This is a genomic window from Ferrimonas balearica, from assembly GCF_019802055.1.
Classification (GTDB): Bacteria; Pseudomonadota; Gammaproteobacteria; order Enterobacterales; family Shewanellaceae; genus Ferrimonas; species Ferrimonas balearica_A.
The window spans coordinates 229,713-286,012 of sequence record NZ_JAHVHW010000012.1 but is presented as its reverse complement, the minus strand read 5'-3'; the positions used below and the strand labels follow the sequence as shown (position 1 = coordinate 286,012).

The 56,300-nt window shown below is 59.3% G+C and carries 55 protein-coding genes; 19 read left to right on the top strand and 36 right to left on the bottom strand.

Translation table 11 applies throughout. From position 1 onward, the window contains the following. Nucleotides 1-108: 108 nt before the first annotated feature. On the top strand, nucleotides 109-879 hold the full coding sequence (locus KUV52_RS18135; RefSeq protein WP_222527347.1) for an outer membrane protein assembly factor BamD: 771 nt from the start codon (nucleotides 109-111) through the stop codon (nucleotides 877-879). Between the two features lie 62 nt (nucleotides 880-941). On the opposite strand, the gene glnB is transcribed toward KUV52_RS18135, so the two are convergent. The 6 genes from glnB to KUV52_RS18105 form a co-directional block, all read right to left on the bottom strand. Continuing rightward, the gene (gene glnB / locus KUV52_RS18130) at nucleotides 942-1,280 is read right to left on the bottom strand and encodes a nitrogen regulatory protein P-II (protein WP_222527346.1); all 339 of its coding nucleotides are present in this window, start codon (nucleotides 1,278-1,280) and stop codon (nucleotides 942-944) included. A 5-nt stretch (nucleotides 1,281-1,285) separates the two neighbouring features. Next, nucleotides 1,286-2,905, bottom strand: a complete 1,620-nt coding sequence (locus KUV52_RS18125; protein ID WP_222527345.1) for an NAD+ synthase — start codon at nucleotides 2,903-2,905, stop codon at nucleotides 1,286-1,288. An 88-nt stretch (nucleotides 2,906-2,993) separates the two neighbouring features. Next, entirely contained in the window at nucleotides 2,994-5,177 is a 2,184-nt protein-coding gene (locus KUV52_RS18120; protein ID WP_222527344.1) for a hypothetical protein, read from the bottom strand. A 14-nt stretch (nucleotides 5,178-5,191) separates the two neighbouring features. Continuing rightward, nucleotides 5,192-6,337: a PilX N-terminal domain-containing pilus assembly protein gene (locus KUV52_RS18115; protein ID WP_222527343.1), complete on the bottom strand. Its 1,146-nt coding sequence runs from the start codon at nucleotides 6,335-6,337 to the stop codon at nucleotides 5,192-5,194. Nucleotides 6,338-6,346: 9 nt separating this feature from the next. Then, a complete protein-coding gene (locus tag KUV52_RS18110; protein ID WP_222527342.1) occupies nucleotides 6,347-7,024 on the bottom strand; it encodes a prepilin-type N-terminal cleavage/methylation domain-containing protein in 678 nt (225 codons plus the stop codon). Between the two features lie 2 nt (nucleotides 7,025-7,026). Further along, a complete protein-coding gene (locus tag KUV52_RS18105) occupies nucleotides 7,027-7,593 on the bottom strand; it encodes a GspH/FimT family pseudopilin (RefSeq protein ID WP_222527341.1) in 567 nt (188 codons plus the stop codon). A 105-nt stretch (nucleotides 7,594-7,698) separates the two neighbouring features. Here KUV52_RS18105 and KUV52_RS18100 point away from each other — a divergent pair, with 105 nt between their 5' ends. Then, a complete protein-coding gene (locus KUV52_RS18100) occupies nucleotides 7,699-8,121 on the top strand; it encodes a type IV pilin protein (protein ID WP_222527340.1) in 423 nt (140 codons plus the stop codon). Nucleotides 8,122-8,178: 57 nt separating this feature from the next. Here the strand turns inward: KUV52_RS18100 and ispH are convergent, their stop codons facing one another. The 6 genes from ispH to murJ form a co-directional block, all read right to left on the bottom strand. Further along, nucleotides 8,179-9,108 (bottom strand): 4-hydroxy-3-methylbut-2-enyl diphosphate reductase, encoded by a 930-nt coding sequence (ispH, locus tag KUV52_RS18095; RefSeq protein ID WP_222527339.1) that lies wholly within the window; start codon nucleotides 9,106-9,108, stop codon nucleotides 8,179-8,181. Further along, nucleotides 9,108-9,557, bottom strand: a complete 450-nt coding sequence (gene fkpB / locus KUV52_RS18090; RefSeq protein WP_222527338.1) for an FKBP-type peptidyl-prolyl cis-trans isomerase — start codon at nucleotides 9,555-9,557, stop codon at nucleotides 9,108-9,110. The genes ispH and fkpB overlap by 1 nt, the downstream gene beginning before the upstream one ends. Then, entirely contained in the window at nucleotides 9,554-10,078 is a 525-nt protein-coding gene (gene lspA / locus KUV52_RS18085; protein WP_222527337.1) for a signal peptidase II, read from the bottom strand. Before lspA ends, fkpB begins: the two co-directional genes overlap by 4 nt. After that, complete coding sequence (gene ileS, locus KUV52_RS18080) at nucleotides 10,071-12,893, bottom strand: isoleucine--tRNA ligase (protein ID WP_222527336.1); 2,823 nt, start codon at nucleotides 12,891-12,893, stop codon at nucleotides 10,071-10,073. Before ileS ends, lspA begins: the two co-directional genes overlap by 8 nt. 14 nt (nucleotides 12,894-12,907) lie before the next feature. Beyond that, the gene (ribF, locus tag KUV52_RS18075; RefSeq protein ID WP_222527335.1) at nucleotides 12,908-13,855 is read right to left on the bottom strand and encodes a bifunctional riboflavin kinase/FAD synthetase; all 948 of its coding nucleotides are present in this window, start codon (nucleotides 13,853-13,855) and stop codon (nucleotides 12,908-12,910) included. 61 nt (nucleotides 13,856-13,916) lie between these two features. Then, nucleotides 13,917-15,473 carry a murein biosynthesis integral membrane protein MurJ gene (gene murJ, locus KUV52_RS18070; RefSeq protein WP_222527334.1) on the bottom strand — a complete coding sequence of 519 codons (1,557 nt, stop codon included), beginning with the start codon at nucleotides 15,471-15,473 and terminating at the stop codon, nucleotides 13,917-13,919. A 266-nt stretch (nucleotides 15,474-15,739) separates the two neighbouring features. Between murJ and rpsT the strand changes: the two genes are divergently transcribed. Further along, nucleotides 15,740-16,000 carry a 30S ribosomal protein S20 gene (rpsT, locus tag KUV52_RS18065; protein WP_222527333.1) on the top strand — a complete coding sequence of 87 codons (261 nt, stop codon included), beginning with the start codon at nucleotides 15,740-15,742 and terminating at the stop codon, nucleotides 15,998-16,000. A 122-nt stretch (nucleotides 16,001-16,122) separates the two neighbouring features. Continuing rightward, complete coding sequence (locus KUV52_RS18060) at nucleotides 16,123-17,520, top strand: M20/M25/M40 family metallo-hydrolase (RefSeq protein WP_222527332.1); 1,398 nt, start codon at nucleotides 16,123-16,125, stop codon at nucleotides 17,518-17,520. Between the two features lie 48 nt (nucleotides 17,521-17,568). On the opposite strand, the gene yaaA is transcribed toward KUV52_RS18060, so the two are convergent. Continuing rightward, the gene (gene yaaA / locus KUV52_RS18055) at nucleotides 17,569-18,345 is read right to left on the bottom strand and encodes a peroxide stress protein YaaA (protein ID WP_222527331.1); all 777 of its coding nucleotides are present in this window, start codon (nucleotides 18,343-18,345) and stop codon (nucleotides 17,569-17,571) included. Between the two features lie 109 nt (nucleotides 18,346-18,454). Beyond that, nucleotides 18,455-19,912, bottom strand: coding sequence for an alanine/glycine:cation symporter family protein (locus KUV52_RS18050; RefSeq protein WP_222527330.1), 1,458 nt, complete (start codon nucleotides 19,910-19,912; stop codon nucleotides 18,455-18,457). 568 nt (nucleotides 19,913-20,480) lie between these two features. Between KUV52_RS18050 and tal the strand changes: the two genes are divergently transcribed. The 3 genes from tal (at nucleotide 20,481) to KUV52_RS18035 (ending at nucleotide 23,430) form a co-directional block, all read left to right on the top strand. Next, complete coding sequence (gene tal / locus KUV52_RS18045) at nucleotides 20,481-21,437, top strand: transaldolase (RefSeq protein WP_222527329.1); 957 nt, start codon at nucleotides 20,481-20,483, stop codon at nucleotides 21,435-21,437. A gap of 54 nt (nucleotides 21,438-21,491) precedes the next feature. Continuing rightward, nucleotides 21,492-23,141: a glucose-6-phosphate isomerase gene (gene pgi / locus KUV52_RS18040; protein WP_222527328.1), complete on the top strand. Its 1,650-nt coding sequence runs from the start codon at nucleotides 21,492-21,494 to the stop codon at nucleotides 23,139-23,141. Nucleotides 23,142-23,247: 106 nt separating this feature from the next. Then, a complete protein-coding gene (locus KUV52_RS18035; protein ID WP_222527327.1) occupies nucleotides 23,248-23,430 on the top strand; it encodes a DUF3545 family protein in 183 nt (60 codons plus the stop codon). A gap of 55 nt (nucleotides 23,431-23,485) precedes the next feature. On the opposite strand, the gene KUV52_RS18030 is transcribed toward KUV52_RS18035, so the two are convergent. Both KUV52_RS18030 and ung read right to left on the bottom strand, forming a co-directional pair. After that, nucleotides 23,486-24,040 carry a hemerythrin domain-containing protein gene (locus KUV52_RS18030; RefSeq protein ID WP_222527326.1) on the bottom strand — a complete coding sequence of 185 codons (555 nt, stop codon included), beginning with the start codon at nucleotides 24,038-24,040 and terminating at the stop codon, nucleotides 23,486-23,488. An 89-nt stretch (nucleotides 24,041-24,129) separates the two neighbouring features. Further along, the gene (ung, locus tag KUV52_RS18025) at nucleotides 24,130-24,816 is read right to left on the bottom strand and encodes a uracil-DNA glycosylase (RefSeq protein WP_315900193.1); all 687 of its coding nucleotides are present in this window, start codon (nucleotides 24,814-24,816) and stop codon (nucleotides 24,130-24,132) included. A gap of 106 nt (nucleotides 24,817-24,922) precedes the next feature. Here ung and nfo point away from each other — a divergent pair, with 106 nt between their 5' ends. Then, complete coding sequence (gene nfo, locus KUV52_RS18020) at nucleotides 24,923-25,768, top strand: deoxyribonuclease IV (protein WP_222527325.1); 846 nt, start codon at nucleotides 24,923-24,925, stop codon at nucleotides 25,766-25,768. 3 nt (nucleotides 25,769-25,771) lie between these two features. On the opposite strand, the gene thrC is transcribed toward nfo, so the two are convergent. From thrC to KUV52_RS18000, 4 genes are all read right to left on the bottom strand, one after another. Further along, entirely contained in the window at nucleotides 25,772-27,052 is a 1,281-nt protein-coding gene (thrC, locus tag KUV52_RS18015; RefSeq protein ID WP_222527324.1) for a threonine synthase, read from the bottom strand. After that, nucleotides 27,039-27,992 carry a homoserine kinase gene (gene thrB / locus KUV52_RS18010; protein ID WP_222527323.1) on the bottom strand — a complete coding sequence of 318 codons (954 nt, stop codon included), beginning with the start codon at nucleotides 27,990-27,992 and terminating at the stop codon, nucleotides 27,039-27,041. The genes thrC and thrB overlap by 14 nt, the downstream gene beginning before the upstream one ends. A 1-nt stretch (nucleotide 27,993) precedes the next feature. Next, a complete protein-coding gene (gene thrA, locus KUV52_RS18005) occupies nucleotides 27,994-30,450 on the bottom strand; it encodes a bifunctional aspartate kinase/homoserine dehydrogenase I (RefSeq protein WP_222527322.1) in 2,457 nt (818 codons plus the stop codon). Between the two features lie 254 nt (nucleotides 30,451-30,704). Next, nucleotides 30,705-31,385, bottom strand: a complete 681-nt coding sequence (locus tag KUV52_RS18000; protein ID WP_222527321.1) for a tRNA/rRNA methyltransferase — start codon at nucleotides 31,383-31,385, stop codon at nucleotides 30,705-30,707. A gap of 122 nt (nucleotides 31,386-31,507) precedes the next feature. On the opposite strand from KUV52_RS18000, the gene aceK reads away from it, so the two are divergent. Together aceK and slyD are read left to right on the top strand one after the other, a co-directional pair. Continuing rightward, nucleotides 31,508-33,211 (top strand): bifunctional isocitrate dehydrogenase kinase/phosphatase, encoded by a 1,704-nt coding sequence (gene aceK / locus KUV52_RS17995; protein WP_222527320.1) that lies wholly within the window; start codon nucleotides 31,508-31,510, stop codon nucleotides 33,209-33,211. Nucleotides 33,212-33,290: 79 nt separating this feature from the next. Further along, on the top strand, nucleotides 33,291-33,869 hold the full coding sequence (gene slyD, locus KUV52_RS17990) for a peptidylprolyl isomerase (protein ID WP_222527319.1): 579 nt from the start codon (nucleotides 33,291-33,293) through the stop codon (nucleotides 33,867-33,869). A gap of 25 nt (nucleotides 33,870-33,894) precedes the next feature. Here slyD and KUV52_RS17985 read toward each other — a convergent pair whose 3' ends face one another. Beyond that, a complete protein-coding gene (locus tag KUV52_RS17985) occupies nucleotides 33,895-34,908 on the bottom strand; it encodes an AraC family transcriptional regulator (RefSeq protein ID WP_222527318.1) in 1,014 nt (337 codons plus the stop codon). 133 nt (nucleotides 34,909-35,041) lie between these two features. Between KUV52_RS17985 and KUV52_RS17980 the strand changes: the two genes are divergently transcribed. From KUV52_RS17980 to yegS, 3 genes are all read left to right on the top strand, one after another. Next, nucleotides 35,042-35,380 carry an MFS transporter gene (locus KUV52_RS17980; protein ID WP_261390110.1) on the top strand — a complete coding sequence of 113 codons (339 nt, stop codon included), beginning with the start codon at nucleotides 35,042-35,044 and terminating at the stop codon, nucleotides 35,378-35,380. Then, nucleotides 35,373-36,596, top strand: a complete 1,224-nt coding sequence (locus KUV52_RS17975; protein WP_222527317.1) for an HlyD family secretion protein — start codon at nucleotides 35,373-35,375, stop codon at nucleotides 36,594-36,596. The genes KUV52_RS17980 and KUV52_RS17975 overlap by 8 nt, the downstream gene beginning before the upstream one ends. Before the next feature lie 80 nt (nucleotides 36,597-36,676). Further along, nucleotides 36,677-37,573, top strand: a complete 897-nt coding sequence (yegS, locus tag KUV52_RS17970) for a lipid kinase YegS (RefSeq protein ID WP_222527316.1) — start codon at nucleotides 36,677-36,679, stop codon at nucleotides 37,571-37,573. Nucleotides 37,574-37,623: 50 nt separating this feature from the next. On the opposite strand, the gene KUV52_RS17965 is transcribed toward yegS, so the two are convergent. Then, nucleotides 37,624-38,886 (bottom strand): amino acid permease, encoded by a 1,263-nt coding sequence (locus KUV52_RS17965; protein ID WP_222527315.1) that lies wholly within the window; start codon nucleotides 38,884-38,886, stop codon nucleotides 37,624-37,626. Between the two features lie 29 nt (nucleotides 38,887-38,915). Further along, entirely contained in the window at nucleotides 38,916-39,194 is a 279-nt protein-coding gene (gene trpR / locus KUV52_RS17960) for a trp operon repressor (RefSeq protein ID WP_222527314.1), read from the bottom strand. 188 nt (nucleotides 39,195-39,382) lie between these two features. Between trpR and KUV52_RS17955 the strand changes: the two genes are divergently transcribed. Then, a complete protein-coding gene (locus tag KUV52_RS17955; protein WP_222527313.1) occupies nucleotides 39,383-39,838 on the top strand; it encodes a c-type cytochrome in 456 nt (151 codons plus the stop codon). 58 nt (nucleotides 39,839-39,896) lie between these two features. On the opposite strand, the gene KUV52_RS17950 is transcribed toward KUV52_RS17955, so the two are convergent. Then, nucleotides 39,897-40,538 (bottom strand): cytochrome b/b6 domain-containing protein, encoded by a 642-nt coding sequence (locus KUV52_RS17950; RefSeq protein WP_222527312.1) that lies wholly within the window; start codon nucleotides 40,536-40,538, stop codon nucleotides 39,897-39,899. A gap of 220 nt (nucleotides 40,539-40,758) precedes the next feature. On the opposite strand from KUV52_RS17950, the gene hpf reads away from it, so the two are divergent. From hpf to KUV52_RS17925, 5 genes are all read left to right on the top strand, one after another. Continuing rightward, nucleotides 40,759-41,094 carry a ribosome hibernation-promoting factor, HPF/YfiA family gene (gene hpf, locus KUV52_RS17945; protein ID WP_222527311.1) on the top strand — a complete coding sequence of 112 codons (336 nt, stop codon included), beginning with the start codon at nucleotides 40,759-40,761 and terminating at the stop codon, nucleotides 41,092-41,094. 256 nt (nucleotides 41,095-41,350) lie between these two features. Continuing rightward, the gene (locus KUV52_RS17940) at nucleotides 41,351-43,375 is read left to right on the top strand and encodes a bifunctional 3-deoxy-7-phosphoheptulonate synthase/chorismate mutase (RefSeq protein WP_222527310.1); all 2,025 of its coding nucleotides are present in this window, start codon (nucleotides 41,351-41,353) and stop codon (nucleotides 43,373-43,375) included. A gap of 113 nt (nucleotides 43,376-43,488) precedes the next feature. After that, nucleotides 43,489-45,459, top strand: coding sequence for an SDR family oxidoreductase (locus KUV52_RS17935; RefSeq protein WP_222527309.1), 1,971 nt, complete (start codon nucleotides 43,489-43,491; stop codon nucleotides 45,457-45,459). Nucleotides 45,460-45,470: 11 nt separating this feature from the next. Continuing rightward, entirely contained in the window at nucleotides 45,471-45,962 is a 492-nt protein-coding gene (locus KUV52_RS17930) for a DUF2505 domain-containing protein (RefSeq protein ID WP_222527308.1), read from the top strand. Then, a complete protein-coding gene (locus KUV52_RS17925; protein ID WP_222527307.1) occupies nucleotides 45,962-46,576 on the top strand; it encodes a TetR/AcrR family transcriptional regulator in 615 nt (204 codons plus the stop codon). Before KUV52_RS17930 ends, KUV52_RS17925 begins: the two co-directional genes overlap by 1 nt. A 5-nt stretch (nucleotides 46,577-46,581) precedes the next feature. Here the strand turns inward: KUV52_RS17925 and KUV52_RS17920 are convergent, their stop codons facing one another. The 12 genes from KUV52_RS17920 to ffh form a co-directional block, all read right to left on the bottom strand. Then, a complete protein-coding gene (locus KUV52_RS17920; protein WP_222527306.1) occupies nucleotides 46,582-47,508 on the bottom strand; it encodes an alpha/beta hydrolase in 927 nt (308 codons plus the stop codon). A 9-nt stretch (nucleotides 47,509-47,517) separates the two neighbouring features. Continuing rightward, nucleotides 47,518-48,933, bottom strand: coding sequence for a wax ester/triacylglycerol synthase family O-acyltransferase (locus KUV52_RS17915; protein ID WP_222527305.1), 1,416 nt, complete (start codon nucleotides 48,931-48,933; stop codon nucleotides 47,518-47,520). Nucleotides 48,934-48,942: 9 nt separating this feature from the next. Continuing rightward, nucleotides 48,943-49,296: a phasin family protein gene (locus tag KUV52_RS17910; protein ID WP_222527304.1), complete on the bottom strand. Its 354-nt coding sequence runs from the start codon at nucleotides 49,294-49,296 to the stop codon at nucleotides 48,943-48,945. A 17-nt stretch (nucleotides 49,297-49,313) separates the two neighbouring features. Further along, complete coding sequence (locus KUV52_RS17905; protein WP_222527303.1) at nucleotides 49,314-49,757, bottom strand: phasin family protein; 444 nt, start codon at nucleotides 49,755-49,757, stop codon at nucleotides 49,314-49,316. A gap of 139 nt (nucleotides 49,758-49,896) precedes the next feature. After that, nucleotides 49,897-50,172, bottom strand: a complete 276-nt coding sequence (locus KUV52_RS17900; RefSeq protein ID WP_222527302.1) for a polyhydroxyalkanoic acid system family protein — start codon at nucleotides 50,170-50,172, stop codon at nucleotides 49,897-49,899. Nucleotides 50,173-50,216: 44 nt separating this feature from the next. Next, the gene (gene tyrA, locus KUV52_RS17895) at nucleotides 50,217-51,353 is read right to left on the bottom strand and encodes a bifunctional chorismate mutase/prephenate dehydrogenase (RefSeq protein ID WP_222527301.1); all 1,137 of its coding nucleotides are present in this window, start codon (nucleotides 51,351-51,353) and stop codon (nucleotides 50,217-50,219) included. Next, entirely contained in the window at nucleotides 51,353-52,429 is a 1,077-nt protein-coding gene (locus KUV52_RS17890) for a 3-deoxy-7-phosphoheptulonate synthase (RefSeq protein ID WP_222527300.1), read from the bottom strand. Before KUV52_RS17890 ends, tyrA begins: the two co-directional genes overlap by 1 nt. Nucleotides 52,430-52,631: 202 nt before the next feature. Continuing rightward, entirely contained in the window at nucleotides 52,632-52,979 is a 348-nt protein-coding gene (gene rplS / locus KUV52_RS17885) for a 50S ribosomal protein L19 (RefSeq protein ID WP_222209254.1), read from the bottom strand. Between the two features lie 33 nt (nucleotides 52,980-53,012). Beyond that, nucleotides 53,013-53,759, bottom strand: coding sequence for a tRNA (guanosine(37)-N1)-methyltransferase TrmD (trmD, locus tag KUV52_RS17880; protein ID WP_222527299.1), 747 nt, complete (start codon nucleotides 53,757-53,759; stop codon nucleotides 53,013-53,015). 17 nt (nucleotides 53,760-53,776) lie between these two features. Beyond that, nucleotides 53,777-54,307: a ribosome maturation factor RimM gene (rimM, locus tag KUV52_RS17875; RefSeq protein ID WP_222527298.1), complete on the bottom strand. Its 531-nt coding sequence runs from the start codon at nucleotides 54,305-54,307 to the stop codon at nucleotides 53,777-53,779. Nucleotides 54,308-54,328: 21 nt separating this feature from the next. Then, nucleotides 54,329-54,580, bottom strand: coding sequence for a 30S ribosomal protein S16 (rpsP, locus tag KUV52_RS17870; protein ID WP_013344256.1), 252 nt, complete (start codon nucleotides 54,578-54,580; stop codon nucleotides 54,329-54,331). 186 nt (nucleotides 54,581-54,766) lie between these two features. Beyond that, a complete protein-coding gene (gene ffh / locus KUV52_RS17865) occupies nucleotides 54,767-56,134 on the bottom strand; it encodes a signal recognition particle protein (protein ID WP_222527297.1) in 1,368 nt (455 codons plus the stop codon). Nucleotides 56,135-56,300: the final 166 nt, after the last annotated feature.

The following is a 56,300-nucleotide window of genomic DNA, read 5'->3' as shown; positions in this document are numbered from 1 at the left end:
GGCCACAAAGGCTCGAAATCAGTATCAGTTCTGTTAGAATCGCTCAAATTGCATTTTATCGTGTTTTGACCTCGTCACGCACGGCCAGATAAGGGATCTCTATACAGCATGCGTAAGATCACAGGTTCGCTGGTGCTCGCCCTGAGCAGCGTTTTTGCCCTGTCCGCCTGCTCCAGCTCCGGCGATCGCTCCGGGTATGTGGTGGAAGACCGCACTCCGGAAGCCCTCTACGCCGATGCGCGTCAAGCCATGGAACTGGGCAACTTCACTAAAGCCTCTCAGGTACTGGAAGCCCTGGACAGCCGCTACCCTTTCGGGCCGCATAAAACCCAGGTGCAGCTGGACCTGATCTTCGCTTACTACAAGCTGGAAGACAGTGCCAACGCTCTGGCCAACGTCGACCGCTTTATCCGCCTGAACCCCACCCACCCGGACATTGACTATGTCTATTACATGCGGGGTTTGATCAACATGCAGGCGGACAGCTACCTGTTTCACAACATGCTGGGTATCGATCGAAGCGATCGCGACCCCAGCAATGCCATCGCCGCATTCCGGGACTTCGAAACCCTGATCAAGAGCTATCCGGACAGCCGTTATGGGCCGGATGCCCAGCGCCGTATGATCATGCTGAAGAACCGTCTGGCCGAGTTCTCCCTGAGAGTGGCGGAGTACTACGTCACCATGGAAGCCTGGGTGGGTGCTGCCAACCGCGCTCAGCAGGTACTGGAAACCTATCCCGGTACGCCGGCAACGGAGCGGGCCCTGGAGATCATGATCACCAGCTACGATGAACTGGGCCAGGAAGCGATGCGGGACCACAGCGTCAGCGTGCTGAAAGCGACCTTCCCTGAGAACCGTTTGGCCCGCCGCTTCTGAGCTGATCCAAACCTGACTCAACAAAAAAGGCGCCCAGCGGCGCCTTTTTTCGTGGCTGACGCTCAGATGGCGTCTTCGTTCTCTTCACCGGTCCGGATCCGAATCACCCGTTCGATGTCGGTAACGAAGATCTTACCGTCACCGATTTTGCCGGTACGGGCAGTCTCAACGATCGCTTCGATGGCCTGATCCAGCAGTTCATCAGCGATCACCACTTCGATCTTCACCTTGGGCAGAAAGTCCACCATGTACTCTGCACCGCGATAGAGTTCGGTATGGCCCTTCTGGCGGCCAAAGCCTTTCACTTCCTGCACGGTCATGCCGGTGATTCCGATTTCACCCAGTGCTTCCCGCACGTCGTCCAGTTTGAACGGCTTGATCACCGCTTCCAGCTTTTTCATCTTCGTTACCAGTTCCGTTTGCCAAATCCAGAGGTGATGGGATAGCGCCGATCCTTACCAAAGGCACGCGGGGTAATGCGTGGCCCCACCGCCGCCTGGCGCCGCTTGTACTCGTTGATGTCGGTCAGACGGATCACGCGGCGCACGTCCGCTTCTTGATGCCCTGCGGCCACAATCTCTTCAAGGCTTTGATCGCGCTCGACATAACGCTCAAGGATGTCATCCAGTACATCATACGGAGGCAGGCTGTCCTGATCCACCTGGTCCGGAGCCAGTTCGGCAGAAGGCGGACGGGTGATCACTCGCTCCGGGATCACCGGGGAAATCGTGTTGCGATAGCGCGACAAACGATAAACCAGCATTTTGGGCAGATCCTTGATCACTGCAAAACCGCCGCACATATCGCCGTACAGCGTGCAGTAACCGACCGCCATCTCGCTCTTGTTACCGGTGGTCAGCAGGATTTTGCCGCTCTTATTGGAGAGCGCCATCAAGAGTACACCCCGGGCACGGGCCTGCAGATTCTCTTCGGTGGTGTCCTTTTGAGTCCCCTCGAACATCGGAGCCAGTTGACCCATAAAGGCATCAAACATCGGCTCAATGGAGACCACATCGTAGGCCACACCCAGCGCATCGGCCTGCGCCTTGGCGTCCTCAATGCTCATGGAGGAGGTGTACTTGAAGGGCATCATCACCGCCTGCACCTTATCCGCCCCCAGTGCATCCGCCGCGATCGCCAGCGTCAGGGCAGAATCGATGCCACCGGATAACCCCAGTACTGCGCCCTTAAATCCGTTCTTGGTGACATAGTCCCGAACCGCCAGTACCAGCGCGTTGTAGACCTGCGCTTCCTGGCTCGGCAGCGGATGACGCTCGCCTCTGTCCGGATGCCCGTCCACAAAGCGCACCAATTGCAGGGCCTCTTCGAACTGAGGCAGTTCGTGGCAGATATGGCCTTCCGCATCCATCACCAGTGAGTGGCCATCGAAGATCAACTCATCCTGACCACAAACCTGATTAAGATAGACCACCGCCAGCCCGGACTCTGCAGTACAGGCCTCCAGCACATCCAGACGCTCATCCAGTTTGGACATATCAAAGGGGGAAGCGTTGAGGGTCAGAAGCAGATCCGCGCCCTGCTCCGCCACCTGTTTGATCGGCTCAGGGAACCAGATGTCCTCGCAGATCAAGATGCCAAGCTGATGCCCCTTGAACGGCACCAGTGCGCTGTGATCGGCAGGCTCAAAGTAGCGCTCTTCATCAAATACGCGGTAGTTGGGCAGGCGTTGCTTATCCACCTGGCCAATTACCTGCCCCTGATGAATCACGGAGGCACGGTTCATCAACCCCTGCTCTGTCAGTGCGGGGTGCCCCACAACCAGAGCGATTTCACCGGAATAGGCTTGCAGTTGAGCCAGGGCGGCATCAACACGGGCCTGGCAATCGGGTCGCAGCAGAAGATCTTCCGGTGGGTAACCGGTCAGGGCCAGCTCAGGGAACAGCACCAAGTCAGCCCCCTGCTGCTCCGCCTTAGCGGCCCACTCCAGACACTTCTGCGCATTCTCCTCAATGGCCCCTACTGTCAGATTGACCTGGGCCAGAGCCACCACCAATTGCTTGCTCATGCGTCGCGCGTTCCTTACTTCGATTGGGATCGCAGAATGGTAGCGAAACGGCTACGGGGTGAAAAGCCAAACCCGGAGGATTTCGCCCTCAGCGCCCTGAATCATAGCTGCAGCTGGGGATATCTGTTGCATCCTCCGGCACGCTGCCTGCGATCATTACCACGCACAGCTTGTCCTTCTCGGCCTCCGCTTCCAGAGCCGCTTCATCGATGGCTTCGGGATGGAAGTTCGCGCCGATGCCAGAGAAGCGCAGCAGGTTATCGATGCCATCGCCACTGGCGATCCAGTCGGAGGGCAGGATGCAGCCAAAGGAGGGCGTCGCACTGCCCTGCAGTACCGGTTGGTCAGGACAGGAGCCGATGGTGGTGCTCACCGACGCGTTAAAAGTCTTCTTATCGCAGGCATCCCAGGACTCGAACGCTCCGGTCTGCTTATTCAGACTCGCCCGGTAACAGAAGATCCGTCCGCCGACCGTCATCTTTTCACCGGGGGTTTCGGTGACCTCCCCGAAGCTCACGCCAATATGACGGGTAAAGACATTGCTGGCGTCGTAAGCGGAAACGGGGCCGGTTCCGGTCACTCCGGAGTTCCCCTTTCTGGACGAGACTTCCACCACGTAGTTGCCGCTGCTGCTGGTGTTATAGCGAAGCTCTCCGCGGCTGTAATACCCCTGATAGTAATCGGCGTCAGCAACCGCAGAGCGTGACCCCGCCACCGGCTGATTGCTCAGCGCCACATTGCCACAGTTAAACTCATCGGTTGACTGGGAGCATCGGGTGCAACCATTCAGGGGATCCGCCGGATTAAACTCCGTGCTGTTGCAGCTGTAGAGTGACCAGTCCGCCAGCAGGGTGTTATTGACCTCGTGGAAGGGAAACGCATTGTAGGGCAGTGCTGAGGTGGTGCCTGAGTAGTTCTCAATCGGGTCGATGTAGACGGCACGCCCCATAAACTGGGTTCTTGTGCTGGTCGCCGGGTCGATGGTCACGTCGTCTTGCGGGAAGTTTTCGGTGCTGACAAGGTACTGGTAACTGGATGGATCCGTCTTGTAGTTAGCGGAAGAACTGGCAAAGTCACGCAGCATCGCTTTCACCTTGCCTTGATACTCCGCCACGATGGCCGAGGTGGAGAGGTGTTCCCGGGTCATCACCTCCTGGTGCGCCTGCTGCCAGTCGGGCATCAGGACGTAGTAACCGTTGATGCGCATCATCCGGCACGCTTCCAGGTAGGCCTTATTGCCCGTCGCCTCGATAAAGTCGCCCTGGTTATCCAGATAGTAGCGGCGATTGCCCCAGCGGCCGCTGTCGTAGCTGTAGTGTTTCTCCAGCCTGTCGGTGGCGGTGGTTGAGCCACCGGACTCCGCATCGAAATGGTCCTCACAGCAACGATTGCACAACACTGCCAATCGGTCAGTCCCCGATACGACTGAACTTCCGGTCTGCTTGGTAACCGGATCAATCTGTTCCCAGTACAGCGCTTCGTCGGCCCACTTCAGCTGCACCGGATTGTTCCGCTCCGCGCTCGCCGTCGATTTGTAACAGCTGCAGCTCACGGTCAGGTTGTCTTCCTGAACGATTTTCTGAGAGTCGCTGTTGTCAAAGTTGATGGAGTCGAACTGCACCAAAACAATGCCATCGCCAGCATTCACTTCCGGCAAGGGCTTGGAGCTCTCCCGCTTACTGCCATCCCCCAGGTCAATATCGATAACGTCTGGCGCGGCCGCATCCTGGTGCCTCACAGTGGGGCCGCTGCCGCCCAATCCGACGTCACCTCCGGAGGAGGCAGTACCGGTATCAGGAATGGTGGGAGAGAGAGTATGGGGCAGGGAGAGGGTTTGCGACCGCCCACTGGAGTCAGTCCAGTTGACGTTTATCACCACGTACTTTTGCGCCACTTTGTCGGCCGGATCCGTTACCGCGACATAGTCACCGCCAACCAGTTTGTAGTCGGCCACGGTCCAGCCCAAGCCAAAGTTATGTTGTTCGTAGGTCAGGCTGCTGCTCGCGGCCAGTTCGCCGGAACGCCCCCCCTGGTTACTGGTGATCTCGTTGAATCCAAAACCGTCAGGATCCGCGTCGTAGGTAAAACTGCGGAGATCATCCAGCTTGGCCTGAGCCAGCTTTAGCGCCACCTCACGCTGACTGGTAGCGGAAGCGGATTTCAGAAACTTTCCCTGCAGACTGGTCAGGGCCACAATGCCAAGGCCAATTACCACCGCGGCAATCAGGATTTCAAGTAGGCCAAAGCCACGACTGGCTCTCCGGGGCATCATGATCACTCTCCTTGTCAAAAGTCTTTCCAGCTTCCTGCCACTCTCACCAATGGACGAAACTCTCCGTCCACATCCTCTTCGATGGCACTGAACACATCCGGATGCCAGGACACGGCAGCATTACCGTTCATATTGGGCACTTCGTCGCCGTTGCTCATCACAGCGCCATACACCAGAGCCGTAGCATTCAGCGTCAGGCTGGCATCCACCACGCCATCATCCGGGGTACTGTCAAAACTGAACATCACGCCATAGGTTGGGCCGGTCTTCAGGTCCATATCGGCGTTGACGGCAATCAAAATGACTGGGGCATCAGGAGAGCCAATGGCGTTTACCCGGCACTGGGTCATGCCTGTTCCCTCAAACACAAAGATGCCGGTGTCCGCATTGGTCAGCGAGGTGCAATCGTCGATCTTGGTGGCGCCCCGCTGATAGATCTGCTCCCAGTCACTGGCTGAGATGCCAAACGCAAACTCGAACATGTCCTCGGGAAAGCCCGCGTCATCCACAACGATGTCCTGCCCGCCCTGAACGTAATCCCCCTTGGCGGATCCCCGGGCTTTCTCGGAGTAAACAAAGTCTGAGGTACTGCAGGCGCCTCCGGCACGGCCAAACTCCTCCACCGGACAGGTGGTGGCCGCTCCGGTGAAATCATCGGTCACCCCAGCCCAGATGGAGAGTGGCACACCGGTGCCACCACCATTGGGTGCGGCACCAATATCCAGGGTTCCGTTAAATTTGCTGGCACTGGCCAGAGTCAGGGGTGCCGGTTCACCGCTGTTGAACAGGGCGGAGCGCGCGTAGACTTCGGATACGGTGGCGCCACTGCCCCCATCGGAAGCGGTGTAGGTGGCGCTGATGGTGACCGGTTCGCCACCGGCGCTGCAGGTCCAGGCCACGGCAACAGAGGCACTGGTTCCGGGAGGCGTCATCGTGGCACTGGTTCCACAGATGCCTGCGGGATCCGTCAGGTATTTGCGTGCAGCAGCCTCCAGACCCGACTCCGCATAGGCAAACGCCAGCGCGTACTGCTGCTCGTTGGCGGAGATCCGCTTCTCCATCAGCAGCACCTTGCCCGCGAATAGGGTCACTCCCGCGAGAATCACCAGAATCAACAGGGTGACTCCCAGTGTTGCAAAGCCTCGGCTTTCCCTGCCCATCATCTGCCCCTAATAACTGTTGTTGCGCAACCGGACCCGTTGACGAAGGGTCAGGCTAAGCGTCGGTTTATCCGCGACCCGGCCACTGAGCGTGACCTCGACCGACTGAACCAATCGATTGGTAGCGGCCTGCAAAGGCGGGTCGAGAACGAATTGCAGTTCGGTAATCTCGATATCGTTGCTGGTCAGCGCCTCCCAGGCCGTGGCATTCCCGCAGGTTGGCGCGATATTGTTCCAGCGCCCCTTGTCGATGACAGTGCCATCAAGTTGGTATCCGGAGATCTCCGTAGCGGTGGTAACCAACCCATCCTCATTCAGGTCCGCCATCAGAACAATGCATTGATAGGGCCCACCACTGGCATGGCTGCCACCGGATTTCAGCGTACCAAGATGCTGAGCCGTCCAGGCCCCGGCCCCATCGACGGTGCCGGGCAGAAACATAAAAGACTTGTCGCCAATATCCCGATTGGCCAGCGCATCTCCCCGGTAACCCGCCCGTCGAATATCCCGGGCGATCATGGTCATCACCGTCTGCAACTCCTGGTTCAGGCGGGAGAGTTCCAGCGTGGTGGTATTGGCGCGCAGGTTGCCACTGAAAAACGTCAGAGCGGCAGAGAGCACCACCAGACCGATGGTGATCGACACCATCAGTTCCACCAGGGTAAAGCCACGCGCTCTACGATTCATGCTCAGCATCCCTCCACCCCGGTGATGGCCTCAGAGGTCGATGGCACGCACAGGCTGACCCGGCCAATATTGGACACCCTAACCCGGACACTTTTGTCGCTGCCCATTGAGAAGGTGGCGTTGCCGGCGGGCATGGTGCCGCGGCGGTTGGAGATGGTGATCACGCCACCGCTGAACGAGTTGTTCAGCGCGACCCCCTGATAATCCGCACTGCCCGCGCCCTTAACGATCCCATCACCCTCCACATCGCACTGGTTGGTCTGCCCGGTCATGTCGCAACTGGAGCAAGCCGCCGGAGTATCGGTGATGCGGTAACACCAGGTGCCACCGGAGGAGATAAACTTGACGGTGATGTTGTCCAGGTTGCGCTTAATCGCTTCGGTTCGTGCCTGGTGAACCGTTTCCAGTAAGGCAAAGCCCGCGCCCTTAAGACGCAGATCCTGGGAAAGACCACTGAAGGAAGGAATGCCGATCGCCAACAGGATCGCCAGTATCAGCACGGCGATCAGCAGCTCAAGCAAGGTCAGCCCGCGGACGGACTGAGGGGATTTGGAGGCTCGAAAGCGCACGCTCAGTTCCTTCTGAATGCGACAGCGTTGTATGCTTAAGGTAAACTTTTTGGCACGCACAGTGTAGTGCAATTGCACCTATCAACACCATGAGCAGGGAACGCCATGAAAAACCAAGGGAAACGACAATTTGGTGTCACGCTGATTGAGCTGATGATCGTGGTTGCCATACTCGGCATTCTCGCCAGCATCGCGATCCCCTCATACCGAGAGTACATTCTGGAGTCCCGTCGCAGCGAAGCAAAAGAAGCGCTGATGAGCGCTCAATTGCTGCTGGAAGAGTTCCGCATCAGCTGCAGCCAATACGGCAAAGCCACCAGTGATTGCAGCACCAACCTCACCATGTCCGATCTTGGTGCCGCCAACACCAGCTATTACCAGTTCTCTCTGAGCGGCACATCGGCCACCAGCTACACCATCACTGCCACCGCTCAGAGCGACCAAGCCAATGACAAAGAGGGCAGCACCACCTGCTCCCCCATGACACTCAATCAGTCGGACCAGCGCTCACCGGCGGCCTGTTGGTAAAACGCTTACCACAAAAAAACGCCGCCCATTGGGCGGCGTTTTTTTATCAGCAACGGCTTAACGAAGTTCAGCGGGAACGTGGAACACCACATTCTCTTCCCGGCCACTGGTCTCTTCGACCACTTCGGCGCCATGAGCTTTCAATGCATCGATCACGCCCTGCACCAGTACCTCCGGTGCAGAAGCGCCCGCGGTGACGCCGATTCGGGTCGCGCCATCCAGCCATTCCGGCTGAATGTCTTCCGCACCATCGATCAGATAAGCGGGACTGCCTGACTTCTCTGCCAGTTCCCGAAGGCGGTTGGAGTTGGAGGAGTTTTTAGACCCCACCACCAGCACCCGGTCACACTGCAACGACAACTCACGCACCGCATCTTGACGGTTCTGAGTCGCGTAGCAGATGTCGTCCTTACGGGGGCCTTCCACTTCAGGGAAACGCTGCTTAAGGGCCTCAATCACTTCCGCGGTGTCATCCATGGAGAGGGTGGTCTGAGTCACGAAGGTCAGGTTACGTTCATCCTTAACCTGCATCTTCGCCACATCCTCCGGTGACTCCACCAGATAGATGCCGCCTTCCGCATTGTCGTATTGACCCATGGTGCCCTCCACCTCAGGGTGACCGGCGTGGCCAATCAGCACACACTCAATCCCTTTGCGGCTGGCGCGGGTAACCTGCATATGCACTTTGGTCACCAGCGGACAGGTGGCATCAAATACCTTGAGCCCACGTTCCTTGGCTTCGTCGCGCACTTTTTGGGACACACCGTGAGCGCTGAAGATCACGATGGCGTTGTCCGGCACCTCATGAAGTTCATCCACAAATACGGCGCCACGCTGACGCAGTCCATCAACCACATAACGGTTGTGCACCACTTCATGACGCACGTAGATCGGCTTTTCAAACAGCTCCAGAGCGCGCTCTACGATGCTGATGGCCCGATCCACTCCGGCGCAGAATCCACGGGGGTTTGCCAACAGGACTTTCATCAGGCCTCCCGGATCACGATGTCCAGCACTTCCACATCAAACACCACGGTCTGGCCAGCCAGCGGGTGGTTGAAGTCGACGGTTACCGAGTCCCCTTCTACGGAGCGGATCACTCCGGGATACTGGTTACCATCCGCGGCGGTAAACGCCATGATGGTGCCCTCAGTCAGTTCTGCATCGGCGGCAAACTGGGTGCGATCCATATGGTGGATGTTGTCCGGGTTCGGTTGACCGAACGCGTGCTCCGGCGCCAGGGTAAAACGCTTCTTATCGCCCTTGGCCAGCCCCATCAGCTCCGCTTCCATACCCGGGCTCAGGCTGCCATCGCCCAGAGTCAGGCGCGCAGGCTTGCCGTGCGCGCGGGTGCTGTCCGCCACGCTGCCATCGGGCAGCTCGACGGTAAAATGCATGAATACCTGGGCACCCGGGCCCACTACCACTTGGCTCATTTGGCCTCCTCCGTGTGTTTCGGCTGCAGGAAGGCGTCCAGAATCATCAGGCCCGCCCCCACACAGATGGCACTATCAGCGATGTTGAACGCCGGCCAATGCCAGTTGCCGACGTAGAAGTCGACAAAGTCGATCACATAGCCATACAGCACTCGGTCGATCAGGTTACCGATGGCCCCGCCCAGAATCAGGGCGTAGGACAGGTTCAGGCGTTTCAGACCCGCAGGCTGGGTACGCAGCATGAACAGCAGGCCAGCGGACACCGCCAGAGCAAACACCGCAAAGCCCCAGCGCTGCCAACCACCGGCGTCCGCCAGGAAGCTGAACGCCGCCCCTTCGTTATGGATATAGAAGAGGTTCAGGTAGGGCATCAGGGGAACCGGATCCATATAGGTCAGGCTGGTGCTGGCCCAGATCTTGGTGACCTGATCGATCACCAGAGCCAGAACGCCAACCCATACCCACTTACAGCCGGAGGCTTGCCACTGTTCGGGGCGCTTGGCCCACAGTTCCTTAAGCATACTGACGCTGCTCTCCTTCACCGTCCACGTTGGTGACACAGCGACCGCACAGGGTCGGATGCGCTTCGATGGTGCCCACTTCGGCACGGTGGTGCCAGCAGCGTTCACACTTGGCAGCGCTGGTCTTAACCAGGGCCACTTTCAGACCTTCAATGGCGGTCTCTGCGGCGTCGCCAGCCTCAGCCAGAGGACGCACCTTGGCTTCGGAGGTGATCAGAACAAAGCGCAGTTCGTCGCCCAGCTTCTCCAGCAGGGAGAACAGTTCGCCATCGGCATACAGCACCACTTCCGCTTCCAGGCGGTTCTTAATGCCGTCGGCCTTGGCCTGCTCCAGACGCTTGTTCACCTCGGCCAGCACTTCCACCAGTTGGTCCCACTGAGGGTTGGTGACCACGGCATCTTCCGCCATCGGCGCCAGACCGTCGAACCACACCTGGGTAAAGACGAAGGGCTCACGCTCGCCCGGCAGGGCTTGCCAGATCTCGTCAGCGGTAAAGCTCATTACCGGTGCCATCCAGCGCACCATCGCCTCAGTGATGAGGTACAGGGCACTCTGGCAGGAGCGGCGAGCCAGGCTGTCGCCTTTGGCGGTGTACTGGCGGTCCTTGATGATGTCCAGGTAGAAGCTGCCCAGCTCAATGGAGCAGAAGTGCATCAGCTTCTGGCTGACCTGGTGGAAGTTGTAGGACTCGTAAGCCGCAACGATCTCTTCCTGCAGCGCGTAGGCGCGGGCAACAATCCAGCGATCCAGTGCCACCATCTTGTCCAGCTCCACCATGTCGGTGGCCGGGTTGAAGCCGCTCATGTTGGCCAACAGGAAGCGGGAGGTATTACGGATACGGCGGTAGGCGTCGGCAGAGCGCTTCAGGATCTCATCAGAAACGGTCATCTCACCGGTGTAATCGGTAGAGGCCACCCACAGGCGCAGGATGTCAGCACCCAGCTTGTTCACTACCTGCTGCGGGCTCATCACGTTACCCAGAGACTTGGACATCTTGCGGCCCTTGCCATCTACGGTGAAACCGTGAGTCAGCACCTGTTTGTAAGGGGCCGCGTCCTTCATCGCCACGGAGGACATCAGAGAGGACATAAACCAGCCACGGTGCTGGTCGGAACCCTCCAGGTAGAGGTCGGCGCTGTGGCCGTTAAACTCTTCACGGGCGTCCACGACAGAGTGGTGAGTCACACCGGAGTCAAACCATACATCCAGAGTGTCCAGCACCTTGTTGTAGTGCACTGCGTCGTCGCCCAGCAGCTCGGCCGCGTCCAGATCCCACCAGGCCTGGATACCCGCTTCCTCGACACGCTTGGCAACCGCTTCCATCAGCTCGACGCTGCGGGGGTGGAGTGCCTGGGTCTCGTTGTGGACAAACAGGGTGATTGGCACACCCCAGGTGCGCTGACGGGAGATACACCAGTCAGGGCGGTTCTCCACCATGGTCTGGATACGGGCCTGACCCCAATCCGGTACCCACTTCACCTGATCGATCTCCTCCAGGGAGCGGCTGCGCAGACCGGCCTGATCCATGGAGATAAACCACTGAGGAGTAGCGCGGAAGATGATCGGCGTTTTGTGGCGCCAGCAGTGCGGGTAGCTGTGACGCAGCGCTTCATGATGCAGCAGCGCGCCCTTCTCCTTCAGCACCTCAATCACGTCGTCATTGGCTTTGAAGACGTGCTTGCCGGCAAACAGCGGGGTATCCGGCAGATACACGCCGTTGTTGCCCACCGGGTTGGCCACTTCCAGGTTGTACTTGTTGCCCACCACAAAGTCGTCCTGACCATGGCCCGGCGCCGTGTGCACCGCACCGGTACCGGAATCGGTGGTCACATGATCGCCCAGAACCACAGGGACGATCATGTCGTAGAAGGGGTGGTGGAACTGGAGCAGCTCCAGATCGGCGCCCAGGCAGTAGCCCAGGTTGTGGTAGTGCTCAATGCCGGCGCGGTCCATCACGGACTTCACCAGGTCAGCGGCCAGCACCAGACGCTCGGGCTGATCGCCCTCCACCTGAACCAGGGCGTACTGCACCTGAGGGTGCATCGCGATGCCGCGGTTGGCGGGCAGAGTCCAGGGAGTGGTGGTCCAGATAACGGTAGAGATGGGGCCCTGGCCCTGATGGCCTTCGGCGCAATCAAACTTGTCCGCCACCAGTTTGGCGTCATCCGCCTTGAAGCGCACATCGATGGCCGGGGAGGTTTTGTCCTCGTACTCCACTTCCGCTTCTGCCAGAGCAGAGCCGCAATCGGTACACCAGTGCACAGGCTTGGCGCCTTTGTGCAGGTGGCCGTTATCGATGATTTTGGCCAGGGAGCGGATGATGTTGGCTTCGGTGCCAAAGTCCATGGTCAAATAGGGCTTGTCCCACTCACCCAGCACACCCAGACGGATAAAGTCCGCCTTCTGGCCTTCAACCTGGGTCTTGGCGTACTCACGGCACTTCTCGCGGAATTCGGCAGCGGAGACTTTCTGTCCCGGCTTACCCACCTTCTGCTCCACTTTCAGCTCAATCGGCAGACCGTGGCAGTCCCAACCGGGGACATAGGGGGCGTCAAAGCCAGACAGAGTCTTGGCCTTAATGATGATGTCCTTGAGGATCTTGTTGACCGAGTGGCCGATGTGAATGTCGCCATTCGCGTACGGAGGGCCATCGTGCAGAATGAAAGGCTTGGCGCCCTGGCGGCTGGCACGGATCGCCTTGTACAGCCCCTTCTCATTCCACTGTTTCAACATTTCCGGTTCCCGTTGCGCCAGATTGCCGCGCATCGGGAAGTCGGTCTCAGGAAGGTTCAGCGTAGTTTTGTAATCGACCATCGATCCTTACACCATCATCGGTTTTCAGTATATTCCGGGACCCGGAGTGCCTCATTGGCACGCTCCGCATCCAGTCGGATCTGGGCTTTCAGCGCCTCAAGAGAGGGGAAAGCGTGTTCATCCCGCAGCCAGGTATGCAACCTGACGTGCAGGTGCTGGCCATAGAGGTCAGCGTTAAAATCAAACAGGTGCACCTCCAGACGGCACTGCTGCCCGGAGACGGTCGGACGGCGACCCACGTTGGCGACGCCGTTATGCCAGACCCCATCTTCTGTCTGCACCTGGACCGCAAACACCCCACTGATCGGCACCACAATGCGCTTCAGCAGAATATTAGCGGTGGGGAAGCCGATAGTGCGCCCCAACTTATCGCCGTGGGCGACACGACCACTGATCTGGTAGGGGTGACCCAACATCCGCTCAGCGGCCACCAGATCGCCCGTAGCCAGAGCGTTGCGGATCAAGGTAGAGGAGATCCGCTCCTGCCCCAACCGACAACTGGCGGTGTCCTCCACGGCAAAACCGTGTTGCTCTCCCGCCTGCTGCAAAAACTCGAAGTTGCCGCGACGCGCCCGACCAAAGCAGAAATCGTCACCCACCACCAGGTAACGGACGGCCAGTTTGTCCACCAGTAATTGTTGAACAAAATCTTCCGCCTCCCAACTGGCAAACCGTTGGTCAAAGCGGACACAGAGCACCCTGTCCACACCGAGCTGGGCCAGCCGATCCAGTTTATCCCGCAGCAGATTGAGGCGAGCTGGCGCTGCCTCTTTGCGAAAATACTCCTGGGGCTGTGGCTCAAACACCATCACCGTTGCCGGTACATCGTACTCTCTGGCCAGACTGACCAGGCGACGGATCACCGCAGCGTGGCCACGATGCACACCATCGAAGTTACCAATGGTCAGGACACAGTGGCGGTGCCGTTCGGTCAGGTTGTGGATCCCGCGAATTAACTCCATGAACCTGTTGCTTGTCTTTGCTTCGAAAATCGCCGGATTATACCCCACAGACCGGGGCAGATCACAGGCTCTTTAACTGTCGCGGGCGCAGGCCAAACACCAGCAGGCTCAATCCGTAGGTCACCGCACCAAGACCGATCAGGCCAAACAGGGTCACCACCCGCTCCATAAAGGCCATCGCCAACCAGCCGGATTCGTTGGGTGTCAGCCAGATAAGGGTGACCGCCATGACGGCACCGGCCAGAGCCATACGGGCAATCTGGCCCAGGCTATGACCACTGAGCTGGTAGACGCCCTGGCGATGCAGCCCCCGGTAGAGCAGAAAGGCGTTCAGGGTGGCCGAAGCGGAGGTGGCCAGCGCCAGACCCACATAACCAAAGGGGATTGCCAGGGCCAGGTTAAAGGCCATATTGGCAATCATAGCGATAATGCCGTAGCGCACCGGGGTTTTGGTGTCCTGTCGGGCGTAGTAGCCCGGCGCCAGGACCTTCACCAGCATAAAGCTGAGCAGGCCGGAGGCGTAGGCCAGCAAACTCATCGCCGCCATCTGGGTGTCGGTAACGGAAAACTCCCCACGCATAAACAGCACCATCAGCATCGGCTGGGCCAGCACCATCAGGCCTAACATCGCCGGGATCCCCACCATCAGCACTGAACGCACCCCCCAATCGAGGGTTTGACCGAAGCGGGCCGGGTCGTCATTGGCTTTGTCTTTGGAGAGCGCCGGGAGAATCACGGTCGCGATGGCAATACCAAACAGGCCGAGGGGAAACTCCAGCAAACGATCAGAGTAGTAGAGCCAACTGATGGAGCCGGTCATCAGGAAACTGGCGATCAGCGTATCGAACAGCAGGTTAATCTGGCTGACCGACACCCCGAACATGGCGGGAATCATCAGAGTGCGGATCTTCTTCACCCCGGGGTGATGCCATCCCCACTGGGGGCGCACCAGCATGTTCGCTCTATATAAGAAGGGGATCTGGAACAGGAACTGGATCAGGCCACCAAAGAACACGCCCCAGGCCAGCCCCAACTCGGGACGCTCCAACTGGGGAGAGAGCCACAGCGCACAGGCGATGATCGCCACATTCAGGAACACCGGGGTAAAGGCCGCCACCGCAAACCGCCCCAAGGTGTTCAGAATGGCACCGGCCAACGCGGTCAGTGTGATGAACCAGAGATAGGGAAAGGTGATCTTCAGCATCAGGGAGGCCAGCAGAAACTTGGCGCCCTCCGGCTCACCGCCCAGCCAGGCCACAAACCAGCCGGTACCAAACAGCGCCGCCAAAACCGGCGAGGCCACCACACCAAAGAGGGTCACCAGGGTAACGATGCCGCCGAGAGTTCCGCTCACTTTGGCGATCAGCTCACGCACCTCATCGGGCTCGCGCTGCTGTTGATACTCGGTTAGCACCGGCACAAACGCCTGAGCAAAGGCCCCCTCAGCAAACAGACGGCGAAGAAAGTTGGGAATTTTATTGGCCAGGAAAAAAACGTCAGCCGCCGCTCCAGCCCCCATCAGGCCAGCGACCACCACATCCCGAACCAGTCCCAATACCCGGGACACCAGGGTCATGGCGCTCACTATCAGCCCGGAGCGCACCAATCTTTTACTCAACGAAGTGATCCCACAGATTTCGCCGGAGTCAGGGGTTCGACTCCGCCAGAAAGGAAAAAATGCATTCTGCCCCTGTTGCCGGCGCAGTAATGCTGCTAGAATTTCGGCCCATCTTAAACTAGATGGGTCGTGGAACGCCAAGTTTGGTCCTGAGTCCACCTTGGGTTGACGCTTTATTGCACATCGTCATTGACAATGATGCGCAATAAAAGTAAATTCGCGACCTTTCTGAGAAACCAGACAGCACCGTTTTTAGGAGTTTGCACTTGGCTAACATCAAGTCTGCTAAGAAGCGCGCCATCCAGGCCGAAAAGCGTCGTCAACACAACGCTAGCCGTCGTTCCATGATGCGCACTTTCACCAAGAAAGTTGTAGCTGCTATCGCCACTGGCGATAAAGCTACCGCTACCGAAGCGTTCAACGCCGCTCAGCCGATCCTGGATCGTATGGCCACCAAAGGCCTGATCCACAAGAACAAGGCAGCTCGCACCAAGAGCCGCCTGGCTGCGCAAATCAAAGCTCTGTAATCAGTCCTTTGATGCGGAAAAAACCGGCTTAGGCCGGTTTTTTTGTGCCCATCTGACAGCGCGAAACCTTTTTGTTACTCTGACGCTTTCACGGTTTCAGCATAACAATAACAAGGATACGGATGTTACGCGCTCTCTCACTACTGGCCGCCACCCTGATGGTAGGCAGCCCACTCGCCCAGCCCTTTTCTCCCGAGACCCTTCAGCACAGTGATGCTCTGCGTCAGCACGCCCAACAAAGCGATGCCGCCTGGCAGGTACTGGAGTCCCTAACCACCGAAGTCGGTCCCCGCCTTGCCGGTACTGAAGCCGATGCCCGTGCGGTCGCCTGGGCCAAAGCCCATTTCGAAGCCATGGGATTCGACGAGGTTCGTCTGGAACCGGTCATCGTGCCCCACTGGGAGCGCGGCTTTGCCGATGCCAAAGTCACCCTGCCTTTCCCCCAGCCTCTGGTTATCACCGCACTGGGTAACTCCGTTGCGACGCCGGAAGGCGGCATTGAAGCGGCCATCGTCCGCTTCGCCACCCTTGGCGACCTGCAGGCAGCGGATCCCGCCGAGGTCAAAGGCAAGCTGGTATTCATCGATCACAAGATGGAGCGCTTCAAGGATGGTCGTGGTTATGGCCCTGTGGTGAAAGCTCGGGGCATTGGCGCGGTAGAGGCCGCCAAGAAGGGCGCGGTAGGCCTACTGCTTCGCAGTGTCAGTACCAGCAGCCATCGGTTCGCCCACACCGGGGTGATGCGCTATGTGGATGACGTCTCCCGCATTCCGGCAGTCGCCATCTCCCCACCGGACGCCGACCAACTCACCCGCATGCTGGCCCGTCAGAGCGACATCCGGGTCAAAATGGAGCTGGAAGCGATGGATAAAGGCGAAAGCACCAGTTACAACGTCATCGGTGAGATCCGCGGCAGCAGCAAACCGGAAGAAATTGTCCTGATTGGCGCCCATCTCGATTCCTGGGATGAGGGTACCGGCGCCCTGGATGATGGCGCTGGGGTGGCCATCGTGACTGCAGCAGCAGAGCACATCATGGCCCTCAAACAGCGCCCGAAGCGCACCATCCGGGTGGTGCTGTACGCCGCCGAGGAGATCGGTCTGATCGGTGCCAAAGCCTACCGGGATCAGCACAAGGATAATCTGGATCATCACTACATTGCTGCGGAAGCGGATTTTGGCGCTGGCCCCATCTATCGCCTGGATAGCCGGGTCAACGAGGCCGCCCGCCCCGCCATTGAGGCGATGGTCGAGCAGTTGGCACCGCTTGGTGTGAGCCTTGGCCACAACGAGAGCTGGGGGGGACCGGACGTTTCCGTGCTGCCGCCGCTGGGCGTGCCGGTGGCGGGCTTGAACATGGATGGCAGCGATTACTTCGATTACCACCACACCCCTGACGACACGCTGGACAAGGTGAAGCCCGAGTCGCTTAAGCAGAGCACCACGGTCTATACCCTGTTTGCCTGGCTGATGGCCAACGCCAGCAGCGAGTTGCGTCCGATTCCCCCTACCGGGGAGTAATAAAAAAGGCCCGCAGATGCGGGCCTTTTTATATTTAGCACACCGACATTAGACCGGTTCGTCGCGCAAAAACACCAGAGTGTCTGCCGTAGAGTCTGCGGCGCTAAAGCGGTAGCCCGCGTAATCGAACGCCTCAAGGTCTTTGGGTTGGGTCGGACGCTTCTCGATCATAAAGCGCGCCATCAGACCACGCGCCTTCTTGGCGTAGAAGCTGATGATCTTGTACTGACCGTTCTTGAGGTCCTTAAACACCGGTGTGATCACCTGAGCATTAAGAGACTTGGCCTTAACCGATTTGAAGTACTCATTGGAGGCCAAGTTCACCAGTACGCTGTCCCCTTGCGCCTCCAGCGCGTCATTCAACGCTTCAGTGATGTGGTTGCCCCAGAAAGCGTACAGGTCCTTACCACGGGCGTTGGCCAACTTGGTACCCATCTCCAGCCGATAGGGTTGGATCAGGTCCAGAGGTCGCAGCAGCCCGTACAGGCCGGACAGAATGCGCAGGTGTCCCTGAGCATACTCCAGCTGTACCTCGTCCAGCGAGGTCGCTTCCAGGCCGGTGTAGACATCGCCATTAAACGCCAGCACCGCCGCTTTGGCGTTATCCGGGGTAAACGGCGGCTGCCAGTCGGCAAAGCGGGCCGCGTTCAGGCCAGCCAATTTATCGGATAGCTTCATCAGGGACGCCAGATCCGCCGGAGTCAGCGTCCGACAGCTCTCCATCAGCAGTTCGGCGTGGTCCAGCATCTGAGGCTGGCTGTGCGCCTCCAGGTGGGGAGGCGTGTCAAAGTCCAGGTTCTTCGCCGGTGAGATTACCGCCAGCATCGTCAACTCCTTGGGCCATAAATTCAGGCATGGCCGCCACTATAACAACGGCCCAGACACAAAAAAACCACGCCTTTCGGCGTGGTTTTCGATTGAGACCATCGAGTCATTAACGGCCGCTGGTCGGCTCGCTCTCGCTCTCACTCTCAGCAGTCCAGGTGTCGCACACCAGACGGTCGCGGATCACCGGGAAGGCGTTGGCATCAAACTCAGGCACCTGGCCCGCTTTGATCTGCTGCTCGTAGTCCTTGATGACCGCAAAGGCCACCTTGGAGAGCATCACGATGGCTGCGATGTTCACCAGCGCCATCAGGCCCATGGATACATCCGCGAAGTTCCACACCATGCTCAGAGAGGCAACAGAACCCACCATTACCATGGCCAGTACCGCCAGGCGGAACACCATCAGGACCTTCTTGCTCTTGCTCAGGAAGATGATGTTGGTTTCTGCGTAGCTGTAGTTGGCGATGATGGAGCTGAAGCAGAACAGGATGATGGCAAAGGCAATAAAGTACGCCGCCCAGTTACCCAGTTCATTGGTCAGAGCCATCTGCAGCAGGCTGATACCCGCCGCGTCACCCGGGTTGTCCAGTACGCCGGACAGCAGGATGATGGCCGCAGAAGCGGTACAGATCACCAGAGTGTCCACGAACACACCGATCATCTGAACGAAGCCCTGAGAAGCCGGGTGGTTCGGGTTCGGGGTCGCAGAGGCGGCGACGTTCGCCGCAGAGCCCATGCCCGCCTCGTTAGAGAACAGACCACGAGCCACACCCGCCATGATGGCACCCATCGCACCGCCAGCTGCTTCCTGCAGACCAAACGCGCTCTTGAAGATCAGCGCCAGTGCAGCGGGTACTTCGGACAGGTTCATCACCAGCACCAGTACCGCGATCGCCAGGTAGGCGATGGCCATAACCGGAACGATCACCTCGGAGGCTTTCGCCACCTTCTGCAGGCCACCCATGATGATGTAGGCGGTCGCAGCAACGATGATCAGGCCCAGTACGGTCTTGTCGATGCCAAAGGCATTGTGAACCGCATCGGTGATGGTGTTGGCCTGTACGGAGTTAAAGGCAAAACCAAAGGCAATGATCAGCAGGATGGAGAACAGAGTACCCATCCAGCGCTTACCGAGGCCCTGCTCCATGTAGAAAGCCGGACCACCGCGGTACAGACCGTCGTCGCCCTTCACTTTATAAACCTGAGCCAGAGTGGACTCGACGAACGCCGTCGCCATACCCAGCAGGGCGATCAGCCACATCCAGAAGATGGAGCCTGCGCCGCCCACGGTGATGGCTACTGCCACACCCGCCATGTTACCGGTACCCACACGAGCAGCCATGGAGGTACAGAACACCTGGAAGGAGGAGATCCCATCGGTTTTTTCACGGCCCTGACGGACCAGTTTGACGCCATGCCCGAACAGGCGCAGCTGAATAAAGCCCAGACGAATGGTAAACAGCAGACCTGCCGCAACCAAGATATAGATCAGCAACTTGCCCCATAGAAGGCCGTTTGCAGCATTGATAGCAGCATTGGTGCCGCTGACGAGAGATTCAAACATATAGTGCGTTCTTCTTGCTATCACGGGTGGGTTCAGACCTAGGCAGGCCCAGCCCGTGGTTGGCTACTTCACTTCCATTACCAGATACACGGCCGTTCCTGGCCTGTTCCCGATGGTTTTAGTGCAATTTAGTTGTTGTTCGCGTGTTTAAAAAACGCGCGGCCCACCGGTATCGACCCGGCACATTAGCATAAGAATTTTCCGACCACGCGTGATCACGATCACATTGCCGCATTAAGATAACACCAAGCCAACAGCAACAACACCGACCATCAACCAGCCGGATACACCACCCCGCTCATTTAGTGCGCAGCATCACACTGGCTTGAGGCGCTTCCCTACGATTTCCGACTAGAGTTGATAGCAAGCCCCTGAATCGGAGTTTGAACCTGGGGAAAGTTTGTCTTTTTGTTACGATTCGCCCGGAGAAACCCCGGATAAATGACACCCAAAAGGGCGGCACACGTAATTTTATTACACTTTCAGTTGGATTCTGCTGGCAGATCGCCTTTAATGGTCGCCTGCATCTTGGACTTCTCGGTTTTGCCCGATCAACGGAATCATCACCATGGCAAATGCACTGTCTCAGCTAAAAGCACTTACCACTATTGTTGCCGACACCGGCGACATCGACGCCATCCGCCGCTACCAGCCGGAGGATGCCACCACCAACCCCTCACTGATCCTGAAAGCTGCGCAGATCCCGGACTATGAGCCGCTGATCGCAGATGCCATTGCTTACGCCAAAGCGCAAGGCGATGATCCGGCTCAGCAGTTGGATGACGCCGCCGACAAACTGGCCGTCAACATCGGCCTGGAGATCCTGAAGATCGTCCCCGGCCGCATCTCCACCGAAGTGGATGCCCGCCTCTCCTTTGATACCCAAGGCTCCGTGGCCAAAGCCCGCAAACTGATGCGCCTGTATCAGGAAGCGGGTGTGGGTCCGGATCGCATCCTGATCAAACTGGCTTCCACCTGGGAAGGTATCCGCGCTGCCGAGCAGTTGGAGCAGGAAGGTATCAACTGTAACCTGACTCTGCTGTTCAGCTTTGCTCAGGCCCGTGCTTGCGCCGAAGCGGACGTTTACCTGATCTCTCCCTTTGTTGGCCGAATTCTGGATTGGTATAAAGCCAAGACCGGTGAAGCTTACGAAGGCAAAGCCGATCCGGGCGTACAGTCCGTGGCTCAGATCTACGACTACTACAAGCGCCACGGCTATAACACTGTGGTGATGGGCGCCAGCTTCCGCAACACCGGTGAAATCCTTGCCCTGGCTGGTTGTGACCGTCTGACCATCAGCCCGGCTCTGCTTGAAGAGCTGGAGAACAGCGACATCACCGTCGAGCGTGAGCTTGCCTTTGAGGGTGAGATTCAATCCCGCCCGGCCCCCCTGAGTGAAGCCCAGTTCCGCTGGGAGATGAATCAGGATGCCATGGCTGTTGAAAAGTTGGCGGAAGGGATCCGCAACTTTGCTATCGACCAGAACAAACTGGAAACGATGCTCAGCGCTCGCCTAGGCGCCTAATCTTAGGGAAACCCGCCCGGGTCATTCGGCCCGGGCCCACTCAGGGAATACGATATGAGTGCACTCACTTCCCTGCCCGTTTGGCAGGCTTTGTCGCAACACCGCGACGCCATCGAACAAACCCACCTGCGCGACCTGTTCGCACAGGAGCCCAACCGCGCAGCGCGCTACCAGCTCAAGGCTGCGGGCCTCTACCTCGACTACGCCAAGAATCGCATCACCGATGAAACCCTGAGCCTGTTGTGCCAACTGGCCCGCGACACCGGTGTGGAAGCGCTTCGCGACGCCATGTTCCGCGGTGAGGTGATCAACAACACCGAAGGCCGCCCGGTTCTACACACCGCCCTGCGTTACAGTGGGCCCGATTCGATTCAGGCACAGGGTGAAGATGCCGCCGCTGAGGTGCGCCAGACCCTGAAACGGATGAAGACCTTCGTCGAGGCGATCCACAACCAGAGCTGGAAAGGCTATACCGGTGAAGCGTTCACCGACGTGGTCAGCATCGGTATCGGTGGTTCCTTCCTGGGCCCCAAGATCATGAGCGAAGCCCTGCGCCCCTACTGGCGTGGCGATCTGCGCTGCCATTTTGTTGCCAACATCGACGGCACCGCACTGACTGAGAAGCTTAAAAGGCTGGATCCCAAGCGCACGCTGATCCTGATGTCCTCCAAGTCGTTCACCACCCAGGAAACGCTCACCAACACGGAGAGCGCCCGTCAGTGGTTCCTGGACAGCGGCGCCCCGGAGTCTGCCATTGGCCAGCACTTTGTCGCCATCAGCGCCAACGTGCCCGCTGCTGAAGCGTTTGGTATCAAGGCAGAGAACGTCTACCCGATGTGGGACTGGGTTGGCGGTCGTTACTCCCTGTGGTCCGCCATTGGTCTCCCCATCGCCCTGCTGGTGGGATTTGAACACTTTGAAGCGCTGCTGAAGGGCGCGGAAGCGATGGACACCCACTTCCGCACTGCGCCGCTGGAGCAGAATATGCCTGCTCTGATGGGCCTGCTTTCGCTCTGGTACACCAACTTCTTTGCCAGTGGCAGCCAGGTGATCCTCACCTATGACCACTACCTCCGCGGTCTGCCCGCCTATGTCCAGCAGTTGGATATGGAGAGCAACGGCAAAGGGGTCACCAAAGAGGGTGAACCGATGGATTACGCCACCGGCCCGGTAATTTGGGGCGGCGAAGGCACCAATGGTCAGCACGCTTACCATCAGCTGCTGCATCAGGGCAGTGGCGTGATCCCCGCCGACTTTATTCTGCCTCTGCAAAGCCACAACCCGCTGGGACGCCACCACGCCATGCTGGCTTCCAACTGTCTGGCCCAGGCGCAGGCACTGATGCAGGGTAAAACTCAGGCTGAAGCGGAAGCGGAACTGGCCGGTAAGGGGCTCTCTGCAGAGGCGGTTACGGCTCTGGCCCGTCACAAGGTGATGCCCGGCAACAAGCCCAGCAACACCCTGCTGATGGACAAGCTCACTCCCGAGACCCTGGGTGCCCTGGTGGCGCTGTACGAGCACCGTACCTTTGTTCAGGGCGCGGTTTGGGGCATCAACTCCTTCGATCAGTGGGGTGTAGAGCTGGGTAAGGTTCTCGGTAATGCCATTCTGGAAGAGTTGGAAACCGATACCCCGAAACTGGACCAGGACAGCTCCACCGCCGCCCTGATCACAATGTTCCGTGAGGGTCGCCTAAAACAGTGAATCCCACTCCCCACTTTGCAACAGGTTTGCAACATCAGAGTTGCACACTCTTTTTTGACTGTGGTATATCCAAGTTGAACAAAAAAGAGGCTCAGGGGGGAGTGACATGGAACGACTGGATTACGGCTCACCGGAAGGAAGTGTGGTAGAGAAGCCGACACGCTCTCGAGGCAGCAAGAAGCGTAAGTGGCGCGAGATTGAAGCCCTGAAAGAGCGTCAGCGCCTGCGCAGGGAGTTGGAAGGCATCGACTTCTGTACTGACCTCGGCAGCGAGCTTCTTGAGTTCTGACCGAATCATAAAAAAAACGCCCCGCACATGCGGGGCGTTTTTTTTAGGGGGGGGCTCATTGGCCGGAATCGGCGTCCACCAGGTAGGAGCGCAGGTCTTCAAACTCCCGATCACCGGTTTCACCAAAAAGGGGATCATCCACCAGTTTGCTTGCAACGAGCCGATGGATCTGCTCCCAGTCCTGTTCACCCAGTGTCCGCTCCAGCAGAGGCAGAACCCGGATCTCTTCCTGTTCAAGGTGATTCCGCTGCATCGTCACAAAGTCATCGATGTCGGCGATTAACCGCTCCCGGGGAACCACGGCATCGTTGAGAATCATATTGAGGGTATCGAACAACTGGTCGGTGGCTTCCCGCAACTTACGGTGTTCGATGGCCAGTTGATGTAACTCACCCTCCTTGGTGTCCCCCACTTTATCCAGATAGTACTGGTAGAGGATATCTTCCATGGGATGGTGGCATTGGTCCGCGTATCGCTGCAGATAGTCCACCACATCCCGCACCACGCTCAGATTCACATCCTGACCCGCTTTAAGCCGCTGCACCTTGCCGGCCAGCACTGAAAGCAGGGTGGAGATGTGGGCATGATCGGTATGGATCCTTGCTAGCATCGCCCCTCCTAAGTTTCTGTCTCTTAAGCTTTGATCTTAGCTATAGACCTCACTGTGTGCGAAAAATCGGCAAGAGTCCTTGCGCTGGATCAACCCGCTTCCGGCAACTTCGGCTGCCAATCAATGGCGGGTTTGCCCTGATTTATCAGGATCGCATTGGTTTGAGAAAAATGGCGACAGCCCAGAAATCCCCGGTGTGCGGAGAGCGGTGAAGGGTGTGGCGCCTTCAGCACAAAGTGCTTACCGGTATCGATGTGACGCCCCTTTTTCTGGGCGTGGCTGCCCCACAACAGGAACACCACCCCCTCCCTTTCCGCATTGATCAGCTCAATGACCCTGTCGGTGAAGGTCTCCCAGCCCAGAGAAGCGTGAGAGTGCGCCTGACCGGCATTCACGGTCAGAACGGTGTTAAGCAGCAGCACGCCCTGATCCGCCCAATCCGCCAGGTAACCGTGATTGGGGATCTCAAAGCCCGGAATGTCGCTGGCCAGCTCTTTGTAGATGTTGACCAGAGAGGGCGGAATGCGGATACCGGGCTGCACGGAGAAACAGAGGCCATGTGCCTGATCCGGCCCGTGGTAGGGATCCTGCCCCAGGATCACCACCTTGACCTGGTCAAAGTCGGTGCGGCGGAATGCTTCGAACACCTGGTCCGCCGGGGGGTAGATCACCTGCCCCTCGTCCCGCCACTGGGTCAACTGCCCCATCATCTGCTGAAAGTAGGGTTCGGATTTGACCGGTCCAAGAAATTGATGCCACTGGTTTTGGATCTGCACGGAAGGCTCCCCTGAATGCGTGAAGCGCTCAGGATAACAAGCTCCCGGAGGGGTTGCACCGCCCCTGCGCCAACCGTAGCATCCCCCCATCAACCAAGGAGAGTCCATGAGAACCGTCGGAGCTCACGTCAGCGCCAGTGGGGGCGTCGAAAACGCCCCGGTCAATGCCGCCGCCATCGGCGCCCGGGCGTTTGCCCTGTTTACCAAGAATCAGCGCCGTTGGCAGGCCAAGCCCCTGAGCGCCAGCAACATTGAGCGCTTCCGTGCCGCCTGCGAGCAACATGGATATGGCCCGGACCAGATCCTGCCTCACGACAGCTACCTGATTAACCTCGGGCATCCGGATCCGGACGCCCTCGCCCGCTCCCGAGACGCCTTTATCGATGAGATGCAGCGCTGCGAACAACTGGGGCTCAACCGCCTGAACTTCCACCCTGGAAGCCATCTTCGTCAGGTCAGTGAATCCCATTGCCTGCGCACCATCGCCGAATCGGTCAACGTCGCGCTGGACAGCACAGAGGGGGTGATGGCAGTGATCGAAAACACCGCCGGACAGGGCAGTAACCTGGGTCACCGCTTTGAGCACCTGGCAGCCATCATCGATCAGGTTGAGGACAAGAGCCGGGTGGGGATCTGCCTCGACACCTGCCACACCTTTGCCGCTGGCTATGACCTTCGAACCCGGGAGGATTGCGAAGCCACCTTTGCCGAGTTTGATCGGATCGTGGGATTGAAGTACCTGCAGGGGATGCATCTGAACGGTTCCAAGTCCCCCCTGGGCAGCCGGGTGGATCGCCACCACAGCCTGGATCAGGGAGAACTTGGCACCGCCGTGTTCGAATTTTTGATGAACCACCCGGCTACCGTCGGGATCCCCATGGTGCTGGAGACCATTGATTCCAGCCGTTGGGCGGAGGAGATCCGTTGGCTCTGCAGCCTGGAGCGGAGCTGATCCTCAGAGGCGGTCGCGCAGGTAGGCTTTCAGAGCGTCCGCCTCACCCACCAGCGACTCACTGAGAATCGCTTTGTTCTGCACCGCCGCCAGTGCCTCGGGAAGCGGCAGTTCGATATCCAGTACCTGCTCTACCGCCCCCTGGAATTTGGCGGGGTGTGCGGTGCCAAGAAACACCCCCACCTCGCCTTGCTGCAGTTGGCGTACCAGGGCCTCACTGGCCACGGCGGCATGAGGCTCGCTCAGATACCCTTCGCCGTACATCGCCTTCAGACGGGCTTCGGTCTGCGGTTCAGAGACCCGCTCCGCCGCCAGCTCGGACAACGGCCAGTGCTGGCGCTCAAACAGTGCCTCGACCCGCGGCCAATTGTTGGGGCTGGTCACGTCCATGGCGTTGGACAGCGTCGCATGCACCGGGCCGGGCAACCACTGGCCACTCTGCAGGTAGCGCGGCACCGTGTCGTTGCTGTTGGTGGCGGCCACAAAGCGCTTGATAGGCGCGCCCATCGCTTTGGCCAGCAGTCCGGCGGTCAAATTGCCGAAGTTACCTGAGGGCACGGCAAACACCGCCTGTTCCCGCTCCTCTTCGGGCAACTGCGCCAAGGCTTCAAAGTAATACACCACCTGAGCCAGCAGGCGGGCGATATTGATGGAGTTGGCGGAGGTGAGACCATATTCCGCTTTCAACTCAGCGTCGGAGAACGCGGCTTTCACCATCGCCTGACAGTCATCAAAGCTGCCCTTCACCGCCACGGTGTGGATGTTCTCCCCCAGGGTGCAGAACAGCTTCTCCTGCAATTCGCTGATCCCCCCATCGGGATAGAGCACCACCACCTGGATATTGGGCAGGCCAAAGAAAGCATCCGCCACGGCGGCGCCGGTGTCGCCGGAGGTGGCAGTCAGGATGGTCATCGGAGTATCCCGGGCCACCAGACTCAGGGTCCGTGCCAGAAAACGCGCCCCGAAATCCTTAAACGCCAGGGTGGGGCCGTGAAACAGCTCCAGGCAATACTGCTGTTCGTTGGCGGGCACCAGAGGCAGGGGGAACTGAAACGCATCGCGCACCAACGCACTGACGGTCTCCTGCCCCAGCTCATCAGCCAGAAATGCCCCTAATACCTGCTCCGCACGGGTCAGAAAGTCGCTTTGCCAGAACGCCTCATCCAGTGGCAGAGTCGGAATGCTCGCCGGAAAGAAGAGCCCCTGCTCCTGCCCCAGCCCACGCTTGACCGCCTCGGCAAAATTCACCCGCTCACCCGGCTGTTTGAGGTTATAAAGCTCCATTGATGACATCCTCGTTCCAAACTTCGATTCCACGGGGGGCCAGGTTGCACACCCGCACCAATCCCCGCTCATTCATGACATAGTGACGGCGCAGGTACTCTGCGGCCGCATCGGCCTGCTCCCGTCCCCGGGCAACGGCAAACAGAGTGGGGCCGGAGCCGGAGATCCCAACAGCGGCGCAGCCCAGCGCCTCCAGGTGGCCACGGGCAGCCTGGTAACCCGGAATGTGGGCGGCGCGGTGCGGCTCTGCCAGCACATCCTTGAGCATATTCAGCGCCGTCTCTTCATCCTGACGGTGGCAGGCATCCACAAAGGCCGCCAGTTGCTGGCCAAAGCGGATGGCGGTAGCCATGCTGACCTGCTCCGGCAGGAGGGCCCGCATCTTGGCGGTGGAGAGGGTGATGCCCGGATACGCCACCACCCAGTACCAGTGCTCAAACGCCGGCAGTGATTGCGCCCGCTCCGGCAGCATCAGTTGCAGACCACCCAGAAAGCTGGGGGCGACGTTGTCGTAATGCACGCTGCCGGAGATCTCCCCCTCCAACTCGCCCATAAGGTGCAGCAGAGCCTGGTCATCCAGGGGAGAGCCAAAGTAAGCGTTCAGCGCCCCCAGTGCCGCCACCACGGAACTGGCGCTGCTGCCCAGGCCACTGCCGATGGGGAGATTTTTCTCCAGGGTCAGCTTGAGGCCTGAGTGCTCGCAGCCCAGACGCTCAATAAACACCTGCGCACAACGCAATACGATGTTGCTGGCGGGATCCGGCGGCAACACATCCACATAGGGGCCACAGCAGCTCAGTTCCAGCCCGTTATCGCCTTCAGCGACGCTGACCCGATCCCCCAGCAGGCTGGCGTCAACCGGCGCCAACGCGGCGCCCAGCAGGTCAAAACCCACCGAAACATTGCCCATGGAGGCGGGCGCATACACGGTCACGGCCATCTTACGCCTCCTTCTGCCAGGACTGGGTGCGAAGCACATCGGCAAAAACCCCTGCGGCGGTCACTTCGGTACCGGCGCCATAGCCCCTCAGCACAAAGGGCAGCGGCTGGTAGTAGCGGCTGTAGAACGCCAGGGCATTCTCTCCCCCCTTGATGCTGTAAAGCGGGTGGCTGGGCCCTACCGCCTCCAGGCTGACTCTGCAGCGCCCGTTGGCGTCAATGCTGCCCACATAGCGCAGCACCTCGCCCCGCTCTGCGGCCTCAGCAATGCGCGCCGCGATGGCCTTATCCGCCTGCGGCAGCCGCTCCAGGAATGCCTCCACGTCACCGCTGGCATCAAAGTCAGCGGGCAGCACGCTCTCCACCTCGAGATCGGACAACTCCAGCGCCATCCCCGCTTCCCGGGCCAGGATCAGCACCTTGCGAGCCACATCCATGCCGGAGAGATCATCCCGGGGATCCGGCTCGGTAAAGCCCTTCGCCTTGGCTTTCAGTGTGGCTTCCGAGAGGCTGTGTCCCTCCTCCAGCAAGCCGAAGATGTAGGAGAGCGAGCCGGACAGAATCCCCTCAAAACGCACCAGGCTGTCACCGGCGCGGAGCAGCCCCTGCAGGTTGTCGATCACCGGCAGGCCAGCACCCACATTGGTTTCATAGAGGAACTGACGGCGATTATCCCGTGCCGCCTGGCGCAGGGCCTGGTAGGTGGCCCAATCACCGGTATTGGCTTTCTTATTGGGGGTTACCACGTGCCAGCCGCCATTCAGCGCGTCCAGATAGCGATCCGCCAAACTCTGTTCGGCGGTGCAGTCCACCAGCACCGGGTTCACCAACCGGGCCTCATCGGCAAAGGCGAGCAGGCGATCCAGATCCAGCGCCTCGCCCTTCTGCTTCAGATCATCCCGCCACTGGCTAAGGGGCAATCCCGCTGCACAGAGCTGCATCTGGCGGGAGTTGGCCACACCACAGAGGCGAATCGCGATGTTGTGGTCCGACAGTGCCTGCTGCTGGGCTTCGATCTGACGCACCAGTTCACCACCCACATTGCCTGCGCCAATGAGCACCACATCGATGTAGTGTCGGCTGTCGAAGAAGTTCTGATGGCACAATCGCAGCGCCGAGGCAGCATGAGCATCGTCCACCACGGCGGAGATGGCGCGCTCGGAGCTGCCCTGGGCAATGGCCACCACCGACAGGTTAGCCTGAGCCAGGGAGCGGAAGAAGCGTGCCGCTACCCCTTTGCGGGTGCGCATGCCATCCCCAATCAGGGAAACGATGGCCAGGCCGTGACGCATCTCGATCGGCTCCAGCAGGTCTTGCTTCAGCTCCAGCTCAAACTCGGCAGCCAGCGCCGCTCTGGCCATGCCCGCCAAAGAGGAGTCGATGCAGAACGAGATGCTGTACTCCGAGGAGCTCTGGGTGATCAGTGAGATGGAGATGCGGGCGTGCGCCATGGCATCAAACACCCGGGCCGCCATCCCCACCATCCCCTTCATGCCGGGGCCGGAGACGCTGACCATGGTCTGCCCCTCCAGGTGGCTGATCGCCTTCACCAGGGAGCGGGAGGGAGTGGTCCGGGCGTGGATCAAAGTGCCCGGAGCGGACGAGTTCAGGGTGTTGCGGATTCGGCAGGGGATTTGATGCTGAGCGATGGGAGCGATGGTGCGGGGGTGAAGCACCTTGGCGCCAAAGTAGGAGAGTTCCATCGCCTCCTGATAGCTCAGGCTCTCCAGCAACTGAGCCTCTGGAATTAGGCGGGGATCGACGTTGTACACGCCATCCACGTCGGTCCAGATCTCACACTCATCGGCGTGCAGACAGGCAGCGAGTACGGCAGCCGAATAATCGGAACCGTTACGCCCCAGAGTGACGGTGTCGCCATCACTGTTGGCGGCGGTAAAGCCGGGCATCAGCCAGATCCGGTGGGCACCGAGGTCCAACTGGGCCAGCCGGGCACGACTGGGCTCAATCTGAACCTGGGCGGCGAGCGGTTCTCCCTCGGCCAGGAAGTAGTGACGAGGGTCCAGCTCACCCGCCTCAACGCCCGCTTCCAGCATCAGGGCCTTCAGGCAGGCGACAGAGAGTCGCTCACCGGTCACCAGCACCTCAGCCATCACTTCATCCGGGCAACGTCCAAGCAGGGCCACCCCATTCAGACGCCGCTGCAGTTGTGCCTGCTCCTCCTGCCACTGCGCCAGCAACGCCTCATGGCGGGGTTTGGCCAAGACGGGAGCCAACTCCGCCAGCAAACCCTCAATGCGACGGGACAGGTCAGACAGATCCGCCTGCTTACCGGAGACCGCAGCCAGCGCCGCCGCCTCCAGCAGATTGGTTACGCCCCCCGGTGCGGAGACCACCAGCATCACGCCAAAGGCCTCGGCCTCGCGCCGCACCAGAGCGGCAACCTCCTGTAACCGGGCGGCGTCCGCCAATGAGGATCCGCCGAATTTCATCACTTTCATTGTTGAACTCCCTATCCCTCTGCTGCCTTGCGAACCGTCCAGAAAACAACAAGCCCGCTCAGTAGGAGCGGGCTTGTTGTGTTTGGATTTTGCTGAATCCAGGGTGCTGTCAGCCCGCCCCCAACCTGTCGGTGGTGGTAATGGTGGTAATGGTGGTCTGACGGTTTAGGCCGAGGCCCAATAGCTGTTGCACTGGCAACTCCTGAATCCTGTAGTTTTTTTACACTCGCGCAGGGGCGAAAAAAAGTCAACGGCTATTTGGTTATGGATTTCTCAATATCACCAATGAGCAGATGAAGCATCGCCACGTCCCGTTGGGAGAGGGTACCCAGACTGTCTGCCGCCCAGCGACGCAGTGGTTCCTCTTCCGCCACACCCAGCTTGTCCATCAGTGCCTGACTGCGCGCCCTCAGCGCAGAAAACTGCTTGGGATCGGCATCGGATTCCGGCTCCAGCTGCGCCTGGGAGAACTCGTAGGCGTAAAGCATGATTGCCTGGCCCAGATTGAGGGAGGGATAGGGGTTGGCCAGGGGGATGGTGGTCAGCAAGTCCACCAGGGCCAGATCCTCGTTGGATAGCCCGGACTCCTCGCATCCAAACACCAGCGCGACGGTGCCGATGGTGCCCGCCAGGCTCTGAACCTGACGCGCCGCCTCTGCAGGCGTGTGCAAGCGGCGTTTGTCTCCCCGTCGACGCGCGGTGGTGGCCAGGGAGAGGTCCACGTCCGCCAGCGCATCGGCCAGGGTGTCGAAGGCTTCGGCCTGATCCAGAATCGACTGTGAGCCGTGCGCTACCCAGCTGGCCTGCTCAGTGCGGTGCGCTTCGGAGTTCACCACCCGCAAGCGCGAAAACCCCATGGTGTTCATCGCCCGGGCCGCCGCCCCGACGTTTTCCCCCCGGGCCGGGGACACCAGGATAAAGATCACCTCGGCCATCTCGCCTCCACAAAAAACGATGTTGTCATAGCAAATGGGGGGCAAGGGTAGCCTGATCCCATTGTGAAGCCAATCATCGGCGGTTAGGTTAGGGCAAAGCGTTACTGATTTTGGAGGTCGCCATGGATGGGCGCTTACCCACGCAACTGGCCTATCGCATTCTGGCAGGGTTCGACAAACACTACCGGCTGTTTACCCGCACCACCGTCGCGGCGCGGGAGCGTTTCGCCCGGGCCGACTGGGCTGCGGTACAGGAAGCGCAAAAGGAGCGGATCCGCTTCTACAGCGAACGGGTCAGCGAAACCACGCGGGAACTGATTCAACTGCTGGAGAAACCGGTCATCTCCACTGAGCTGTGGCGCAATACCAAGAACGCCTACAGCCGTCTGCTGCTCGGCCACCCCCAGGCGGAGCTGGCGGAGACCTTCTTCAACTCGGTATTTTCCCGGCTGTTTCGCCATCGGGGGCTGGATAACCAGCACCTCTACATTCATGCTGGCAATACGGTGCGCGCCCCGTTCCGCCCGGAACGACTCAGCCAGAGTGCCGACCTTCAGCCCGACCCCATCGCCACCTTCAAATCCCTGATTCGCCCCAAGCGCTTTGGCTGTCCGTTCGGCGATCTGGATGGGGATCTGGAACTGGTGTGGCAGCGCCTGGCCCCCATCGTTGATGCGAACGAGGTGACCCGCCTGGAACTGGTGGACAGCATCTTCTACCGAAACAAAGGGGCTTATCTGGTGGGTCGGTTGCTGGGCGCTAAGGGGTTTATCCCATTGATGATGCCGATCCGGCACGATGAGGATGGCCTGCACATCGATGCGGTGCTCACCAACGAGGACGACATCTCCATCGTCTTCAGCTTCACCCGCGCCTACTTTATGGTGGCCACTCAAACGCCAGGCGCGCTGGTTCGTTACCTCAAGGAGTTGCTGCCACACAAAACCTGGGCGGAACTGTACAGCGCTATCGGTCTGCAGAAACATGGCAAAACCGAGTTCTACCGCTCCTTTCTTCACCATCTGAACCAGAGCCGGGACCAGTTTGTCGCCGCCCCGGGGATCAAAGGGATGGTGATGACGGTGTTCACCCTCCCCTCTCTGGATATCGTGTTCAAGGTGATTAAGGACGAGTTCACGCCCCCCAAAGACAGCAACAAGGCCCAGGTTAAAGCCAAGTATGAGCTGGTGAAGCAGCACGACCGGGTAGGCCGCATGGCGGACACCCACGCCTACAGCAACTTCGTGTTCCCACGCCACCGCTTCAGTGAAGCGTTGATCGAGGAGCTGATGGCGGATGCCCCATCAGAAGTGGAACTGACTGACCAGCAGGTGATCATCAAGCACCTGTACGTCGAGCGCCGCATGACCCCACTCAATCTCTATCTGGACAGCGCCGACGAGGCCCAGCTTGCCGCGGCCATCGATGACTACGGCAAAGCGATTAAGCAACTGGCGGCTGCCAACATCTTCCCCGGCGACATGCTCTTCAAAAACTTTGGCGTCACCCGTCATGGCCGGGTGGTGTTCTACGACTACGACGAGATCAGCTACATGACCGAGTGCAACTTCCGGGAGATCCCGGCGCCTCGCTACCCCGAGGATGAGTGGGCCGCAGAGCCCTGGTACTCGGTCGGGCCGATGGATGTGTTTCCTGAGGAGTTTGGCCGCTTCCTGCTGGGCCGGGCAGAGGTGCGCAAGGCCTTTATGGTTCACCATAAGGATCTGCTGACTCAGGCCTACTGGCAGGGACTGAAAGAGGGGATACAGGCGGGCCAATTCCCGGACCTCTATCCCTACCGAAAGGCCTGCCGTTTGCGGCCCTGACCCCAGTTCGCGAGCGGGATCCTAGCCGCCACGGCGGGGATGCCGTATGATGCGCGTTTTCATGCACTCAGGAGGTCGAATGAAGATCGACGCCAACACCGTTGTGACCTTGCACTACCGTCTGACCGACGACCAGGGTCAACTGGTAGAAGAATCTTTCGGCGCAGAGCCGATGCAATACCTGCACGGCGCCCACAACCTGATCCCGGGTCTGGAGCGCGAGCTGGACGGCAAGCAGGCTGGTGACACCTTGAGTGCCACTGTGGCCCCTGCGGACGCGTACGGCGAGTATGAAGAATCCCTGAAGCAGGACGTGCCTCTGGAAGCGTTCGGCGGTATCGACGATATCGTACCTGGCATGCGCTTTATGGCTGAAACCGACCAGGGCCCGCGCCCGGTTGTGGTTACCGAAGTGAAGGACGAGTCCGTTGTGGTTGACGGCAACCACCCGATGGCGGGTCAAACCCTGCACTTCGAGGTTGAGGTTGTGGAAGTTCGTGAAGCCACTGCAGAAGAGCTGGCCCATGGCCATGTTCACGCTGCTGGCGGTTGCGGCGGCGGTTGCGGCAGCCACGGTGACGACGACCACGAGTGCTGCGGCGGCTCCGGCGAGTGCAGCAAAGGCGATGATTGCTGCGGCGGTCACGGCCACCACTGAGTTGATGCTCAGCAAAAAGCCCACCTTACGGTGGGCTTTTTTGTGCCTGCGCCAACTGTTCAAGGTACTGGTTTGGCGTGACCCCGCGCTGACGGGCAAACGCCTTGCTGAAACTTTGGGGATTGCGATAGCCCAGATAGCGAGCGGTATCAGAAACACTCAGCCCCTCAAGCAGATAGCGCACGGCCTGATTGAACAGTACGTAGTTCACCACCGAAGTGAAGTTCCAGCCAAAGCGGTGGAGCCGCCGTTGCAGTTGCTGTTCCGATAAACCGTATCGTTTTGCCACGAAACCGATGGTGGGATAGCCGTAGTGGCGGCTGTAGTTCACCAGCTCATAAAACGACTTGGCGATATCGGTATGCCCCGGCATATTGAGCAGATCATCCAGCACCAACCCCTGAGTGCTTGGCGGGGCAAGGGCCGCCCGACGAGAGCGAGCCATCAGGGCCATCGGCAGCCAGACCTCAGTTTGTCGTGCCCCCAACTCCACTTCACAGCCAAAATAGGCACTGAGTCGCTCAGGGTTCCGGCTGGGTCCGGGAAGCCGTAACCGCAACCAGGGGGTCTCACTGCCCGGATAGCGGCTCAGTACCTGCTTAACCAGGATCGCCTTACGGCAGCCATCGTGAAACTTGGCGTCCCCCTTGGCATACGGGTTATCAAAGCACCATTTGAAGATTTTGCCGGACTGAGCCCCATAAGCGGACAACCCCGACTGCAGCGCACTGCTGCTGTAGTTGACCCGTCGCAGGGTGGTCGCCAGGTCCGGCGCGGACACAAACCACTTCCCTACCGGGCCAAGAGACTCGATGACCTGCCCCTCCAGCGCCCGCAACATAAAGAGCGGATCGCCACTCAGGGCCTCAATGGCTTGATACCACTGGCCCTGATCCGGCATCGGCACACAGCTCATCGGTTCCGCCAACAGACGAGCCGGGATCCCAAGCGCTTGTGGCGTCAGCCCAAAACTGCGCTCTACCCCCTCCAGCACCGGCTTCACCAACAAGGTGCGGGTAAACGCCATCTCCATCGCCATCACTGCCCCTCACCACCAACACGACGGATAGATTAAATCACATATCACACTATTTCGAGTGATTCTATCCACGCATATTGAGCCCGAATTTCCCATAGAGATACTGAGCGGCCATTTGTCCCGAGGAAACCCTATGAGTTTGATGAGTATGCCGTTTGTGGATACCGGCTTTGATACCGGCCTGCATGTGATGGCGTCAGTCGTAATGATCGGTACCATTGCCGCACTGGCCTACGGATTTTGGAAGATCCACGAACTGCCCATCAGTCAGGCTCATAAGCGCCGTCATCAGCAACTGGGGCTGATCACTGTCCTCACCTGGATAGGATTCATCTGGCACTGGGTCTGGGTGTTGGCGGTGATTCTCGCCTTCCTGGATGGTGGCCAGATCCTGCGTCGGGTTCGGGATATCTGGCATGAGCCCTCTGTCGCTTCGGCTCCTCAACAGGAAAAGGAGGCGGATCATGCTTGAAGGCTTGGCCGTATGGGCCCTCTTTATCTACCTGCTGCGTCTGGTGGGAATGCCCTGGAACACTTACACCAAGGGGTTCGCCTATCTGGGAGGCGGTGGCTGGCTGCTGTTTGTCTGGGTCGGTCTGCTTAACTACACGCCAATGGACCTGTCCGGCGGTTCCGTCGTGCAGTCCCCCCATATTCAGCTGCGCCCCGGCTCCAGTCAGATCCAGGGTCAGGTTTCCGCCATCCATATCCACCCCAACCAGCGGGTGGAAAAGGGTCAGCTGGTGTATGAGCTGGAGGATGAAACCTATCAAATCGCCCTGAGCCAGGAGCGGGTCAATCTGGACGCCAAGCAGGTGGCACAGCAAAGTGCCCAGGAAGCGATCGCCATCGCCGAAAGCGAGCACCAGTCTGCCTTGAAAGAGATCACCATCACCGGCAAACGCATCGATGCCGCTGAGGAGGATCTCAACTGGAAGCGGGCCACCCTGCGCCGCTTCGAGGAGCAGAACGCCGCCGTTGCCCACACCATCACCGAAAGTCAGCTGGACGAGCAGCGCAATGCCGTTGCCGCGGCAGAGGCCCAACTCACGGCTCTGCAGGCTCAGCAGGAGAAGGACATCATCAATGCCGAGCAGGCCAAGCTGGCGATCCGCCAGCGCACCCTGGACGCCGACAGTGCGGAAGTGGCAGTGGCGAGCGCCAGAGAGCGATTGGCTCAGGCCCAGTGGAATCTGGACCAGACCCGGGTGCATGCGCCCGCCGATGGCTACGTGACCAACTTCCTGCTGCGTGAGGGCCAACTGGTGGCTCGGGTGCCTCGTCTGCAGATGTACACCGATGAGAAATATGTGCTTATGCGGGTCAACCATCAGGCGATACGCAATGTGAAGGTGGGCCAGCAGGCGGAGTTTGCCTCTCCGGTCTATCCGGGCAAAATCTTTCAGGCCGAAGTGGAAGGGATTGTGGAAGCCACCGGTGAAGCACAGGGTCGACTGGTTGCCCTGGAGGACAATGTCCGCCAGACCACCGGCGCCAATGTGCAGAACAAGCATCACTTCGTCCGTCTGAAACTGATGGAGCCGGAGGGATACGACATTCCGGTCGGCGCCGTCGGTCTGGCCTGGATCAGTGGTGAGAAGCCAATCAGCTTCCTCAATTTCCTGGATGTGATCCGCGGGATCGTTATCCGGATGAAGGCCCAGCTCTACTACTTCTACTCCATCTGACCCCCAAACGCCCGGCCCCGTCGGGCGTTTCTGTTTCGGTTGGTTTTCTGTCTAGAGTTGAGGAAACCCGGGAGGTGCATGTGCGAATCATTCTGAACGGTAAAAAGGCGGGATTGCCTGCGGTGCGTGACGCGATCGAATGCGCCCGCCAGCAGGGCGAGGTGGAGGTCAGGGTAACCTGGGAAGGGGGCGATGTCGCCAGACTGGTGGACGAAGCGATCGCCGAAGGCTGTGACCGTCTGGTAGCGGGGGGTGGCGATGGCACGGTGAATGAGCTCGCCGCTGCCCTGATGGGCCACCCGGAAGCGAGCCGCCCAGAACTGGCAATTCTGCCGCTGGGCACCGCCAACGATTTCGCCCGGGGCTGTGGCATACCCGATGACCTGAATGAGGCGCTGACACTCGCCCGGAGCGGCAACGCCGTGGCCGTGGACCTGGTCAAAGCCAACGAACGCCACTTTATCAATATGGCCACCGGCGGATTTGGCGCCCAGATCACCGCCACCACACCGACAGCGTTAAAGCACTTTATGGGAGGCGGGGCGTACACCCTGAATGGCCTGCTTCAGGCGCTTCGATTCAGCCCCTATGAAGGCACGCTGGAAACCCCTCACGGCAGCCTTAAGGCCGCCGCTATTGTGGGAGCCATTGGCAATGGCTGTCAGGCCGGTGGTGGTCAGGTGCTCTGTCCCAACGCCCGCATCAATGATGGCCTGTTGGAGGTGGTGGCACTGCTGGCGTTTCCGGCCACCGCGCTGGAACAGGTAATTTCGGAGATACGAGCACCCGGCCCGGACAACCAGTACGTGAAATGGATGCAGGCTCCCTGGGCAGAGTATCGGGGCGAGGACCCCACCCCCATCAATCTGGATGGAGAACCGATCTCCGCCAGGTGCGTTCGGTTTGAGGTTTGCCCTGACGCCATCAGACTGGTGGTGCCCAACGACTGTCCGCTGCTTTCTCCGAGTGCTGAATAGCAAAACGCCGCCCAATCGGGCGGCGTTCTTCTGTCCATCAACAAGCCGGCTTAGCCGAACTTGGGCAGCGCACCGAACTGGTTTACCACTTCAACGCCCACCGCCAGCAGACCAAACGCCAGTACCAGCTTGAGGCGCAGAGAGCCCCCCGCAGTCTGGAACCCTTCGGTCACACCACGGCGACGCAGCACCTGAGCCATCAGCGGCGGCAACACCAGCACAAAGATGGAGGCGGCCAGGGCAGCGAAACCTATCGCCTTGATAAAGCCATGGGGGAACAGCGCACCCAGCACAATCGGCGGCAAGAAGGTCAGGGCTCCAGCCATCAGCGTGCTCTTGTAGCTGTCATCCAGTTTGAACCAGTCTTTCACCAGGTCCACCAGACCCAGCGCCACCCCGAGGAAGGAGCTGGCCAGCGCCAGGTTGCCGAAGATGATCAGTGCCGCTTCCACGCCGGAAACGTCGGTTGACTGCCCTACCGCGCCAATCAAGGTCGCTACGTTGCCGCCCTGAGCGATGATATGGCCAAACTGCTCACGGGGTACGTTGCCCATAATGGCCAGCTGCCAGAACAGGTACACCACCATGGTCAGCACGGTGCCTGCCAGAATCGCCTGACGTACCCGCCCCAGATCCTTACGGTAGTGCTTTACCAGGGAGGGCACGGTGCCGTGAAAACCAAAGCTGGTCACCATCACCGGGATGGCCAACCACAGATAGGGGCTGGTGTCACCCAGACCGAGATCCGGAAACAGCAGCGCCGGTTCCGCGTTGCCCACCAACATGGCGGTAGAGCCGAAGAAGGTCAGCACCATACCACCCAGCATCACAATGCTGATGCGGTCTACGGCACGGCTGCCCATCAGTACGATGGCACCAAACAGCACACCAAACAGTACCGCGGAGCTGCTCTGGTCCAGTGTCACACCCAGCGCACTGCTGGCGGTCTGAGACACCACGGAGCTGCCACCGGAGATGTAGGCGTAGAGTAGGATAAAGCAGACAAACGCCACGGTGCCGGTAGCAAACAGCTTACCCAGCTTGCCCAGCGTGTCCTCAGCAATGGTGGAGTAGCTGGCACCGTCACGGTAGTGCTGGCTGGACTCGGCCAGGTAGAGGCTGGAACTGTAGGCGCAGAACCAGCTGACGGCCATCAACACCATCGATAACCCAAACCACATACCAGCACTGTAAACCGGAAGGGCAAACATGCCGGCACCAATAGAGGTTCCGGCAACGATCATGGCGCCGCCCAGAATACCGGGCAGTCGTTGGGTTTGTGGGGCGGCGGATACCGCGGCAACATCAGACATTGATGGCACTCCGTCGAATAGGATTATCGTTATAGGATCAGACGGGACAGCAGCGCACGCTCTGCCTCGGACATGGTTTTCAGGTTGTTGGAGGCCCGGGTGATGGTGGCAATGCTCACCCCCAGACTGGCGGCGATCTGTCGCTGACTCATCTGGCCGTCCAGCAAAGCGCGGAACACCGCCAGACGACCACCGATGGACTCCCGCTCATCGTGACTGAGCAGCAATCCAAACAGCAGTGCCGTGTCCTCGCTGGCTCGAGGCTGGGCAACCAAATCCAGTACCGATTGCCAACGTACGTTCTCCATGAAGTCTCTCCAAACTGTACTGGCGTCGCAGTACACCATTACACACATTCCTCCGCCAGCAACCCCTGCCTGAACCGTGAGCCGCTTCACAACATTGTGTTACTGAGTGAGACTGGTCTGCTCAGACAGGCTTCTTTAGAATGGCGATGTGATAATCACACTCCCAATAACAACAAGGATGACTCGCGATGAAACGCACCTGCTTTGCTCTCGCTCTGACTCTGGCCAGCACCGGCGCCCTTGCCGCGGATGGCGCATTCAACAGTGCGGAAGACGCCATTGACTACCGTCAGGCCGCCTTCGGTCTGATCAAGGAAAACTTCTCTGATATGTGGGCCATGATGAAAGACAAGAAGCCCATGGATGAGAAGGCCTTTGCCCAGCGTGCTCAGCACCTGGCGCTGCTGGCTCAGATCCCGTTCACCGGGTTTGACGTAGCGGGCTCCGACAAGGGCGACACCAGCGCCCTGCCCGCCATCTGGCAGAAGCGGGATGAGTTCGATGCCAAGGCGAGCCAATTCCAGCTGGCTACTGAGCGTCTGGCGCAAGTGACCCAGTCCGGCGATGCGGGCGACATCAAGAAAGCGTTTGGCGCCGTAGGCAAAACCTGCAAAGGGTGCCACGACAACTTTAAGGCGGAGTGATATCCGCACCAAAAAAAGGCGGCCTCTGGGCCGCCTTTTTTGTCTTTACCTGGCTGAATCACCAGAGTGGCCAGATCAGCCCCCAGCCCAAGCCCGCCAGCAACACCAGCAGGACAACCCAGGCTGGCGCCGTAGACGCGACCTTCGGCGCGCTCTCCGGCCCCTTCCGGTAGCCGGTAATCATACTGCCCACTAGCTTGACCCCTTTCAGGCGGTAAGCCAGCAGCGCCGTCAGATGAAGCGCGACAGCGGCAAGAATCAGGTTGAAATTGAGCTTGTGCAGCCAGGTCATCCAGGAGGCGGTGTCACTGCTGACCGCACTATAGAGCGGCCCTTCCGTCAGGATGTCATCGGTGGCGAAGAGCCCGGTGGTTAACTGCACGCTCAAAAGCGTAAGAATCAGCAACACCGCATAGGCACCGGCGGGGTTGTGTCCGACATGGGGAGTGCGTTGGCTGGGCCACTGTCTCAGATAACCAAAGACCTGGCGAGGCGATTGAATAAAATGGCTGAATCGGGCGGTGTCGCTGCCAATCAGGCCCCAAATCACACGGGTCACCACCAGAGCCAGCAGCAGGTAAGCAAAGGTCTGATGCCACTCCATCTCACCCTCTTCGCCACTCCACCAACAGAGGGGAAGCAGAATAACAATGCCCCAGTGACAGAACCGGACAACCTTGTCCCACACCTGGATTTTCACGCCCTACTCCTTGTGATCTGGCTCTTGTTATCCAGCCCAATATGCCCCTCTTTCGGCATGGCTGACAAGAGCAGAAAGGCGATTTCTCACCCCTTTGTGACCGTTTGCACAGGGTTTGCACAAACGGACCTAAAAGTGACGAAAATCACTTTTCACCCCTCCGAATGCGGCGTTAATCTGAAACCGAAGTTAAGAAAAGGTCACCAAAGGGAGAACCTGTATGCGCATTGAAATTACCAGCAAACCCGTCAGCGTATCCGACTCCATCCGCCACCGTGTCAACGCGAAGTTTGATAAGTTGGCCCGACACGACGTACCTCTGCTGAACCCTCATGTGATGATTGGCAAAGAAGGGCAGGAGTACCAGGTGGAAGCGACCGTCGCGGTACCATCGGGCCAGCTGGTTGCCACAGGTCAGCACGAAGACATGCACGCCGCCATCAACCTGATGGGCCAGAAACTGGAGCGGCAACTGATCAAGCTCGCGGCCAAGGAGACCGCCCGCCGCCATGACAACACCAACCAGGTGATTGCAGAGGAAGAAGACGCCGCTTGATCGGATAACTTGATAACCGCTCACGACACCCGCTTCGGCGGGTGTTTTTTCGCCTTGACCCCCTCTCCGCCAATCGGTAGTGTGAAAAGCCATGAAGATGATCCGCGCTTTCTTTTTTACCGAGTTTTTTACCTGCCAGCTCCCGGGAGGCGGTTTCGGCGTGTAATCAGCCGGTAGAAGAAACCAAAGAGGCCTCCCCAGACGGGAGGCCTTTTGCGTATCAGGGCCCCAATTTACAGAGATAAGGAAACAGTCGATGAGCGAGCGCAACCCCTTAGAGCCCATCCGAAAGGCGATCACCGATGTGGACAAGGAGCTGCTGAGTCTGCTGGCGCGGCGACGGGCCCTGAGTCTCGACGTTGCCCGAACCAAGTCCGATGCCATCAAGCCGGTTCGTGACAGCGAGCGGGAAAGCGCCCTGTTGACCCGGCTGGTAACCGAAGGTCGGGAACTGGGGCTCGACGGCCAGTACATCTCTCGCCTGTTTCACACCATCATTGAGGACTCGGTGCTGCGCCAGCAAGCCTGGTTCCAGGCCCAGAGCAACCCGGACCATACCCCTTCAACCCGGGTCGCCTACCTCGGCGCCAAAGGGTCCTACAGCTACCTCGCTGCTCATCACTATTTTGGCCGGCGCGACCGAACCCTGATTGAGATGGGGATGGATAACTTCGAAGCGATCTTCCAGGCGGTGGAGCAGGGGCAGGCGGACCACGGCATTCTGCCACTGGAAAACACCTCCTCCGGCTCCATCAACGAAGTGTTCGATCTGCTGCAGCACACCAACCTGCACATTGTCGGTGAAACCACCGAGACCATCGCTCACTGCCTGCTGGTAAGGCCGGGCACCTCCCTCAAGCAGATCCGCACCATCTATGCCCACCCCCAGGTGCACACCCAGTGCAGCCGCTTCCTCTCCGGCCTCGCCGGCGTTCACCAGGCTTACTGTGCCAGCAGTGCCGAAGCGATGGAGAAAGCCGCAGCGGACCCCTCCGGTGCCAGCGCCGCCATCGGTAGCGCCCGAGGGGGGGAGCTCTATGGTCTGGAGGTTCTGGACACCGAACTGGCCAACCAGAAGCGCAATGAGAGCCGCTTTATTGTGGTGGCCCGCAAACCGGTCTCCGTGCCGCCTCAGGTACCGGCCAAAACCACTCTGATTATGGCGACCGCGCAAAAACCGGGCGCACTGGTGGAAGCCCTCCTGGTGCTGCGGGACCAGGGGATCAATATGACCAAACTGGAATCCCGCCCCATTCATGGCAACCCCTGGGAGGAGATGTTCTACCTGGATGTTGAAGCGAATGTGGAAAGCCAGGCGATGCAGAATGCGCTGACCGAACTCACCCGCCTGACCCGCTTTGTCAAAGTGTTGGGCTGCTACCCCTGTGAAACCATTCTGCCGACCGAACTGGACAGCACCGCCCTGGCCAATGATCCCCGGCTGGAGTTACCCCCGGAACCGATGCCCGTTTCCGCACCGGCGGTGCATACCGGCAAAGCCCCCCTCTACAGCCGGGAACACAAGTTTGATGACACCCTGATTCAGGTGGGGGGCGTCACTCTCGGAGGTGACCGTTTCGTCACCCTGGCGGGGCCCTCTGCGGTCGAGTCCCGAGAGCAGATCCTGACCACCGCCCGAGCCGTCAAAGAGCACGGTGGCGCCATTCTGACCGGCGGCTGCTTCCTCCCCCATGCCGACCCTTACTCATTCCAGAGTCTGGGTATGGAGGGGCTGACTCTGCTCCGTGAAGCCGGTGAACGCCACGGCCTGCCAATCCTGACCGAAGTGGCCAATGTGGAGGAGGTGTCTGCCGTCGCGGCCCAGGCCGATCTGCTGCAGATCGGCGAGCGCAATATGCAGAACAGCGCCCTGCTGAGAGAGGTGGGCAAAACCCAGCGCCCGGTCTTACTGAAGCGGGGTCTGATGGCCACCCTGGAGGAGTTGCTGGCGGCAGCGGAAACCATTCTGGCCGAGGGCAACCAGCAGGTGATTCTGTGTGAGCGCGGGATCCGCACCTTTGAAACCGCCACCCGCAATACCCTGGATCTCACCGCCGTTCCGCTGCTGAAAAGCCTGACCCATCTGCCGGTGGTGATCGACCCCTCCCATGCTGTAGGTCGCCGGGATCTGATTCTGCCTCTGGCTCAGGCAGCCAAAGCGGTCGGAGCCCACGGACTGCTCGTAGAGGTTCACCCCAGTCCCGAAGAGGCAAAGGTGGATCAGGAGCAACAGCTTTATATCGAACAGTACGCCCAGTTGATGAAAGCGATCTACTGCTAAATTGATCGAGCGCAAAGAGTAACCGCCTTTCCTTTGCGCTGTTTTTTTCACCAGCCCACAATGATCCCACTGGCTGGCCTGACCAGTCTTGGTGGTCATAAGGAAGGGATCATATGGGCTACTTCATTACCGGCGTCACTGGCTTTATCGGCCGTTTTCTACTCGCACGCCTGGCCAAGCGGCCAGGCACATTCTACTGCCTGGTTCGCTCCGACAAGGATGCTGAGCGACTCGGGGAAATCGGCGCTCCACTCGGGCTCACACCGGAGCGGTTGGTGCCCATTCAGGGCGACATCACGGAGCCCAACCTGGGCCTCTCGGATACCGACATCCAACGCCTGACCGGAAACATCGACCACCTCTTCCACCTCGCCGCCATCTACAATCTCAAAGCTTCCGCCGAGTCTCAAATCCGCGCTAACGTCGAAGGCACCAAAAACACTCTGGAGCTGGCCCGGCAGATTCGGGCTGGCTGTTTCCACCACATCAGCTCCATCGCCGCAGCCGGCCTTTATCGTGGTCACTTTAACGAAAACATGTTCACCGAAGCGGAACAGCTCGACCACCCCTACTTCCTGACCAAACACCTGGCGGAGAAAGCGGTCCGTGAGGCGCACGATCTTACCGTTCGTATCTATCGCCCCGGCATCGTGGTTGGGGACTCCAACAGCGGGGAAGCGGATCGGGTAGACGGCCCCTACCTCTTCTTCAAGCTGCTGCAAAAGCTGCGGGATAACCTGCCCCGCTGGGTGCCGCTGCTCGGCGTTGAAGGGGGACGGTTAAACATCGTGCCGGTGGATTTCGTCACCGATGCCATGGATTACCTGGCGCACCGGCCCGATCTGGATGGCCAGTGTTTCCACCTTACTGATCCCACCCCGCTGCGCGCCGGTGAAGTACTCAACCTGTTTGCCGACGCTGGCCATGCGCCTCGGATGGCGATGCGGATCAATACCCGACTGTTCGACGTGGTGCCGCGCCATCTGTGGCAAAGCATGATGCAGTCCCCACCGCTCAAGCGGATCGGCCGCGCCATCCTGGAGGAGTATGGCCTGCCGGAAAGCGCCCTCTCCCTGATCAACTACCCCACCCGGTTTGACTGCGCCTACACCCACGCACTGTTGGCGGAAGGAGACATCCGCTGTCCGTCACTGCCCAGTTACGCGGAGAAGATCTGGGACTACTGGGAGCGCAATCTGGACCCGGACCGATTTATCGAGCGAAGCCTTTGCCAGCGCCTCGCCGGACAACGGGTATTGTTGACCGGCGCCAGCTCCGGCATCGGCCTGGCCACGGCCCTGAAACTGGCGCCTTGTGGTGCTCGACTGCTGCTGGTGGCCAGAGAGGCGGAGGAGTTGGGCGAAGCCTGCAAGCGGGTCGCCGAGCTGGGTGGCGAAGCCTACCCCTATGTGGCCGACCTGACCGACGCCACCGAGTCGGAGCACCTGCTGGCTCGCATTCATGCTGAGCATGGCGGTGTGGATCTGCTGATCAACAACGCCGGACGATCCATCCGCCGCTCGGTGGCCGAGTCCCTGGACCGCCTCCACGACTTCGAGCGCACCATGGCCATCAACTACTTTGGCGCCCTTCGGTTAACCCTTGGGGTACTGGAAGGGATGACCCAGCGCCGCAAAGGACAGATCATCAATATCTCCTCCATCGGTGTACTGACCAACGCCCCCCGCTTCTCCGCTTATGTCGCCTCCAAAGCGGCACTGGAAGCCTTTAGCCGCAGTGCGGCGGCCGAGTACTCCGACATCGGCGTGCGCTTCACCACCATCAATATGCCGCTGGTTCGCACCCCGATGATCGCGCCCACTAAACTCTATGAGCAGGTGCCCACGCTGACGCCGGATCAAGCCGCCGACATGGTGCTTCAGGGCATTCTGCATCAGCCGAAGCGGATCGCGACCCGACTGGGGATCTTTGGTGCCGTGCTGCATGCGGTGGCACCAAAGATGGCCGAGATCGTCATGAACTCCGCATTCCGCATGTTCGATGATGATGGACGGGACAGAGACCTGGCCCGTCAGCAGGAAAAGATCACCTTCGCGGCGCTGCTGCGTGGCATTCACTTTTAAGGAGCCTGGCCATGGAACTGACGGTAACCCACGACTACGACTGCCCGCTGGACACGCTGGTGTCCCAGTTTCGTGAACCGGATGCGGTGAAAGCGAAATACCAGGCAATTGGAGCCGATAAGGTGCGGATCCTGCAGTGCGATGACAACAGCCAACAGTGGCGCATGATGACGTTCCGCGAGGTGGAGAGTGCGGTACCCGGCTTGCTTAAATCGGTGGTCGGTGACCGCAATCAGCTGGAGCAATCTGAACACTGGCGTCAGACGGAGGATGGCAGCTACCACTGCACCCTGGCGATCCAGATCCTGGGGGTGCCCCTGACCATCCAAGGCGGCATGATTTTGAGTGTCCGCGATAAGGGCAGCCGCAATACCATCCGGCTCAGCCTGGAATCCAAACTGCCCTTTATCGGCAAGACCCTGGCCCAGTTCGCCGCCCGGGACAGTGAGCGGCTGATGAAGCTGGAGTATCACTACCTCAGACAGTTGTGCCAGGTGGCCTGATGGGGACCCGGGAGAGGATCCTCGATGCCAGCCTTGAACTGTTCAATCAGGAGGGCACCGCGGCCATCAGCGCACTGACCATTGCCACCAGCCTGGGGATCAGCCCAGGCAATCTCTACTACCACTTCCGTGGCAAGGAGGAGATTCTGGCGGCACTGCTGGCAGAGTGCGATTTGGCGTTGGCCCGCCTCTACCGGCGGATGGATCAGGAGCTGAACACACCGGTGGATTTTGAGGCCTTTCTGCTCTCGCTACTGAGGGTGGGCCACCATTTCCGATGCCTGTTCCGGGACCAGGAGGCACTGCGCTTTGGCCAGCCCGGCCTGGCGCAAACCTGGCGCCGTCAGCTACGCCAAATCCGCCAAATCAGCCAACTGCTGCTGAAGAGGCTGGACCGGCTTACGCCGTTAGGGATCCCGGAAGAGGAGCGGAACCGGCTGGCAGACAGCCTGATGCTCAGTGCCCTGGCAAGCCTCTGCTTTGAGCTGGATCCGGAGCGGGACAGCGAAACTCAGTTGCTGCTCAGTGCCCGCTGTTTGCTGACGCTGCTGCAGCCCTATCTGCCGGAACCGACGCCCCTCCTGGCGCAGCAAGAGCCGCTCAGCAACCACTGACCATCTTAATCCGGCCCGAGTGCACCATGATCGGTATGGTGGATAACGAATTCGCGAATGCGGCTGATCGCTTCGCGGGCTTCCGGCAGTTGGTAGAACAGCGGAAAGACATGGGGCAAGCCAGGCCAGATGGTGAGATCCACCACACCGCCCTGGCGCCGGATCTGCGCCGCCAGCCTGACCGAGTCATCCTGCAGCATCTCCAGCGCCCCCACATGGATCATCATTGGTGCCAGCTCGGTCAGGTCGCCATAGCAGGGGGAGACAAGGGGATCGCAAGGCATATGGCCATTGAGATAACAGTTTCGCATCAGCAACAGTGAGCCCAGGTCAAAGAAGGGGTCCACCTCTCGGAGCAGGAAGGCGGATTCGCCGTTGAGCGCCATGTCCACCGCCGGCGACAGCAGGATCCCCGCCGCTGGCTGAGGCAGTCCGCGATCCCGGGCCTGCATCATGGTGGTCAGCACCAGATTTCCCCCGGCGGAGTCGCCCGCCAGGATCAACTGCCCCGGCACCATCCCTTGTTCGAGCAAGGTCTCGTAAACCGACAAGCAATCATTGACCGCCGCAGGATAGGGAAACTCTGGCGCCAGCCGATAATCCACCATCAGCCCCCGGGAGCTGGTGCTCTCTGCCAACCGTCCCAACAAAGCGCCGTGCACCCCCGGAGAGCGTAAGCAGAATCCCCCACCGTGGAAATAGAGAATCACCCGCTCACTGACACTCTGCCCGGTCAAAATCCAGTCGCAGGGAACACCCCCAAGTTGGTCCGGAACACTGTCCAGACCGGACGGGGGGAGAATGTAGTTGCCCAGTTTATCCAGACCGCTGATGGTGGCACGCAGTGCGTGCACATCATTGCAGCGGGCAAAGCGGCTTCGCATGGCCCGAAACAACAACTTATTCAGGGCAATGGCACGCCAACTGGGCATAACCCCTCCTTAGGCCGTGTGCTGCATCACCACATCGGTGACCGCTTCCAAAGTTGCCTGCTCCAGCTCCGTCAGGGATTGGTGCAGGTAATCCGCAATGGCATCAAATCCCGGCAATGAACGTCGGCAGCACACCAGACCGAAATGGATCTGACCGGCGTAGCTCAACAGGGTGATATTAAGCGTTTGGCCAGGTAACAGCAGTGACAACGGGTACATCTGCGTCACCTCTGCCCCCATATAGTACAGGGGCTGAGTCGGACCTGGGACGTTGGAGATCAACATATTGGTGGCGGGAGGCAGATAGTGGTGCAGCCCCAGACGTCCTGCGGTCAGCGCCAGCCCATTTACGATGATGGAGTACTGGTAGTAAGCGTCGCCGGAGAGCTCAAGCGCCTCCTGCTTCACCCCCATGGTGCCGTCACGAATATTACCGAGGCGCACCAGCGGAGGATCGTCGCTCTGCCCCAACTCCACCAGGCCCAGACTGATCTTGTTGCACTCTACCGGCTCCTCATCGGCACGACGAAGATTGATGGGCATGAGCGCCACCATCGGTTTGCGGCTGGACCAGTTATGCACCTGAAGATAGCGATGAAGCGCCATGTCACAGACCGTCAGCATCACATCATTGGCGGTGGTGCCGGTCAGTTTGGCGATTCGTGAGAAGCGACGCAGAGGGAGGCTGGCCAGAGCCACAGTGCGGGCCCGATCAGGGCTGATGTTGAACGGCGTACGCGGTGCGGTAAAGGGCACCTTCAGCCGGGTTGGTTGCAGATTCAGAGAGTTAAGAGCCAGCTTTCCTGCCAGCTTGGCCAGGCCGATGCTGGCGCCAATCTGACGCTGGATCAACCCACGGCTGCTCAGCAGGCAGGAGAGCAACGAGGCACGCTCAGCCCGTGCGGTGGCATCGGTTTGCCCCGCACCGACCCAGAAGGGGTGAGTCTCACCATCCGGGGTCAGGCTGCAGCTGCGGGCAAACAGCTTGGAGGCCCGCACACCGTCCGCCAGAGAGTGGTGGATCTTCACCACCAAAGCCACTTCGCCACTCTCCAGGCCATCAATCACCCACAGTTCCCACAAGGGGCGGCTGCGGTCGAGACGATAGCTGTGGATGCGACTGATCAGCTCCAGCAGTTGGTGGGGATTACCCGGCTCGGGAAGTTGAGAGTGGCGCACATGGTAGCCTAGATCCACTGTGCTGGCGGAGCGCCAGCGGGGCCAGCGGGTCAGGGCCAGATCCAGCACCTGATCAAAAGGGGGCTCGGGCGGGTCGCCGGTCCAGAGTTTCTCGACCAGACGACGCCCGAACCCTTCCACCTCTCCGGCTGGTGGAGACAGCATCACCAGACCGGAAATGTGCAATGGGGTGGCGTCACTCTCAAACAGGACAAACCCCAAATCCAGTAACGACAGGTTGGCCATAGGCCCTCCCTAGTTCTGGGCCAACTTCGCCACCAGCTCAGTGAGGCGATCCACCTTGGCGTTCAGTTGGTCAATACGACGGGGGTCCACACCGCTCAGACGGGCAAACAGGGCCTGAACTCGCGCCTCGACATTCTGATTGGCCGATTTCACCTGTTGAGCCACATTCTCTCGAGTCTGGGCTTCAACATTACGGCCTTCATCAACCAGCGAATCAAACAGGGATTCGGTCTGGTCACGACGCTCCGCCGCTTCTTCCAGGCTCTTACTGTATACCCCGAGACCAGCTAACCAGATGTTGCGTGCCATCTGTTCGCTGTCCTGGATCCACTCCTGGCCACGATCACGGATATCGATGGTCATGCTTCCCTCCCGGACGCTTAAGCGTCTTTCTTAGCAGCGGGTTTCCGCGCGGTGCGGCGCGGGGCCGGTTTTACATCAGGCTCTACCTTGGCAACGGGCTTTTCCGGTGCCGGAGCTACTTTGGTGGTAGCCAGCTTGTCCACCACTTCGGCCAGTTGGTCGAGCTTGGTGTCCAGTTCATCCAACTGATGAGGATCCAGGCCGGTAAAGCGCTGTACCCGTGCGTTCATCTGCTGAGTCACGGCTTCCTGGGTTTGAGAGGCCGCATCTTTAACTCGGGTCTTGGTCTGGTTTTCCAGCTCACGGCCCCTTTCCATCAACTCTTCAAACCAGGTACGACCGCGCTCGGACAGGTTGGTCACCTCTTTGGCGCTCTTGGCATAAGCACCCAGACCAGCCAGCCAGATCTTGCGAGCCATGGCTTCCTGCTCAATTGGGGGAGTGTGTTCACGCTTAGACATAATGCCCTCCTTTGATTCTGGCGACAGGGATGTTTCCCTAATGTCAGGGTATGAAGCGGGTCTAGAATCGGCGCTCTAAAGGAGGGGTAAAAGCTTGCTCTGGATCAAAAAACGGGACGAATATCGTCCCGTTTTTTTATTAGCCTAACAGCGCATCCAACTGTCGTTCAATCGCCTGGTGAATGCCATCCCGGAACGGCCTCAGCAGGAAGCCCAGTTCCAGAGTGATCACCAGATGGGAGGGGCCGGGCAACAAAGTCCCCCGCGCCCCATTGCGGGAAAAGTGGACCATATCCCCCCGCCTCTGCACACGCAGTTGGTACTCCCGTGCCAGCTGTCCGGACAGATCACTGACCAGTGCGTCCAGCTCGGCAACGGAAAGGTCGTGAGACCGTTCAATATGGATGGAGCCCATAGGTTGCCTCCTCAGACACACCCTAGCAGCCGCACGGGGCGCTGTCAGCCACTGCGACTGTCATTGGCAGCCATCAACATGTTGGCGCTCTCCACCCGGAACTGCTGGGCGAAATCACCAAACCATTGAGCCACATCGTCAAACAGCGCTTCGAAGCCCGCCTTATCCCCCGCTTCCAGCAGCGCCAGCGCTTCCTGATAACGATCCAGATAATGCCGGGCCCGGGCCAGGGCATCCGGCTGGGCGAAGATGATGTCGGCGTACAGGCTGGGATCCTGGGCAAAAAGACGGCCCACCATCGCCAGTTCCAGACGGTAGATGGGGGAGCTGAACTGCAATAACTGCTCGATGTCAGCATGCTCCCGCTTCAGGTGCAGACCATACACAAAGGCGGTGAAGTGGCGCATCGCCTGAACCAGTTGCATCGCCTGATCGTGCTCAGAGGCGGGTGCCTCATGCAGTCGGGCCCCCCAGATGGCGATCTGTTTCAGCAGCCACTGGTACTGCTCCTCGCCCCGACCATGACACACCACCACCACCTGCTTCGCCAGGGAGGAGACATCCGGACCGAACATGGGGTGCAAGCCGAGAACGGGCCCGGGATGAGACTTAAGCATCGCCGCAAGAGGGGCCTGTTTGATGGAGGTCAGATCCACCAGCAGGCAATCCTGAGGCAGTGTTGGTAACCGTTCGATCACCTCACAGGTTTTGTCGATCGGCACGCTGACCACCACCATTCCAGCATCAGAGACCAGGGCTTCAGCCTGATCCCAGTCCCCCTCCTCCAGAATACGAACCTCGTACCCGGAGAGCGTAAACAGCTGGGCAAACAGGCTGCCCAGCTTACCGCCACCACCGACGATAACGATCGGCCCAAGGGTATCGTGCACCCGCTTAAAGCCGACATCCTTCTCAGAAACGTAGGACTCCCGCATGATGCGTCGAAGCAGATCCTCGATCAGCTGCGGCGGTACGCCCATCGCTTCCGCTTCCGCCCGGCGCTTGGCCAGCATGCTGGCTTCCCGCTTCGGGGCGTAGATGGGCACACCCTCTTTGTGTTTGATGGTCCCCACCTGACCCACCAGGTCGAGACGCCGACGCAACAGCGCCAGCATCTCCTGATCGACCTCATCAATCTGTCCCCGTAAGGCGTCCAGGGCAGCGCTACTCGGCTCAGCCATCAGGCCTCCTTAAATCGATTGGCCAACATTGGGCCCAGGGCCTCGGCACCAACCCGAAGCAGGGATTCGGTAGTACCCCAGTCGATGCAGGCATCGGTGATGGAGAGGCCGTACTCAAGCTGATCCCGAGGGGTGTTGGCGCTCTGCGCTCCCTCCTTCAGGTGGCTCTCCAGCATGATGCCGATGATGGAGGTATTGCCCTCCAGGATCTGGTGGAATACGTTCTGGGCCACCAGGGGCTGCCGGGCGGGATCTTTGGAGGAGTTGCCGTGGCTGCAGTCGATCACCAGTCGGGCATTCAATCCAGCGGCGTGAAGCTCCTGGGCACACATCGCCACGTTAACGGAATCGTAGTTGGGCTGCTTACCACCGCGCAGAATCACGTGACCATCCGGGTTGCCCTGGGTTTGCAGCAGGGCAACCTGGCCCGCCTGATTGATCCCCATAAAGCGGTGTGAGTGCGAAGCGGCCTGCAGGGCGTTGATCGCCACACCCAGCTTGCCGTCGGTACCGTTTTTGAACCCCACCGGCATCGACAGGCCGGAGGCCATCTCACGGTGCGTCTGGGATTCGGTGGTACGAGCTCCAATGGCGGACCAGGCAAACAGTTCACTGAGGTACTGAGGACTGATCGGATCCAACGCTTCAGTCGCCACCGGCAACTCCAGCTCAGCCAGCCAGATCAGCAGCTCGCGCGCCTGCCGCAGCCCCTTCTCCACATTAAAGGAGCCGTCCATATCGGGATCGTTGATCAGGCCTTTCCAGCCCACGGTGGTACGCGGTTTCTCAAAGTAGACCCGCATCAGGATGTAGAACTGCCCTTTAAGCTCCTCATGCAGCTTCTTCAGCTTAAGGGCGTACTCCTTGGCCGCTTCCACATCGTGAATCGAGCAGGGCCCTGCCACCACCAGGATGCGGTTATCGCGTTTGTGAACGATGTCGGCAACGGTTTGGCGGGCATCCAGGATATATCGATAGGCGTGGTCGGACAGCGGCAGTTCGGCCTTAAGCTCGGCCGGAGTGATGAGGACTCGTTCCGAGTCGATATGGATGTTGTTGATGCTGTCCTTCTGCATAGTGTTTCTCCGTCTTAATACCATGCACACGCCGCAGTATCGCGGTCTTCAGACAGAGTGCCACACTGACAATTGATGTAAACCGGCAATTGGAGCCGAAATGGCCCCGAAAGAGATGAAATCGCTATTTTTTATGGTAGGGAAACGAACAAGCCCGCCATAAAGGCGGGCTTGAGTGTGCTTGCGGTGGACTAAGCGATGCTTAGTTCAGACGCTCACGGATACGTGCAGACTTACCACTGCGCTCACGCAGGTAGTACAGCTTGGCACGACGTACACGGCCGCGGCGCTTAACGGTGATGCTTTCTACCAGCGGAGAGTGAGTCTGGAACGCACGCTCTACGCCTTCACCATTAGAGATCTTACGAACAGTGAACGCAGAGTGCAGACCACGGTTACGCTTAGCGATAACCACGCCCTCGAAAGCCTGCAGACGAGTTTTGTCGCCTTCAGTTACACGTACTTGAACAACGACGGTGTCACCCGGGCCAAAAGCCGGAACGTCGCTCTTCATCTGCTCTTGTTCAATCTGCTTGATGATGTTGCTCATAATTAAACTCTCATCCTAGATATACTGAAAACTCTAACGTTCGATCTGTTGTTCGGTCACGAACTCAGCAAGCAGTTTTGCCTGCTCGTCAGTCAGAGCTAGGTTATTTAACAGTTCCGGTCGTCGCGCCCAGGTGCGTCCAAGGGACTGCTTAAGGCGCCATTTCCGGATCAATTCATGGTTGCCGCTCAACAGCACTTCAGGTACCGCTGCCCCATCCAGAACTTCTGGACGAGTATAGTGGGGACAGTCCAGCAAGCCATCCGAAAAGGAGTCCTGCTCTGCCGAAGCCGCTTTCCCAAGGACGCCGGGCACCAAACGGGACACCGCGTCGATTAGGTTCATGGCCGGCAGTTCACCGCCACTGAGGACATAGTCACCAACGGACCACTCCTCATCCACTTCGCTTTGGATGATGCGCTCATCGATACCTTCGTACCGACCGCACACCAGCACCATGCGCTCATAGGTGGCCAACTGTTCAACACCAGGTTGAGTCAGCGGACGCCCCTGAGGAGACAGGTAAATCACCTTGGCTCCCTCCCCCGCCTCTGCCTTGGCAGCGCGGATGGCTTCACGCAATGGCTCGACCATCATCAACATTCCGGGGCCGCCGCCGTAGGGGCGATCGTCCACGGTACGATGGCGATCCGTTGTGAAATCACGAGGATTCCACGTTTGTACCTGAATAAGGCCATTTTTCACGGCCCGACCAGTCACCCCAAAGTCAGTGATGGCTCGGAACATCTCTGGGAAGAGGGTTACTACCCCTAACCACATGGGATTTTCCTCGCTATTTAAAAACTGGGGTCCCAGTCGACGACAATTTTTTTACCCAGCGTGTCCACCTCAAGGATGAACTGCTCGGTTACAAACGGAATCAAACGCTCCCGCTTGCCGAACGCATCGTTACTCTTGGCTTCCACTTCCAGCACGTCATTGGATCCGGTTTCCAGCAAGCCGGTCACCTTACCCATGTCGTAGCCTTGGGTGTTCACCACGGTACAGCCCATCAGATCACGCCAGTAGAACTCGTCTTCTGGCAGCGCCTCAAGCTGCGCCGACAAGATAGCAACATCACAGTTGGTGTACTGCTCCGCCTGGTTGCGGTCTTCGACCCCTTCCAGCCGGCAGATGATGCCGTTGTTGTGACGGCGCCAATCGGCCACCTTCACCTCTTGCCATTTTCCCTGGTAGAAAATCAGCCAGGGAGAGTACTCAAAGATGCCTTCGAGTGAGTCGGTAAAGGCGTTGACCTTCAGCCAACCGCGGATACCGTACGCCGAGCCAAGACGACCGACGACGATCTGTTCCATGTTGGACATCAACCTTACCTACCCAATCCTGACTTAGGCAGCCGCTTTGCGGGCGTCCTTGATCAGGGTAGCTACACGGTCAGAAACCGCAGCGCCGTTGTTGATCCAGTGCTCTACGCGCTCCAGATCAATACGCAGCTTTTCTTCTTGACCAGCAGCGATCGGGTTAAAGAAACCCACTTTTTCAATGAAACGGCCGTCACGGGCGTTACGGCTGTCCGCTACTACAACGGAGTAGAAGGGACGCTTTTTCGCGCCGCCACGAGCCAAACGAATGGTTACCATACGGTTTACATCCTCTAATGGTGTTTGCAAGCAATAAAACAGGGGCCGCAACGGCCCCAAGATAGAAAGCCCGCCGATTTTACCTGAACCTAAGCTCAATGCAACCTCGCGGGCTAGAAAGTGATCGCCCCGATGGCCGGTATGCCTGACAGGAAAGTCTAGACCGGCCTGGGCTAAGTCAGACTTTTAGCGTGGAAATTTCATTCCGGGGGGCATCATGCCACCCATGCTGCGCATCATCTTCTTGAGACCGCCGCCCTTCATCTTCTTCATCATTTTCTGCATCTGGGTGAACTGCTTAAGCAGACGGTTCACATCCTGAAGCTGGGTACCGGAGCCTGCGGCGATCCGCTTTTTCCGGCTGCCCTTGATGATGTCGGGGCGCGCACGCTCCTTCGGGGTCATGGAGTTGATGATCGCTTCCATCTGGCGAGTGATTTTATTGTCCTGAACCTGAGCCAGAGCATCTGCGGGCAGTTGGTTCATGCCGGGCAGTTTCTCCAGCATCCCCATCATGCCGCCCATGTTGTGCATCTGCTGAAGCTGGTCACGGAAGTCGTTGAGGTCAAAGCCCTCACCCTTCTTCAGCTTGGTCGCCAGCTTTTCCGCTTGCTGCTTGTCGACCTTGGCTTCCACCTCTTCGATAAGGGAGAGCACGTCGCCCATGCCAAGGATTCGGGAGGCCACACGGTCCGGGTGGAACGGCTCAAGGGCTTCGGTCTTCTCACCGACACCCAGGAACTTGATCGGCTTACCGGTGATGTGACGGATGGAGAGGGCGGCACCGCCACGGGCGTCACCATCCACCTTGGTCAGAATCACACCGGTCAGCGGCAGCGCGTCATTAAAGGCCTTGGCGGTGTTCGCCGCATCCTGACCCGTCATGGCATCAACGGTAAACAGGGTCTCGACCGGGTTAATGGCCGCATGGAGGGCTTTAATCTCCTCCATCATCTCGCCGTCAACGTGCAGACGACCCGCGGTATCGACAATCACTACATCGAAGAACTTCTTCTTGGCGTGGTCGATGGCCGCATTGGCGATGTCGACCGGCTTCTGTTCGATGCTGGAGGGGAAGAACTCCACACCGATATCGGTCGCCAGGGTCTCCAACTGCTTGATGGCCGCAGGACGGTATACGTCCGCACTGACCACCAGCACAGATTTCTTGTGGCGCTCTTTCAGGAACTTGGCCAGCTTGCCCACAGAGGTGGTTTTACCGGCACCCTGCAGACCCGCCATCATGATCACGGCCGGTGGCTGGGCGGCCAGGTTGAGGGCTTCGTTGGCCTCCCCCATCGCCGCTTCCATCTCGGTGCGAACGATCTTAATGAAGGCCTGGCCCGGCGTTAGGCTCTTGGACACCTCGGTGCCCACTGCGCGCTCGCGAACCTTATTGATGAATTCGCGCACCACCGGCAGGGCCACGTCCGCTTCCAAAAGCGCCATGCGCACTTCGCGCAGAGTGTCTTTGATGTTGTCCTCGGTCAGTCGACCTCGGCCGCTGATGTTTTTCAGCGTTTGGTTCAAGCGCTCGGAAAGATTCTGGAACATCGCCGCACCACAGTAATACAAATGAGGACGCATTATAGCGAGCCGGTGAAGTTAAACTCAATCAAGCCCAGATCACATCTTGACCTCCCCCCCCGATGCGCTCCGCCCCGAGCCCGTGTTAAGCTAGCCAAAGGTGCTCTGCGCGACCTTATTTATCAGCGCTCTA

What these genes read in the sequence shown, in the direction of transcription:
- ispH (WP_222527339.1), bottom strand. Translation starts at nt 9,108, where the DNA reads ATGAAAGTCCTGTTGGCAAACCCCCGTGGATTCTGCGCCGGAGTGGAT.
- KUV52_RS17910 (WP_222527304.1), bottom strand. Translation starts at nt 49,296, where the DNA reads ATGACCATCGATATCCGTGATCGTGGCCAGGAGTGGATCCAGGACAGC.
- KUV52_RS17965 (WP_222527315.1), bottom strand. Translation starts at nt 38,886, where the DNA reads ATGTCTGATGTTGCCGCGGTATCCGCCGCCCCACAAACCCAACGACTG.
- KUV52_RS18035 (WP_222527327.1), top strand. Translation starts at nt 23,248, where the DNA reads ATGGAACGACTGGATTACGGCTCACCGGAAGGAAGTGTGGTAGAGAAG.
- KUV52_RS18125 (WP_222527345.1), bottom strand. Translation starts at nt 2,905, where the DNA reads ATGAGCAAGCAATTGGTGGTGGCTCTGGCCCAGGTCAATCTGACAGTA.
- fkpB (WP_222527338.1), bottom strand. Translation starts at nt 9,557, where the DNA reads ATGAGCCAAGTGGTAGTGGGCCCGGGTGCCCAGGTATTCATGCATTTT.
- hpf (WP_222527311.1), top strand. Translation starts at nt 40,759, where the DNA reads ATGCGCATTGAAATTACCAGCAAACCCGTCAGCGTATCCGACTCCATC.
- trmD (WP_222527299.1), bottom strand. Translation starts at nt 53,759, where the DNA reads ATGTGGTTAGGGGTAGTAACCCTCTTCCCAGAGATGTTCCGAGCCATC.
- KUV52_RS18030 (WP_222527326.1), bottom strand. Translation starts at nt 24,040, where the DNA reads ATGCTAGCAAGGATCCATACCGATCATGCCCACATCTCCACCCTGCTT.
- KUV52_RS18060 (WP_222527332.1), top strand. Translation starts at nt 16,123, where the DNA reads ATGTTACGCGCTCTCTCACTACTGGCCGCCACCCTGATGGTAGGCAGC.
- KUV52_RS18110 (WP_222527342.1), bottom strand. Translation starts at nt 7,024, where the DNA reads ATGAATCGTAGAGCGCGTGGCTTTACCCTGGTGGAACTGATGGTGTCG.
- KUV52_RS17975 (WP_222527317.1), top strand. Translation starts at nt 35,373, where the DNA reads ATGCTTGAAGGCTTGGCCGTATGGGCCCTCTTTATCTACCTGCTGCGT.
- KUV52_RS17890 (WP_222527300.1), bottom strand. Translation starts at nt 52,429, where the DNA reads ATGCAGAAGGACAGCATCAACAACATCCATATCGACTCGGAACGAGTC.
- KUV52_RS17955 (WP_222527313.1), top strand. Translation starts at nt 39,383, where the DNA reads ATGAAACGCACCTGCTTTGCTCTCGCTCTGACTCTGGCCAGCACCGGC.
- KUV52_RS17930 (WP_222527308.1), top strand. Translation starts at nt 45,471, where the DNA reads ATGGAACTGACGGTAACCCACGACTACGACTGCCCGCTGGACACGCTG.
- KUV52_RS18120 (WP_222527344.1), bottom strand. Translation starts at nt 5,177, where the DNA reads ATGATGCCCCGGAGAGCCAGTCGTGGCTTTGGCCTACTTGAAATCCTG.
- ffh (WP_222527297.1), bottom strand. Translation starts at nt 56,134, where the DNA reads ATGTTCCAGAATCTTTCCGAGCGCTTGAACCAAACGCTGAAAAACATC.
- KUV52_RS17915 (WP_222527305.1), bottom strand. Translation starts at nt 48,933, where the DNA reads ATGGCCAACCTGTCGTTACTGGATTTGGGGTTTGTCCTGTTTGAGAGT.
- KUV52_RS17940 (WP_222527310.1), top strand. Translation starts at nt 41,351, where the DNA reads ATGAGCGAGCGCAACCCCTTAGAGCCCATCCGAAAGGCGATCACCGAT.
- nfo (WP_222527325.1), top strand. Translation starts at nt 24,923, where the DNA reads ATGAGAACCGTCGGAGCTCACGTCAGCGCCAGTGGGGGCGTCGAAAAC.
- trpR (WP_222527314.1), bottom strand. Translation starts at nt 39,194, where the DNA reads ATGGAGAACGTACGTTGGCAATCGGTACTGGATTTGGTTGCCCAGCCT.
- KUV52_RS18100 (WP_222527340.1), top strand. Translation starts at nt 7,699, where the DNA reads ATGAAAAACCAAGGGAAACGACAATTTGGTGTCACGCTGATTGAGCTG.
- KUV52_RS18135 (WP_222527347.1), top strand. Translation starts at nt 109, where the DNA reads ATGCGTAAGATCACAGGTTCGCTGGTGCTCGCCCTGAGCAGCGTTTTT.
- yaaA (WP_222527331.1), bottom strand. Translation starts at nt 18,345, where the DNA reads ATGCTGGCGGTAATCTCACCGGCGAAGAACCTGGACTTTGACACGCCT.
- pgi (WP_222527328.1), top strand. Translation starts at nt 21,492, where the DNA reads ATGAGTGCACTCACTTCCCTGCCCGTTTGGCAGGCTTTGTCGCAACAC.
- rpsP (WP_013344256.1), bottom strand. Translation starts at nt 54,580, where the DNA reads ATGGTAACCATTCGTTTGGCTCGTGGCGGCGCGAAAAAGCGTCCCTTC.
- ileS (WP_222527336.1), bottom strand. Translation starts at nt 12,893, where the DNA reads ATGGTCGATTACAAAACTACGCTGAACCTTCCTGAGACCGACTTCCCG.
- KUV52_RS18000 (WP_222527321.1), bottom strand. Translation starts at nt 31,385, where the DNA reads ATGGCCGAGGTGATCTTTATCCTGGTGTCCCCGGCCCGGGGGGAAAAC.
- thrB (WP_222527323.1), bottom strand. Translation starts at nt 27,992, where the DNA reads ATGGCCGTGACCGTGTATGCGCCCGCCTCCATGGGCAATGTTTCGGTG.
- KUV52_RS17905 (WP_222527303.1), bottom strand. Translation starts at nt 49,757, where the DNA reads ATGTCTAAGCGTGAACACACTCCCCCAATTGAGCAGGAAGCCATGGCT.
- thrC (WP_222527324.1), bottom strand. Translation starts at nt 27,052, where the DNA reads ATGGAGCTTTATAACCTCAAACAGCCGGGTGAGCGGGTGAATTTTGCC.
- tyrA (WP_222527301.1), bottom strand. Translation starts at nt 51,353, where the DNA reads ATGGCTGAGCCGAGTAGCGCTGCCCTGGACGCCTTACGGGGACAGATT.
- KUV52_RS17920 (WP_222527306.1), bottom strand. Translation starts at nt 47,508, where the DNA reads ATGCCCAGTTGGCGTGCCATTGCCCTGAATAAGTTGTTGTTTCGGGCC.
- ribF (WP_222527335.1), bottom strand. Translation starts at nt 13,855, where the DNA reads ATGGAGTTAATTCGCGGGATCCACAACCTGACCGAACGGCACCGCCAC.
- KUV52_RS17900 (WP_222527302.1), bottom strand. Translation starts at nt 50,172, where the DNA reads ATGGGCTCCATCCATATTGAACGGTCTCACGACCTTTCCGTTGCCGAG.
- KUV52_RS18050 (WP_222527330.1), bottom strand. Translation starts at nt 19,912, where the DNA reads ATGTTTGAATCTCTCGTCAGCGGCACCAATGCTGCTATCAATGCTGCA.
- KUV52_RS17980 (WP_261390110.1), top strand. Translation starts at nt 35,042, where the DNA reads ATGAGTTTGATGAGTATGCCGTTTGTGGATACCGGCTTTGATACCGGC.
- rplS (WP_222209254.1), bottom strand. Translation starts at nt 52,979, where the DNA reads ATGAGCAACATCATCAAGCAGATTGAACAAGAGCAGATGAAGAGCGAC.
- slyD (WP_222527319.1), top strand. Translation starts at nt 33,291, where the DNA reads ATGAAGATCGACGCCAACACCGTTGTGACCTTGCACTACCGTCTGACC.
- KUV52_RS17935 (WP_222527309.1), top strand. Translation starts at nt 43,489, where the DNA reads ATGGGCTACTTCATTACCGGCGTCACTGGCTTTATCGGCCGTTTTCTA.
- KUV52_RS18115 (WP_222527343.1), bottom strand. Translation starts at nt 6,337, where the DNA reads ATGGGCAGGGAAAGCCGAGGCTTTGCAACACTGGGAGTCACCCTGTTG.
- glnB (WP_222527346.1), bottom strand. Translation starts at nt 1,280, where the DNA reads ATGAAAAAGCTGGAAGCGGTGATCAAGCCGTTCAAACTGGACGACGTG.
- KUV52_RS17985 (WP_222527318.1), bottom strand. Translation starts at nt 34,908, where the DNA reads ATGGCGATGGAGATGGCGTTTACCCGCACCTTGTTGGTGAAGCCGGTG.
- tal (WP_222527329.1), top strand. Translation starts at nt 20,481, where the DNA reads ATGGCAAATGCACTGTCTCAGCTAAAAGCACTTACCACTATTGTTGCC.
- aceK (WP_222527320.1), top strand. Translation starts at nt 31,508, where the DNA reads ATGGATGGGCGCTTACCCACGCAACTGGCCTATCGCATTCTGGCAGGG.
- lspA (WP_222527337.1), bottom strand. Translation starts at nt 10,078, where the DNA reads ATGCTTAAGGAACTGTGGGCCAAGCGCCCCGAACAGTGGCAAGCCTCC.
- KUV52_RS17925 (WP_222527307.1), top strand. Translation starts at nt 45,962, where the DNA reads ATGGGGACCCGGGAGAGGATCCTCGATGCCAGCCTTGAACTGTTCAAT.
- thrA (WP_222527322.1), bottom strand. Translation starts at nt 30,450, where the DNA reads ATGAAAGTGATGAAATTCGGCGGATCCTCATTGGCGGACGCCGCCCGG.